The 52,877-nt window shown below is 66.0% G+C and carries 66 protein-coding genes, 1 tRNA gene and 1 pseudogene (1 of these 68 running past the window's edge); 49 read left to right on the top strand and 19 right to left on the bottom strand.

All coding sequences use genetic code 11. From position 1 onward, the window contains the following. The 30 genes from BoBH3_RS22365 to BoBH3_RS22510 form a co-directional block, all read left to right on the top strand. The coding region (locus BoBH3_RS22365) for an EF-Tu C-terminal domain-related protein (protein WP_465247132.1) at positions 1–349 on the top strand (349 nt) is incomplete at its 5' end. Positions 350–416: 67 nt separating this feature from the next. Continuing rightward, positions 417–725: a 30S ribosomal protein S10 gene (gene rpsJ / locus BoBH3_RS22370; RefSeq protein WP_043237115.1), complete on the top strand. Its 309-nt coding sequence runs from the start codon at positions 417–419 to the stop codon at positions 723–725. A 67-nt stretch (positions 726–792) separates the two neighbouring features. Then, complete coding sequence (gene rplC, locus BoBH3_RS22375; protein ID WP_262333080.1) at positions 793–1,521, top strand: 50S ribosomal protein L3; 729 nt, start codon at positions 793–795, stop codon at positions 1,519–1,521. After that, a complete protein-coding gene (rplD, locus tag BoBH3_RS22380) occupies positions 1,521–2,141 on the top strand; it encodes a 50S ribosomal protein L4 (protein WP_262333081.1) in 621 nt (206 codons plus the stop codon). The genes rplC and rplD overlap by 1 nt, the downstream gene beginning before the upstream one ends. Next, complete coding sequence (locus BoBH3_RS22385) at positions 2,138–2,446, top strand: 50S ribosomal protein L23 (RefSeq protein WP_262333082.1); 309 nt, start codon at positions 2,138–2,140, stop codon at positions 2,444–2,446. Before rplD ends, BoBH3_RS22385 begins: the two co-directional genes overlap by 4 nt. 16 nt (positions 2,447–2,462) lie before the next feature. Beyond that, the gene (gene rplB, locus BoBH3_RS22390) at positions 2,463–3,305 is read left to right on the top strand and encodes a 50S ribosomal protein L2 (RefSeq protein ID WP_262333083.1); all 843 of its coding nucleotides are present in this window, start codon (positions 2,463–2,465) and stop codon (positions 3,303–3,305) included. A gap of 8 nt (positions 3,306–3,313) precedes the next feature. Continuing rightward, the gene (gene rpsS, locus BoBH3_RS22395; RefSeq protein ID WP_262333084.1) at positions 3,314–3,592 is read left to right on the top strand and encodes a 30S ribosomal protein S19; all 279 of its coding nucleotides are present in this window, start codon (positions 3,314–3,316) and stop codon (positions 3,590–3,592) included. 3 nt (positions 3,593–3,595) lie between these two features. Further along, positions 3,596–3,979, top strand: coding sequence for a 50S ribosomal protein L22 (rplV, locus tag BoBH3_RS22400; RefSeq protein WP_262333085.1), 384 nt, complete (start codon positions 3,596–3,598; stop codon positions 3,977–3,979). Between the two features lie 10 nt (positions 3,980–3,989). Further along, positions 3,990–4,721, top strand: coding sequence for a 30S ribosomal protein S3 (rpsC, locus tag BoBH3_RS22405; protein ID WP_262333086.1), 732 nt, complete (start codon positions 3,990–3,992; stop codon positions 4,719–4,721). Between the two features lie 18 nt (positions 4,722–4,739). Then, complete coding sequence (gene rplP / locus BoBH3_RS22410) at positions 4,740–5,153, top strand: 50S ribosomal protein L16 (protein WP_038365403.1); 414 nt, start codon at positions 4,740–4,742, stop codon at positions 5,151–5,153. Positions 5,154–5,164: 11 nt separating this feature from the next. Continuing rightward, complete coding sequence (rpmC, locus tag BoBH3_RS22415; RefSeq protein ID WP_262333087.1) at positions 5,165–5,377, top strand: 50S ribosomal protein L29; 213 nt, start codon at positions 5,165–5,167, stop codon at positions 5,375–5,377. A 10-nt stretch (positions 5,378–5,387) separates the two neighbouring features. Continuing rightward, positions 5,388–5,630 (top strand): 30S ribosomal protein S17, encoded by a 243-nt coding sequence (gene rpsQ, locus BoBH3_RS22420; protein ID WP_262333088.1) that lies wholly within the window; start codon positions 5,388–5,390, stop codon positions 5,628–5,630. 276 nt (positions 5,631–5,906) lie between these two features. After that, positions 5,907–6,275: a 50S ribosomal protein L14 gene (gene rplN, locus BoBH3_RS22425; protein WP_089175051.1), complete on the top strand. Its 369-nt coding sequence runs from the start codon at positions 5,907–5,909 to the stop codon at positions 6,273–6,275. Beyond that, entirely contained in the window at positions 6,275–6,592 is a 318-nt protein-coding gene (gene rplX, locus BoBH3_RS22430) for a 50S ribosomal protein L24 (RefSeq protein ID WP_262333089.1), read from the top strand. Before rplN ends, rplX begins: the two co-directional genes overlap by 1 nt. Continuing rightward, positions 6,585–7,151, top strand: coding sequence for a 50S ribosomal protein L5 (gene rplE / locus BoBH3_RS22435; RefSeq protein ID WP_262333090.1), 567 nt, complete (start codon positions 6,585–6,587; stop codon positions 7,149–7,151). Before rplX ends, rplE begins: the two co-directional genes overlap by 8 nt. Positions 7,152–7,187: 36 nt before the next feature. After that, positions 7,188–7,493: a 30S ribosomal protein S14 gene (gene rpsN, locus BoBH3_RS22440; protein WP_112581129.1), complete on the top strand. Its 306-nt coding sequence runs from the start codon at positions 7,188–7,190 to the stop codon at positions 7,491–7,493. 14 nt (positions 7,494–7,507) lie between these two features. Beyond that, positions 7,508–7,906, top strand: a complete 399-nt coding sequence (gene rpsH / locus BoBH3_RS22445) for a 30S ribosomal protein S8 (RefSeq protein WP_262333091.1) — start codon at positions 7,508–7,510, stop codon at positions 7,904–7,906. Between the two features lie 33 nt (positions 7,907–7,939). After that, positions 7,940–8,473: a 50S ribosomal protein L6 gene (gene rplF / locus BoBH3_RS22450; protein WP_262333092.1), complete on the top strand. Its 534-nt coding sequence runs from the start codon at positions 7,940–7,942 to the stop codon at positions 8,471–8,473. A gap of 11 nt (positions 8,474–8,484) precedes the next feature. Further along, positions 8,485–8,847, top strand: coding sequence for a 50S ribosomal protein L18 (gene rplR, locus BoBH3_RS22455; RefSeq protein WP_262333093.1), 363 nt, complete (start codon positions 8,485–8,487; stop codon positions 8,845–8,847). Between the two features lie 241 nt (positions 8,848–9,088). Beyond that, the gene (rpsE, locus tag BoBH3_RS22460; RefSeq protein WP_262333094.1) at positions 9,089–9,652 is read left to right on the top strand and encodes a 30S ribosomal protein S5; all 564 of its coding nucleotides are present in this window, start codon (positions 9,089–9,091) and stop codon (positions 9,650–9,652) included. A 10-nt stretch (positions 9,653–9,662) separates the two neighbouring features. After that, on the top strand, positions 9,663–9,857 hold the full coding sequence (gene rpmD / locus BoBH3_RS22465; RefSeq protein WP_262333095.1) for a 50S ribosomal protein L30: 195 nt from the start codon (positions 9,663–9,665) through the stop codon (positions 9,855–9,857). Between the two features lie 12 nt (positions 9,858–9,869). Continuing rightward, entirely contained in the window at positions 9,870–10,346 is a 477-nt protein-coding gene (rplO, locus tag BoBH3_RS22470; RefSeq protein ID WP_262333096.1) for a 50S ribosomal protein L15, read from the top strand. Positions 10,347–10,490: 144 nt separating this feature from the next. Then, the gene (gene secY, locus BoBH3_RS22475) at positions 10,491–11,828 is read left to right on the top strand and encodes a preprotein translocase subunit SecY (protein ID WP_262333097.1); all 1,338 of its coding nucleotides are present in this window, start codon (positions 10,491–10,493) and stop codon (positions 11,826–11,828) included. A 1-nt stretch (position 11,829) separates the two neighbouring features. After that, the gene (locus BoBH3_RS22480; RefSeq protein WP_262333098.1) at positions 11,830–12,423 is read left to right on the top strand and encodes an adenylate kinase; all 594 of its coding nucleotides are present in this window, start codon (positions 11,830–11,832) and stop codon (positions 12,421–12,423) included. 250 nt (positions 12,424–12,673) lie between these two features. Then, positions 12,674–13,042: a 30S ribosomal protein S13 gene (gene rpsM / locus BoBH3_RS22485; protein ID WP_262333099.1), complete on the top strand. Its 369-nt coding sequence runs from the start codon at positions 12,674–12,676 to the stop codon at positions 13,040–13,042. Positions 13,043–13,157: 115 nt separating this feature from the next. Continuing rightward, positions 13,158–13,547 (top strand): 30S ribosomal protein S11, encoded by a 390-nt coding sequence (gene rpsK / locus BoBH3_RS22490; protein WP_038365430.1) that lies wholly within the window; start codon positions 13,158–13,160, stop codon positions 13,545–13,547. Positions 13,548–13,639: 92 nt separating this feature from the next. After that, positions 13,640–14,656: a DNA-directed RNA polymerase subunit alpha gene (locus BoBH3_RS22495; RefSeq protein ID WP_262333100.1), complete on the top strand. Its 1,017-nt coding sequence runs from the start codon at positions 13,640–13,642 to the stop codon at positions 14,654–14,656. A 111-nt stretch (positions 14,657–14,767) separates the two neighbouring features. Further along, on the top strand, positions 14,768–15,184 hold the full coding sequence (gene rplQ, locus BoBH3_RS22500) for a 50S ribosomal protein L17 (RefSeq protein WP_262333101.1): 417 nt from the start codon (positions 14,768–14,770) through the stop codon (positions 15,182–15,184). A 192-nt stretch (positions 15,185–15,376) separates the two neighbouring features. Beyond that, positions 15,377–16,813: a DegQ family serine endoprotease gene (locus BoBH3_RS22505; protein WP_262333102.1), complete on the top strand. Its 1,437-nt coding sequence runs from the start codon at positions 15,377–15,379 to the stop codon at positions 16,811–16,813. Continuing rightward, positions 16,810–18,120, top strand: a complete 1,311-nt coding sequence (locus BoBH3_RS22510; RefSeq protein ID WP_262333103.1) for a replication-associated recombination protein A — start codon at positions 16,810–16,812, stop codon at positions 18,118–18,120. The genes BoBH3_RS22505 and BoBH3_RS22510 overlap by 4 nt, the downstream gene beginning before the upstream one ends. A 6-nt stretch (positions 18,121–18,126) precedes the next feature. On the opposite strand, the gene BoBH3_RS22515 is transcribed toward BoBH3_RS22510, so the two are convergent. Further along, on the bottom strand, positions 18,127–18,465 hold the full coding sequence (locus tag BoBH3_RS22515) for a hypothetical protein (RefSeq protein WP_262333104.1): 339 nt from the start codon (positions 18,463–18,465) through the stop codon (positions 18,127–18,129). Positions 18,466–18,667: 202 nt separating this feature from the next. Here BoBH3_RS22515 and BoBH3_RS22520 point away from each other — a divergent pair, with 202 nt between their 5' ends. From BoBH3_RS22520 to BoBH3_RS22545, 6 genes are all read left to right on the top strand, one after another. Next, a complete protein-coding gene (locus BoBH3_RS22520) occupies positions 18,668–19,393 on the top strand; it encodes a GntR family transcriptional regulator (RefSeq protein WP_262333105.1) in 726 nt (241 codons plus the stop codon). Positions 19,394–19,440: 47 nt separating this feature from the next. Then, the gene (locus BoBH3_RS22525) at positions 19,441–21,021 is read left to right on the top strand and encodes an ABC transporter substrate-binding protein (protein ID WP_262333106.1); all 1,581 of its coding nucleotides are present in this window, start codon (positions 19,441–19,443) and stop codon (positions 21,019–21,021) included. Positions 21,022–21,189: 168 nt separating this feature from the next. Continuing rightward, positions 21,190–21,573: a fluoride efflux transporter CrcB gene (gene crcB / locus BoBH3_RS22530; RefSeq protein WP_262333107.1), complete on the top strand. Its 384-nt coding sequence runs from the start codon at positions 21,190–21,192 to the stop codon at positions 21,571–21,573. A gap of 17 nt (positions 21,574–21,590) precedes the next feature. After that, positions 21,591–22,931, top strand: coding sequence for an RluA family pseudouridine synthase (locus BoBH3_RS22535; RefSeq protein WP_410050644.1), 1,341 nt, complete (start codon positions 21,591–21,593; stop codon positions 22,929–22,931). Between the two features lie 187 nt (positions 22,932–23,118). After that, positions 23,119–23,523, top strand: a complete 405-nt coding sequence (locus BoBH3_RS22540) for a hypothetical protein (RefSeq protein WP_262333109.1) — start codon at positions 23,119–23,121, stop codon at positions 23,521–23,523. Between the two features lie 88 nt (positions 23,524–23,611). Next, a complete protein-coding gene (locus BoBH3_RS22545) occupies positions 23,612–24,283 on the top strand; it encodes an HAD-IA family hydrolase (RefSeq protein WP_262333110.1) in 672 nt (223 codons plus the stop codon). 49 nt (positions 24,284–24,332) lie between these two features. Here the strand turns inward: BoBH3_RS22545 and BoBH3_RS22550 are convergent, their stop codons facing one another. Further along, positions 24,333–25,562 carry an MFS transporter gene (locus BoBH3_RS22550; protein ID WP_262333111.1) on the bottom strand — a complete coding sequence of 410 codons (1,230 nt, stop codon included), beginning with the start codon at positions 25,560–25,562 and terminating at the stop codon, positions 24,333–24,335. Positions 25,563–25,927: 365 nt separating this feature from the next. Between BoBH3_RS22550 and BoBH3_RS22555 the strand changes: the two genes are divergently transcribed. The 5 genes from BoBH3_RS22555 (at position 25,928) to BoBH3_RS22575 (ending at position 30,630) form a co-directional block, all read left to right on the top strand. Next, entirely contained in the window at positions 25,928–26,377 is a 450-nt protein-coding gene (locus BoBH3_RS22555; protein WP_262333112.1) for a hypothetical protein, read from the top strand. A gap of 217 nt (positions 26,378–26,594) precedes the next feature. Further along, positions 26,595–28,595, top strand: a complete 2,001-nt coding sequence (locus BoBH3_RS22560; RefSeq protein WP_262333113.1) for an acetyl-CoA carboxylase biotin carboxylase subunit — start codon at positions 26,595–26,597, stop codon at positions 28,593–28,595. Between the two features lie 23 nt (positions 28,596–28,618). After that, positions 28,619–29,239: a glutathione S-transferase family protein gene (locus BoBH3_RS22565; RefSeq protein ID WP_262333114.1), complete on the top strand. Its 621-nt coding sequence runs from the start codon at positions 28,619–28,621 to the stop codon at positions 29,237–29,239. 218 nt (positions 29,240–29,457) lie between these two features. Next, the gene (locus tag BoBH3_RS22570) at positions 29,458–29,796 is read left to right on the top strand and encodes a lysozyme inhibitor LprI family protein (RefSeq protein ID WP_262333115.1); all 339 of its coding nucleotides are present in this window, start codon (positions 29,458–29,460) and stop codon (positions 29,794–29,796) included. A gap of 45 nt (positions 29,797–29,841) precedes the next feature. Next, the gene (locus BoBH3_RS22575; protein WP_262333116.1) at positions 29,842–30,630 is read left to right on the top strand and encodes a YdcF family protein; all 789 of its coding nucleotides are present in this window, start codon (positions 29,842–29,844) and stop codon (positions 30,628–30,630) included. A gap of 2 nt (positions 30,631–30,632) precedes the next feature. Here BoBH3_RS22575 and BoBH3_RS22580 read toward each other — a convergent pair whose 3' ends face one another. Together BoBH3_RS22580 and BoBH3_RS22585 are read right to left on the bottom strand one after the other, a co-directional pair. After that, positions 30,633–30,926, bottom strand: coding sequence for a DUF3253 domain-containing protein (locus tag BoBH3_RS22580; RefSeq protein ID WP_262333117.1), 294 nt, complete (start codon positions 30,924–30,926; stop codon positions 30,633–30,635). After that, positions 30,923–31,615: a DUF599 domain-containing protein gene (locus BoBH3_RS22585; protein WP_262333118.1), complete on the bottom strand. Its 693-nt coding sequence runs from the start codon at positions 31,613–31,615 to the stop codon at positions 30,923–30,925. The genes BoBH3_RS22580 and BoBH3_RS22585 overlap by 4 nt, the downstream gene beginning before the upstream one ends. 142 nt (positions 31,616–31,757) lie before the next feature. On the opposite strand from BoBH3_RS22585, the gene BoBH3_RS22590 reads away from it, so the two are divergent. Together BoBH3_RS22590 and BoBH3_RS22595 are read left to right on the top strand one after the other, a co-directional pair. Then, on the top strand, positions 31,758–31,931 hold the full coding sequence (locus tag BoBH3_RS22590; protein ID WP_262333119.1) for a hypothetical protein: 174 nt from the start codon (positions 31,758–31,760) through the stop codon (positions 31,929–31,931). 295 nt (positions 31,932–32,226) lie between these two features. Then, positions 32,227–34,020, top strand: a complete 1,794-nt coding sequence (locus BoBH3_RS22595) for an ABC transporter ATP-binding protein (protein WP_262333120.1) — start codon at positions 32,227–32,229, stop codon at positions 34,018–34,020. A gap of 118 nt (positions 34,021–34,138) precedes the next feature. Here BoBH3_RS22595 and BoBH3_RS22600 read toward each other — a convergent pair whose 3' ends face one another. The 5 genes from BoBH3_RS22600 to BoBH3_RS22620 all read right to left on the bottom strand — a co-directional run bounded on the left by BoBH3_RS22600 (position 34,139) and on the right by BoBH3_RS22620 (position 38,968). Then, positions 34,139–34,657 (bottom strand): gamma-glutamylcyclotransferase family protein, encoded by a 519-nt coding sequence (locus BoBH3_RS22600; protein WP_262333121.1) that lies wholly within the window; start codon positions 34,655–34,657, stop codon positions 34,139–34,141. 401 nt (positions 34,658–35,058) lie between these two features. Further along, positions 35,059–35,577 carry a hypothetical protein gene (locus BoBH3_RS22605; protein WP_262333122.1) on the bottom strand — a complete coding sequence of 173 codons (519 nt, stop codon included), beginning with the start codon at positions 35,575–35,577 and terminating at the stop codon, positions 35,059–35,061. A 66-nt stretch (positions 35,578–35,643) separates the two neighbouring features. Then, positions 35,644–36,816 (bottom strand): isovaleryl-CoA dehydrogenase, encoded by a 1,173-nt coding sequence (locus tag BoBH3_RS22610; protein ID WP_262333123.1) that lies wholly within the window; start codon positions 36,814–36,816, stop codon positions 35,644–35,646. Positions 36,817–36,938: 122 nt separating this feature from the next. Then, the gene (locus BoBH3_RS22615; protein WP_262333124.1) at positions 36,939–37,931 is read right to left on the bottom strand and encodes a CorA family divalent cation transporter; all 993 of its coding nucleotides are present in this window, start codon (positions 37,929–37,931) and stop codon (positions 36,939–36,941) included. 86 nt (positions 37,932–38,017) lie between these two features. Next, positions 38,018–38,968, bottom strand: coding sequence for a glycoside hydrolase family 25 protein (locus BoBH3_RS22620; RefSeq protein WP_262333125.1), 951 nt, complete (start codon positions 38,966–38,968; stop codon positions 38,018–38,020). Between the two features lie 300 nt (positions 38,969–39,268). Here BoBH3_RS22620 and BoBH3_RS22625 point away from each other — a divergent pair, with 300 nt between their 5' ends. Beyond that, positions 39,269–40,249 carry an ABC transporter substrate-binding protein gene (locus BoBH3_RS22625; protein WP_262333268.1) on the top strand — a complete coding sequence of 327 codons (981 nt, stop codon included), beginning with the start codon at positions 39,269–39,271 and terminating at the stop codon, positions 40,247–40,249. A gap of 43 nt (positions 40,250–40,292) precedes the next feature. Next, on the top strand, positions 40,293–42,032 hold the full coding sequence (locus BoBH3_RS22630) for an adenylate/guanylate cyclase domain-containing protein (RefSeq protein WP_262333126.1): 1,740 nt from the start codon (positions 40,293–40,295) through the stop codon (positions 42,030–42,032). Positions 42,033–42,291: 259 nt separating this feature from the next. Here the strand turns inward: BoBH3_RS22630 and BoBH3_RS22635 are convergent. The 3 genes and pseudogenes from BoBH3_RS22635 to BoBH3_RS22645 form a co-directional block, all read right to left on the bottom strand. Beyond that, positions 42,292–43,065: pseudogene (locus tag BoBH3_RS22635) on the bottom strand (glycoside hydrolase family 25 protein); the annotation flags it as partial. Positions 43,066–43,204: 139 nt separating this feature from the next. Next, a tRNA-Leu gene (locus BoBH3_RS22640) sits at positions 43,205–43,289 on the bottom strand. A 124-nt stretch (positions 43,290–43,413) separates the two neighbouring features. After that, the gene (locus BoBH3_RS22645) at positions 43,414–43,683 is read right to left on the bottom strand and encodes a FliM/FliN family flagellar motor switch protein (RefSeq protein ID WP_262333127.1); all 270 of its coding nucleotides are present in this window, start codon (positions 43,681–43,683) and stop codon (positions 43,414–43,416) included. 132 nt (positions 43,684–43,815) lie between these two features. Here BoBH3_RS22645 and lipB point away from each other — a divergent pair, with 132 nt between their 5' ends. The 3 genes from lipB (at position 43,816) to BoBH3_RS22660 (ending at position 46,509) form a co-directional block, all read left to right on the top strand. Continuing rightward, on the top strand, positions 43,816–44,520 hold the full coding sequence (gene lipB / locus BoBH3_RS22650) for a lipoyl(octanoyl) transferase LipB (RefSeq protein ID WP_262333128.1): 705 nt from the start codon (positions 43,816–43,818) through the stop codon (positions 44,518–44,520). 67 nt (positions 44,521–44,587) lie between these two features. After that, positions 44,588–44,788 carry a hypothetical protein gene (locus tag BoBH3_RS22655; protein WP_262333129.1) on the top strand — a complete coding sequence of 67 codons (201 nt, stop codon included), beginning with the start codon at positions 44,588–44,590 and terminating at the stop codon, positions 44,786–44,788. 113 nt (positions 44,789–44,901) lie between these two features. Next, positions 44,902–46,509 (top strand): carboxyl transferase domain-containing protein, encoded by a 1,608-nt coding sequence (locus BoBH3_RS22660; RefSeq protein WP_262333130.1) that lies wholly within the window; start codon positions 44,902–44,904, stop codon positions 46,507–46,509. Positions 46,510–46,670: 161 nt separating this feature from the next. Here the strand turns inward: BoBH3_RS22660 and BoBH3_RS22665 are convergent, their stop codons facing one another. The 6 genes from BoBH3_RS22665 to BoBH3_RS22690 all read right to left on the bottom strand — a co-directional run bounded on the left by BoBH3_RS22665 (position 46,671) and on the right by BoBH3_RS22690 (position 51,470). After that, entirely contained in the window at positions 46,671–47,573 is a 903-nt protein-coding gene (locus BoBH3_RS22665) for a transglutaminase family protein (RefSeq protein WP_262333131.1), read from the bottom strand. 289 nt (positions 47,574–47,862) lie between these two features. Continuing rightward, positions 47,863–48,336 (bottom strand): hypothetical protein, encoded by a 474-nt coding sequence (locus BoBH3_RS22670; protein WP_262333132.1) that lies wholly within the window; start codon positions 48,334–48,336, stop codon positions 47,863–47,865. A gap of 786 nt (positions 48,337–49,122) precedes the next feature. After that, the gene (locus BoBH3_RS22675) at positions 49,123–49,395 is read right to left on the bottom strand and encodes a hypothetical protein (RefSeq protein WP_262333133.1); all 273 of its coding nucleotides are present in this window, start codon (positions 49,393–49,395) and stop codon (positions 49,123–49,125) included. Positions 49,396–49,576: 181 nt separating this feature from the next. Continuing rightward, positions 49,577–49,837, bottom strand: coding sequence for a hypothetical protein (locus BoBH3_RS22680; protein WP_262333134.1), 261 nt, complete (start codon positions 49,835–49,837; stop codon positions 49,577–49,579). 90 nt (positions 49,838–49,927) lie between these two features. Continuing rightward, the gene (locus BoBH3_RS22685) at positions 49,928–50,236 is read right to left on the bottom strand and encodes a hypothetical protein (RefSeq protein ID WP_262333135.1); all 309 of its coding nucleotides are present in this window, start codon (positions 50,234–50,236) and stop codon (positions 49,928–49,930) included. Between the two features lie 148 nt (positions 50,237–50,384). Continuing rightward, positions 50,385–51,470, bottom strand: coding sequence for a Kelch repeat-containing protein (locus tag BoBH3_RS22690; protein ID WP_262333136.1), 1,086 nt, complete (start codon positions 51,468–51,470; stop codon positions 50,385–50,387). A 97-nt stretch (positions 51,471–51,567) separates the two neighbouring features. On the opposite strand from BoBH3_RS22690, the gene BoBH3_RS22695 reads away from it, so the two are divergent. Next, a complete protein-coding gene (locus BoBH3_RS22695) occupies positions 51,568–51,741 on the top strand; it encodes a hypothetical protein (protein WP_262333137.1) in 174 nt (57 codons plus the stop codon). A gap of 165 nt (positions 51,742–51,906) precedes the next feature. On the opposite strand, the gene BoBH3_RS22700 is transcribed toward BoBH3_RS22695, so the two are convergent. Further along, positions 51,907–52,877: the 3' portion of a glycosyl hydrolase 108 family protein gene (locus BoBH3_RS22700; RefSeq protein WP_262333138.1), read on the bottom strand. 1,045 nt of this gene lie beyond the right edge of the window; only the last 971 of its 2,016 coding nucleotides appear in the window; its start codon lies beyond the right edge, outside the window — the gene reads right to left on this strand; its stop codon occupies positions 51,907–51,909.

Consider the following 52,877-nt stretch of genomic DNA (forward strand, 5'->3'; position numbering starts at 1 on the left):
GCGCGGCACGAAGCGTGAGGACGTCGAGCGCGGCCAGGTGCTGTGCAAGCCGGGCTCTGTGAAGCCGCACACGAAGTTCAAGGCCGAGGCCTACATCCTGACGAAGGAAGAGGGCGGCCGCCACACGCCGTTCTTCACCAACTACCGCCCGCAGTTCTACTTCCGCACGACGGACGTGACCGGCGTGGTGACGCTGCCTGAGGGCACGGAGATGGTGATGCCGGGCGACAACATCTCGATGGAGGTGACGCTGATCGCCCCGATCGCGATGGAAGAGAAGCTGCGCTTCGCCATCCGCGAAGGCGGTCGCACCGTCGGCGCAGGCGTCGTCGCCAGCATCATCGCGTAACGCGTTTTCGTGAGGGCGAGGGCCCTTCTGGGCTTTCGCCTTTTCACGTCACGGAGAGAACAAGACCATGAACGGTCAGAACATTCGGATCCGCCTCAAGGCGTTCGATCACCGTATCCTCGACGCTTCGACGCGTGAGATCGTGTCGACCGCGAAGCGGACGGGCGCCCAGGTCCGCGGACCGATCCCGCTGCCCACGCTCATCGAGAAGTTCACGGTCAACCGCTCGCCGCACATCGACAAGAAGTCGCGCGAGCAGTTCGAGATGCGGACCCACAAGCGGGTCCTCGATATCGTCGATCCGACCCCCCAGACGGTCGACGCCCTCATGAAGCTCGATCTCGCCGCCGGCGTCGACGTCGAAATCAAGCTCTGATCCATTTACGGGTCCTCTGTTTCCGGCATCCCCGGATGGACATGACCCCAAAGGAAGGTATGCACCGATGCGTTCCGGTGTGATTGCACAGAAAGTCGGGATGACCCGCATCTTCACCGATGCCGGCGAGCATATCCCGGTCACCGTGCTGAAGCTCGACAACTGCCAGGTTGTCGCGCATCGCACGAAAGAGAAGAACGGCTATGTGGCCGTGCAGCTGGGCTCCGGCACGGCGAAGGTGAAGAACGTCTCGAAGGCGGAGCGCGGTCATTTCGCGGTTGCCAAGGTCGAGCCGAAGCGCAAGGTGGTCGAGTTCCGCGTCAGCGATGACGCGCTGATCCCTGTTGGCGCCGAGCTGACCGCGGACCACTTCGTCGTCGGCCAGTTCGTCGACGTCTCCGGCACCACCACCGGCAAGGGCTTCGCCGGCGGCATGAAGCGCTGGAACTTCGGCGGTCTGCGCGCCACGCACGGCGTTTCGGTCTCGCACCGCTCGATCGGTTCGACCGGCGGCCGTCAGGATCCGGGCAAGACCTTCAAGAACAAGAAGATGCCGGGCCATCTCGGCGCCGAGCGCGTCACCACGCAGAACCTGCGCGTCGTCCAGACGGATGCCGACCGTGGCCTGATCCTCGTCGAGGGCGCCGTTCCCGGCGTCGCCGGCGGCTGGATCCATGTCCGCGACGCCGTCAAGCGCGCCCTGCCCAAGGATGCGCCGCTGCCGGGCAAGTTCAAGGTCACCGGCGAGAGCAAGGCGGAAGAGGCTCCTGCGGCCCAGGCTGAGGAGAACGCGTGATGAAACTCGATATCACCACTCTCGAGGGCAAGTCGGCCGGTTCGGTCGAGCTGTCGGATACCGTGTTCGGCCTTGAGCCGCGCGCCGACCTGCTCGCCCGCATGGTCCGCTATCAGCTCGCCAAGCGCCGCGCCGGGACCCACAAGTCCAAGGGCCGCTCGGAGATCGATCGCACCCGCAAGAAGATCTACAAGCAGAAGGGCACCGGCGGTGCTCGCCACGGTGCGGCTTCCGCTCCGCAGTTCCGCGGCGGCGGCAAGGCCTTCGGTCCGGTCGTGCGTGACCACGCTCACGAGCTGCCCAAGAAGGTCCGTGCTCTGGCGCTGCGCCATGCGCTCTCGGCCAAGGCGAAGGACGCCGGCATCATCATCATCGATGACGCCACGCTGTCCGAGCCGAAGACCAAGGTGCTGCTCGGGCATTTCGGCAAGCTCGACCTGTCGAGCGCGCTGATCATCGGCGGCGCCGAGATCGATACGAACTTCGGCCTGGCCGCCCGCTCGATCCCGAACGTCGACGTGCTGCCGGTCCAGGGCATCAACGTCTACGACATCCTGCGTCGCGACAAGCTCGTCCTGACGCGCGCGGCCGTCGATGCGCTGGAGGCGCGCTTCAAATGAGCCAGTCCAAGAACATGGACCCGCGCCACTACGACGTGATCGTGGCGCCCGTCATCACCGAGAAGGCGACGATGCTCTCCGAGCACAACAAGGTCGTCTTCAAGGTTGCCCGCACCGCGACCAAGCCGCAGATCAAGGCGGCGATCGAGAAGCTCTTCGAAGTCAAGGTCAAGAGCGTCAACACGATCGTCACCGAAGGCAAGGTCAAGGTCTTCCGTGGCCGCCTCGGCCAGCGCTCGGACGTCAAGAAGGCCGTTGTGACCCTCGAAGAGGGCCACTCGATCGACGTGACCACGGGCCTCTGAGGGAAGGATCGCCATCATGGCTCTGAAGAATTTCAAGCCGATCACGCCGAGCCTTCGCCAGCTCGTGATCGTCGACCGCAGCGAGCTCTACAAGGGCAAGCCGGTCAAGGTGCTGACCGAGGGCAAGAGCTCCTCGGGCGGCCGCAACAACCTCGGCCGTATCACCGTCCGCTTCCGCGGCGGCGGTCACAAGCGCACGCTGCGCCTGATCGACTTCAAGCGTCGCGGCAAGGCCGGCATCCCGGCCACCGTCGAGCGGCTCGAGTACGATCCGAACCGGTCCGCCTTCATCGCCCTGATCAAGTATCAGGACGGCGAGCAGTCCTACATCCTGGCGCCTCAGCGCCTGGCTGTCGGCGACACGGTCGTCGCCGGTGACGCGGTCGACGTGAAGCCCGGTAACGCAGCCCCGATGGGCTCGCTGCCGATCGGCACGATCGTCCACAATGTCGAGCTCAAGATCGGCAAGGGCGGCGCCGTGGCCCGTTCGGCCGGCAACTACGCCCAGATCGTTGGTCGCGACCAGGGCTACGTCATCGTCCGCCTGAACTCGGGCGAGCAGCGCCTGATCTCGGGCCAGTGCTACGCCACGGTCGGCGCCGTCTCGAACCCGGATCACATGAACCGGAACGACGGCAAGGCCGGTCGCTCGCGCTGGCTCGGCCGTCGCCCGCATAACCGCGGCGTCTCGATGAACCCGGTTGACCATCCGCATGGCGGCGGCGAAGGCCGCACCTCGGGTGGCCGTCATCCGGTCACGCCCTGGGGTCTGCCGACCAAGGGCAAGAAGACCCGCTCGAACAAGCGGACCGATACGTTCATCGTGTCGAGCCGTCACGCCCGCAAGAAGAAGAACTGAGGTCCGTCATGGCGCGTTCGCTTTGGAAAGGTCCGTTCGTCGACGGATACCTCCTGAAGAAGGCCGAGGTCGCCAGGACCTCGGGCCGAAATGAAGTCATCAAGATCTGGAGCCGCCGCTCCACGATCCTGCCGCAGTTCGTCGGTCTGACGTTCGGCGTCTACAACGGCGCGAAGCATGTGCCGGTGAACGTGTCCGAGGAAATGGTGGGTCACAAGTTCGGCGAGTTCTCGCCGACCCGCACCTTCCACGGCCACGCTGCCGACAAGAAGGCGAAGAGGAAGTAAGCCATGGGTAAAGCATCAGCCCCCCGTGCGCTGCCCGAGAACGAAGCGGTTGCGGTCGCCCGCAACCTGCGTGTCTCGCCGCAGAAGCTGAACCTCGTCGCTCAGCTGATCCGCGGCAAGAAGGTCTCGACGGCGCTCGCCGATCTCGAGTTCTCTCGCAAGCGCATCGCGAACGACGTTCGCAAGTGTCTGCAGAGCGCGATCGCCAACGCCGAGAACAATCATGACCTCGACGTCGACGATCTCGTCGTCGCCCAGGCCTTCGTCGGCAAGGCGCTTGTCATGAAGCGCTTCCACGCCCGCGCCCGCGGCCGTGGCGCCCGTATCCTGAAGCCGTTCGCGAACATCACGATCATCGTGCGCGAGCAGGCGACGGCAGAGGCCTGAGGAGAGAACGATGGGTCAGAAAATCAATCCGATCGGCCTTCGCCTCGGCATCAATCGGACCTGGGATTCGCGCTGGTTCGCGAACAAGGGCGAGTACGGCAAGCTGCTGCATGAGGACATGGCCATCCGCGCCGCCCTTATGAAGCTGCTGAAGCAGGCCGCGGTCTCGAAGATCATCATTGAGCGCCCGCACAAGAAGTGCCGCGTCACCATCCACTCGGCGCGTCCGGGCGTGGTGATCGGCAAGAAGGGCGCCGACATCGAGAAGCTCCGCAAGGTGGTCTCGAACCTCACCAAGGCCGACGTCACGATCAACATCGTCGAGGTGCGCAAGCCCGAGATCGACGCCACGCTGGTCGCCGATTCGATCGCGCAGCAGCTTGAGCGCCGTGTCGCCTTCCGTCGCGCCATGAAGCGCGCCGTGCAGTCGGCCATGCGTCTGGGCGCCGAGGGCATCCGCATCAACTGCTCGGGCCGCCTCGGCGGCGCCGAAATCGCTCGCCTCGAGTGGTATCGCGAGGGCCGGGTGCCGCTGCATACGCTGCGCGCCGATGTCGACTACGGTGTCGGCACCGCCTTCACGACCTACGGGACGTGCGGCATCAAGGTCTGGATCTTCAAGGGCGAGATCCTCGAACATGACCCGATGGCCCAGGACAAGCGCCTCTCCGACGAGGGCGGCCGCTCCGGCGGTCGTGACCGCGATCATCGTGATCGCGATCGTCGCGAGCAGGCTGCGTAAGGCTGATCGAGAAGAGCCATGCTGCAACCAAAACGCACCAAGTTCCGCAAGCAGTTCAAGGGACGCATTTCCGGCGTCGCCAAGGGCGGCACGGATCTCAACTTCGGCCAGTTTGGCCTGAAGGCCCAGGAGCCCGAGCGGGTCACCGCGCGCCAGATCGAGGCGGCTCGCCGCGCGATCACCCGCGCCATGAAGCGCGTCGGCCGTGTCTGGATCCGCATCTTCCCGGATGTGCCGGTTTCCAAGAAGCCGACCGAAGTCCGCATGGGTAAGGGCAAGGGTTCGCCGGAGTTCTGGGCCGCCAAGGTCAAGCCCGGCAGGATCATGTTCGAGCTGGACGGCGTGTCTGAGGAGATCGCCCGCGAGGCGCTGCGTCTCGGCGCTGCCAAGCTGCCGATCAAGACCCGCTTCATCCAGCGCATCGCCGAGTGAGGGAGGTCGAGATGAAAAGCACACAGCGTCAATCCGACCTGAAGGCCATGAGCACGGACCAGCTCCATGACGAGCTGCTCAAGCTCAAGAAGGAGCAGTTCAACCTGCGCTTTCAGAAGGCCACCGGCCAGCTCGAGAACACCGCGCGGGTGACCGAGCTCCGCAAGGATATCGCCCGCATCAAGACGCTGCAGCGGTCGAAGGCCGTTGCGGCCAGCGCGTAAGGAGAAAAAAATGCCTAAGCGCGTGCTGCAGGGCGTCGTCGTCAGCGACAAGCAGAACAAAACTGTTGTGGTGAAGGTCGAGCGGCGTTATACGCACCCGCTCCTCAAGAAGACGGTTCGCCGTACGAAGAACTACCACGCTCATGACGAGGTGGGTTCGTTCAAGGTCGGTGACACGGTCTGGATCGAGGAGTCCAAGCCGATTTCCAAGCTGAAAAGCTGGGTTGTGCTCGAAAACGCCCCCAAGGCGTGATTCGAGACGGCTTTGCCCGGCCCTGGTTCAGGGGCGGGCAGGGCGAGGCACCGGATTGATCCGATGCCCAACCAAGCGGATCGCCTCTCCTTGCGTCCAAAGGACGCGGGGGCGAGCCGAAGGAAGCCGGACGTGTTTTCCGCAAAGGTGGTTCCCACTTTTGCGGATCATGTTTTGTTTGAGGCCAGGGGGCGATCGACCCCCGTCAGTCGTAGTCCCGGCCAGCGCTGAGGCCGTCCGGGAAACCGCCTGATACCATTTGGAAGGATCAAGGCCATGATCCAGGTGCAGACGAATCTCGACGTCGCCGACAATTCCGGCGCCCGTCGCGTGATGTGCATCAAGGTTCTCGGCGGGTCGAAGCGGAAGTACGCCGGTGTCGGCGACATCATCGTCGTTTCGATCAAGGAAGCCATCCCGCGCGGCCGCGTGAAGAAGGGCGACGTCATGAAGGCGGTCGTCGTGCGCACCGCCAAGGACGTCAAGCGCCCCGACGGTTCCGTGATCCGCTTCGACCGCAATGCGGCCGTGCTGATCAACAACCAGAAGGAGCCTGTCGGCACCCGTATCTTCGGACCGGTTCCGCGCGAGCTGCGCGCCAAGAACCACATGAAGATCATCTCGCTGGCGCCGGAGGTGCTGTGATGGCTGCGAAAATCAAGAAGGGCGACAAGGTCGTCGTGCTTGCCGGCCGCGACAAGGGCAAGTCGGGTGAAGTGCTCCAGGTGCTGCCGAAGGACGGGCGCGCGGTAGTGCGCGGCGTCAACCTCGTGAAGCGCCATACGAAGCAGTCCCCGCAGTCCGAGGGCGGCATCATCAGCAAGGAAGCGACGATCAACCTGTCGAACATTGCCGTCGCCGATCCGAAGGACGGCAAGGCGACGCGCGTCGGCTTCAAGGTTCTCGATGACGGCCGCAAGGTTCGTTTCGCCAAGCGTTCGGGGGATCTGATCGATGGCTGAGGCTCAGACGAGCGCGCTTTCGCCGCGCATGAAGAAGCATTACGAGGACGTCGTTCGTCCCGCGATGATCGAAGAATTCGGCTACAAGAACGTCATGGAAGTGCCGACGATCGAGAAGATCGTCATCAACATGGGCGTTGGCGAGGCGACGGCTGACCGCAAGAAGGTCGATACCGCCGCGGGCGATCTCGCCCTGATCGCTGGCCAGAAGCCGGTCATCACCAAGTCCCGCCTCGCCATCGCCGGCTTCAAGCTGCGCGAGAACATGGCGGTGGGCTGCAAGGTCACGCTGCGCAAGACGCGGATGTACGAGTTCGTTGACCGGCTCGTCACCATCGCGCTTCCGCGGGTGCGCGACTTCCGGGGCCTGAACCCGAAGTCGTTCGACGGGCGCGGCAACTTCGCGCTCGGGATCAAGGAGCACATCGTGTTCCCCGAGATCAACTACGACAAGGTCGACCAGGTCCTGGGTATGGACGTGATCGTCTGCACGACTGCGAAGTCGGATGACGAGGCACGCGCCCTGCTCAAGCACTTCAACTTCCCGTTCCGGCAGTGAACCTAAGCGTTCATACGCGGAAACCAGGAGAGATCGATGGCTAAGAAAAGCTCCGTCGAGACCAACGAGCGCCGCAGGAAGCTGGTGAAGAAGTTCGCCGGCCGCCGGGCTCGTCTGCTCGCAATCGCCAATGACGAAAACCAGCCCATGGACGAGCGCTTTCTCGCCCGCCTCAAGCTGGCTGAACTGCCGCGCAACTCGGCCAAGAACCGCATCCGCAATCGTTGCGAGGTGACGGGCCGTCCGCGTGCGTTCTATCGCAAGATGAAGATGTCGCGCGTCGCGCTCCGCGAACTCGGCAACAAGGGGCTCGTTCCGGGCCTCGTGAAGTCGAGCTGGTAAGGGAGGACAGGACAATGGCAATCATTGATCCGCTCGGCGATCTGCTGACCCGCATCCGCAATGCGCAGATGCGTCGCAAGTCGCGCGTTTCCACCCCCGGCTCGAAGCTGCGCGCTCGCGTGCTCGACGTGCTCCAGTCCGAGGGTTACATCCGCGGTTACTCGACGACCGAGTTCGGCAACGGCCGGACCGAGTTCGATATCGAGCTGAAGTATCACGAGGGCCTGCCGGTCATCCGGTCGATCTCGCGTGTTTCGAAGCCCGGTCGCCGCGTCTATTCGTCGGTCGATACGATGCCGCGCGTGGCCGATGGCCTCGGCGTGACGATCGTCTCGACGCCGAAGGGCGTGATGGCCGATCATGTGGCTCGCGAGCAAAACGTGGGCGGCGAAGTGCTCTGCCGGGTCTTCTGACCCGACAGGCGCCGCTCATTCAGGAGAAATCCAATGTCTCGTATCGGAAAGAAGCCGGTTCCGGTTCCCGCTGGCGTCACCGCCTCGGTCACCGGCCAGCTGGTCAAGATCAAGGGCTCGAAGGGCGAGCTCTCCTTCGTGGTGCCCGAGGACGTCTCGGTCGCCATGGAAGACGGCTCGATCGCGGTGCAGCCGCGCTCGCAGTCGAAGCGCGCCCGCTCGCTCTGGGGCACTTCGCGCGCCCGCATCAACAATCTCGTGATCGGCACCACCGCCGGCTTCGAGAAGAAGCTCGAGATCAACGGCGTCGGCTACAAGGCCGCGGTCGCTGGCAAGGTGCTGAAGCTGTCGCTCGGCTACAGCCATGACATCGACTATGAAATCCCGGCTGGCGTCTCGATCACGACGCCGAAGCCGACGGAGATCGTCGTCGTCGGCATCGACAAGCAGATCGTCGGTCAGACCGCTGCTGAGATCCGCGATTATCGCGGCCCCGAGCCCTACAAGGGCAAGGGCGTCAAGTACGCCGGCGAGTTCATCTTCCGCAAGGAAGGCAAGAAGAAGTAAGGACGCCAGCCATGAGCAAGCAGAACGATGTGACTGCGCGCCGCAAGGCTCGCGTCCGCCGCGCGATCAAGGCGGTCGCCAACGGCCGCCCGCGCCTCTCGGTGCATCGCACCGGCAAGCAGATCTACGCCCAGGTCATCGACGATCTGAAGGGGGTCACCCTCGCTTCGGCCTCGTCGCTCGACAAGGACCTGCGCGAGCAGATCAAGTCCGGCGCCAATGTCGATGCCGCCGGCACGATCGGCAAGATCGTCGCCGAGCGCGCGGTCAAGGCCGGCGTGAAGGAAGTGGTCTTCGACCGTGGTCCGTATATGTACCACGGCCGCGTCAAGGCCCTGGCCGAGGCCGCCCGCGAGGCTGGCCTCAGCTTCTGAGGATATCGGATATCGCCCGGCAGGCGCGCGAGCACCTGCCGGGCGGCATCCGTTTCTCGATCATCGCGCGTCCGAAGGACGAGGTCACGATGATCGATGCGTTAAGGCATCGGGTTCTTCCGAAAAGTGGCTCCCACTTTTCGGCCCGATGCACAGCTTCCCCGCGCAATGAGGCACGGGGGCAGGCTCGAGCGAGCGGCGGGACTTCGATCCTCGTCCGCGCAAGTAAGAGGACAGACACATGGCTAGAGAGCCGCGTGAGCGTCGGGATAGCGAAGACCGCGATTCCGAATTCGTGGACAAGCTCGTCCACATCAACCGCGTCGCCAAGGTGGTGAAGGGTGGTCGTCGCTTCGGCTTCGCCGCGCTCGTCGTCGTCGGCGACCAGAAGGGCCGCGTCGGCTTCGGCCACGGCAAGGCCCGTGAAGTTCCCGAGGCGATCCGCAAGGCCACCGAAGCCGCCAAGCGCGGCCTGGTCCGCATCCCGCTTCGCGAGGGTCGCACCCTCCATCACGACGTGCAGGGCCGCCATGGCGCCGGCAAGGTCGTGCTGCGTGCGGCTCCGGCCGGTACCGGCATCATCGCCGGTGGCCCGATGCGCGCCGTCTTCGAGGCGGTCGGCATGCAGGACGTCGTGTCCAAGTCGCTCGGCTCCTCGAACCCCTACAACCTCGTGCGCGCCACTTTCGACGCGCTGAAGAACGAGGACAGCCCGCGCTCGGTCGCGGCTCGTCGCTCGCTCAAGGTTTCGGCCCTGCAGACCCGTCGCCGCGATGCCGGCACGGATGCGGCCGCGGAAGCGTGAGGAGGGATTCATGGCAAAGGCTGAGAAGACCCTCGTCGTCGAGCAGATCGGCTCCCCGATCCGCCGCGATGCCACCCAGCGCCAGACCCTGATCGGTCTCGGGCTGAACAAGATCCGCCGCCGCTCGACCCTCCAGGACACCCCCGCGGTGCGTGGCATGGTCGAGAAGGTCAAGCACCTCGTGCGCGTCATCGACGCGAAGTGAGGAGGGCGTCACATGAAACTCAACGACATTCGTGACAACGAAGGCGCGAGCAAGTCGCGCATCCGCGTCGGCCGGGGCATCGGTTCCGGCAAGGGCAAGACCGGCGGGCGTGGCGTCAAGGGCCAGAAGGCTCGCGCCGGCGTGGCGGTCAAGGGCTTCGAAGGCGGCCAGATGCCGCTCTATCGTCGCCTGCCGAAGCGCGGTTTCCACAACCTCTTCGCCAAGGATCTGAACGAGGTGAACCTCGGCCGCATCCAGCAGGCGGTTGAGGCCGGCAAGCTCGACGCCAAGGGTACCGTGACCATCGAGGCGCTCGTCGCCGCCGGTGTCATCACCCGCCAGGCGAAGGACGGCGTCAAGATTCTCGGCGTGGGCGAGCTCAAGAGCAAGCTCGCTTTCGAGGTTGCCGGCGCGTCCAAGTCGGCTGTCGCTGCGATCGAGAAGGCCGGCGGTTCGGTCAAGATCCTGGCTGCCGCTTCACAGGCGTGATCCTAACGCCTACATGACGTTTGCGAACGGCGGCCGGGCCTGCGCCCAGGCCGCCGTTCGACTGTTTGACCCGGGCATGACGGGGCGCGAAGAGCGCGCCGGCCGTCGTGCCGAGGACTGATCTGAGACCCAAGGACCGGACGCATGGCATCGGCGGCTGAACAGCTTGCGGCAAACCTCAATTTCGGGGCTTTCGCCAAGGCGGACGAACTGAAGAAGCGGATCTGGTTCACGCTGGGTGCGCTTGTCGTCTACCGGCTCGGCACCTACATCCCGCTGCCCGGCATGAACCCCGACGCGGTGGCCGATCTCTTCCGGCAGACCCAGTCCGGCGTGCTCGGCATGTTCAACATGTTTTCGGGCGGTGCCGTCGGCCGCCTCGCCATCTTCGCACTGGCGATCATGCCGTACATCTCGGCCTCGATCATCGTGCAGCTGCTCTCCAGCGTCGTGCCGAGCTTCGAGGCGCTGAAGAAGGAAGGCGAGCAGGGCCGCAAGACCCTCAACCAGTACACCCGCTACCTGACCCTCGTGCTGGCCGTGTTCCAGGCCTATGCGATCGGCGTGGGTCTTCAAGGTTCCGGTAACCTCGTGCTCGAGCCCGGGCCCTTCTTCCTCGTTTCGACCACGATCACGCTCGTCGGCGGCACGATGTTCCTGCTGTGGCTGGGCGAGCAGATCACCAGCCGCGGCATCGGCAACGGCACCTCGATGATCATCTTCGCGGGCATCATCGCCGAATTCCCGTCGCAGCTCGCCCAGACCCTCGAGCTCGGCCGTCAGGGCGCGATCTCGACCGGGCTCCTGCTCGGCATCCTGGTGATGGCCGTTTGCGTCATCGCCTTCTGCGTGTTCATGGAGCGCGCGCAGCGCCGCCTGCTGATCAACTATCCGAAGCGCCAGGTCGGCAACCGGATGTATGAGGGACAGACCTCGTTCCTGCCGCTGAAGCTCAACACCGCGGGCGTGATCCCGCCGATCTTCGCGTCCTCGCTGCTGCTGCTGCCCACGACCGTCGCGAGCTTCTCGCAGGCTTCGGGCGCCACTGGCATCCTGTCGACCATCGCGACCTATCTCGCCCATGGCCGGCCGCTGTTCATGATCCTCTACGCGGCGCTGATCATCTTCTTCTGCTTCTTCTACACCGCGATCGTGTTCAACCCGGTCGAGACGGCGGACAATCTCAAGAAGCATGGCGGCTTCATGCCCGGCATTCGCCCGGGCGAGCGCACGGCCGAGCATATCGACCGCATCCTGACCCGCATCACCGTTCTCGGCGCCGGCTATCTGACGATCGTCTGCCTTATCCCCGAGTTCATGATCACCTATGCTCAGATCCCGATCATCCTGCTGGGCGGCACGTCGCTGCTCATCGTGGTGACGACGACCATGGATACCGTGGCACAGATCCACGGACATCTGCTGGCCCATCAGTACGAGGGGCTGGTCAAGAAGGCTAAATTGCGGGGAGCGCGACGGTAAGATGCGATTGATCTTCTTGGGGCCGCCCGGGGCGGGGAAGGGCACTCAAGCCGCGCGCATTGTCGCGAAGCACGGCATTCCGCAACTCTCCACCGGCGACATGCTGCGCGCAGCGGTCGCTGCGGGCACGCCGATCGGCCAGAAGGCCAAGGCGGTGATGGACGCAGGCGGGCTGGTCTCCGATGAGATCGTGATCGGCATCGTCGCCGACCGCATCGAGGAGCCGGACGCGAAGAAGGGCTTCATCCTGGACGGCTTCCCGCGTACCCTGGCACAGGCCGAGGCGCTCGACGGGATGCTCGACGGCAAGGGGCTGAAGCTCGACGCCGTGCTGGAGCTCAAGGTCGACCAGACCAAGCTCGTCGACCGCATCGTCAAGCGCGCCGAGGAAGCGAAGGCGGCGGGCCAGCCGGTCCGGAAGGACGATGACCCGGAGGTCTTCAAGACCCGGCTCGAAGCCTATAACCGGGATACGGCGGTCGTTGCTCCGTACTACGCCAAGCGCGGCCAACTCACCGCCATCGACGGTATGCAGCCGATCGATACGGTGACGTCGGCGATCGAGAGCGCTCTCTCGGAGACGGCGCGGGGCTGATCGCGGGCCGATCCGCTGTTGGCATGTTTCTTGGTTGATGGCGGCTTGACTCGAGCTGCCCGACCGGCTAACGACCCGCCATCCGGTTTCATGAGAGCGATGCCGTTGCCTTCGCGAGAGGGGACGACGTCGCGTTACTGCATGGAAGCGGCAAGATAAACGTTCCGCATGGGCCGGCCTCCACCGGACGCGGGATACCAATCAACCGCTGGACGCCATCGGGCGAGCCGGCAGACATGGAGATGAGATCATGGCTCGTATCGCGGGCGTCAACATTCCCACCGGCAAGCGCGTCGTCATCGGCCTGCAGTACATCCACGGCATCGGCTCGGCCAAGGCCCAGGAGATCTGCGAGAAGGTCGGCATCGCCGCCGAGCGCCGCGTGAACCAGCTGACCGACGCCGAGGTTCTCCAGATCCGCGAGACCATCGACCGCGACTACCTCGTCGAGGGCGACCTGCGTCGCGAGGTCTCGATGAACATCAAGCGCCTGATGGACCTCGGCTGCTATCGCGGCCTGCGTCATCGCCGCTCGCTGCCGGTCCGCGGCCAGCGCACGCACACCAACGCCCGCACCCGTAAGGGCAAGGCGAAGCCGATCGCCGGCAAGAAGAAGTGATTTCAGTGGGCCGGTAATCCGGCCCGCTGTATTTGCGCCGGCTGACCCTTACAGGGCGGCCGGCATCCCCAGCGCCTGGAATGACGGGCGCGCCTGAAGGATGAAAGACAGAACCATGGCCAAGGAAGCCACCCGCGTCCGCCGTCGCGAACGCAAGAACATCGTCTCCGGCGTCGCCCATGTGAACGCCTCGTTCAACAACACCATGATCACCATCACCGACGCGCAGGGCAACACGATCTCGTGGTCCTCGGCCGGCACGATGGGCTTCAAGGGCTCGCGCAAGTCGACCCCGTACGCCGCGCAGGTCGCCGCCGAGGATGCCGCCCGCAAGGCTGCCGAGCACGGCATGCGCACCCTCGAGGTCGAGGTGACGGGTCCGGGTTCGGGTCGCGAGTCGGCGCTGCGCGCGCTGCAGGCCGCGGGCTTCACCGTGACCTCGATCCGCGACGTCACGCCGATCCCGCACAATGGCTGCCGTCCGCGCAAGCGCCGTCGCGTCTGACGCCTCAAGCCTTATGCGAGGCGCCCGCAGGGGCGGGCGCCTGTCCGGGGCGGCGGTCGCCGCCAGATGAATTCAGCACCAGGAGTGCGGTCGTGATCAGCAAGAACTGGCAGGATCTTTCCAAGCCGAACAAGCTCGAAGTGAAGGTCGGAGACGACCCGAAGCGTCAGGCCACCGTGATCGCGCGTCCGCTCGAGCGCGGCTTCGGCATGACGCTCGGCAACGCTCTGCGCCGCGTGCTGCTGTCGTCGCTGCAGGGCGCAGCCGTCACCGCCGTCCAGATCGACGGCGTGCTGCACGAGTTCTCCTCGATTCCGGGCGTCCGTGAGGACGTCACCGACATCGTCCTCAACATCAAGGCCATCGCGGTCAAGATGCAGGGCGAAGGCCCGAAGCGCATGACGCTGCGCAAGTCCGGCCCGGGCACCGTCACCGCCGGCGACATCAACACCATCGGCGACGTCTCGATCCTCAATCCCGAGCTCGTGCTCTGCACGCTCGACGAGGGCGCCGAGATCCGGATGGAGTTCACAGTCAACACCGGCAAGGGCTATGTCCCGGCCGAGCAGAACCGTCCGGAAGATGCGCCGATCGGCCTGATCCCGGTCGACAGCCTGTATTCGCCGGTCAAGAAGGTCTCCTACCGCGTCGAGAACACCCGCGAGGGCCAGAACCTCGACAAGGATTCGCTGACGCTGGCGATCGAGACCAACGGCTCGGTGACGCCCGAGGACGCGCTGGCGCTCGCCGCCCGCATCCTGCAGGACCAGCTCGCGGTGTTCATCACCTTCGAGGAGCCGCGCAAGGAAGAGGCCGTCTCGACCGCGCCGCAGCTGCCCTTCAACCCGGCGCTGCTCAAGAAGGTCGACGAGCTGGAGCTTTCGGTCCGCTCGGCGAACTGCCTGAAGAACGACAACATCGTCTATATCGGCGACCTCATCCAGAAGTCCGAGGGCGAGATGCTGCGCACCCCGAACTTCGGCCGCAAGTCGCTGAACGAGATCAAGGAAGTGCTCGCCACCATGGGCCTGCATCTGGGCATGGACGTCCAGGGCTGGCCGCCGGAGAACATCGAAGAGCTCGCAAAGCGCTTCGAGGAGCACTACTGAAATTAGACGGCGCAGGCTTTGCCTGCGCCTTTGGCCCGGCTCATCCGAGCCGGAGCATAAAGGACGGCCGTTCCGTGGCACGGCGGCCGTAAGCAACGAAGGAGCCAAACAATGCGTCACGGTTTTCGCGGTCGTCGTTTCAACCGCTCGGCTGAGCATCGCAAGGCGATGTTCGCCAACATGGCCCAGGCCCTGATCAAGCACGAGCAGATCACCACCACCCTGCCCAAGGCGAAGGACCTGCGTCCGGTCGTCGAGAAGCTGATCACGCTCGGCAAGCGCGGCGACCTGCACGCCCGCCGCCAGGCGATCTCGCAGATCAAGGATGTCGAGCTGGTCGGCAAGCTCTTCGCGGTCCTCGGCCCGCGCTACAAGGAGCGCAACGGCGGCTATCTGCGCATCATGAAGGCGGGCTTCCGCTTCGGCGACAACGCCCCGATGGCGATCATCGAGTTCGTCGACCGCGACGTCGAGGCCAAGGGCAAGGATTCCGGCCCGGTCTTCACGGCGGAAGACGAGGCGGCCTGATCGGCCTCTGTTCGTTTCGATTTCGGAAAGGGCGGTCTTCGGGCCGCCCTTTTCTTTTGGCGACTTGGCTCTTGCCGCGGAGCGGCGCTTGCACGACATGTCGCTCAGGAACACAAGCGCTTCTAGGCGGTAGAAGCTGGAACGGCGCGGCCCGGCTTTCGGGCGCAGCCGATCGTCACGACGAGGATGAGCATGAGTCATCGCTTTGCAGGAACCCGGACGGTGCTGGCAGCCGGCATGCTCGCATGTGCCCTTACAGCGAGCGCTGCGCCCGGCACGGCTTTCGCCCAGGCCCGGCAGGTGCCGGAGACGCGCGAGCAAATCACGCTCTCCTTCGCGCCGCTGGTGAAACGGACGGCGGCCGCTGTCGTCAACGTCTATGGCGCGCGCGTCGAGCGGCGGCCGCAGAACCCCTTCATGGACGATCCCTTCTTCCGCCGCTTCTTCGGCGATGGCGGCTTTGGGGTGCCGCGCGAGCGGGTGCAGCGTTCGCTCGGCTCGGGCGTGGTGGTGGATGCGGGCGCCGGGCTCGTGGTGACCAACAACCACGTCATCGAGAACATGAGCGAGGTGAAGGTCGCCTTCGCCGATAAGCGCGAGGTCGAGGCCACGATCCTGCTGCGTGACCCGCGGACCGATCTCGCCGTGCTCAAGCTCGCCGACGCCAAAAATCTCACCGCCATGGAGCTTGCGGACACGGACGAGCTGCAGGTTGGCGACATCGTGCTCGCCATGGGCAACCCCTTCGGCGTTGGCCAGACCGTGACGCAGGGCATTGTCTCGGCGCTCGCCCGCACGCAGATCGGCGTGGGTGACGCGCAGTCCTTCATCCAGACCGACGCGGCGATCAATCCCGGCAATTCCGGCGGCGCTCTGGTGGACATGAAGGGCCGCGTCGTGGGCATCAACACGGCGATCTATTCGCGCTCGGGCGGCAGCGTCGGCATCGGCTTCGCCATCCCTGCCGCGATGGTGCGCCTTGTCGTCGAGAGCGCCAAAGCCGGCGTCAAGACGGTGCGGCGTCCCTGGCTCGGCGCGCGCCTGCAGGCGCTGACCGCCGATGTCGCGGATGGGCTCGGCCTCGACCGCCCGGCCGGCTCGGTCGTCGCCAGTATCGTCGAGAAGGGGCCGGCCGATCAGGCGGGCCTGCGCCGCTCCGACGTGATCCTTTCCGTTGATGGCGTCGCTGCCGACGACCCGGAATCCTTCGGCTATCGCTTCGCCACCCGGCCGATCGGCGGCACCACGACAATGACCGTGCTGCGCGGCGGCAAGAAGGTGGATCTCCAGATCAAGCTCGTCGCAGCGCCCGAGACGCGCCCGCGCGACACCGTGAAGCTGACAAGCCGCTCTCCGCTTGCGGGGCTGACGGTTGCGAACCTCTCGCCGGCGCTGGCCGAGGAACTCTCGGTCGAGACCGGCAACGAGGGTGTCGTCGTCGCCGAGATCGAGGAGGGCAGCACCGCCGCCAATATCGGCTTCCAGAAGGGCGACCTGATCATGGCCCTGAACGGCGAGCGGATGGCGAATTCCCGCGATGTCGAGACCGCGTTGCGCGAGCGCAAGCGCGCCTGGGAGGTGACGATCTCCCGCAAGGGCCAGACGATCACCTCGGTCTTCCCCGGGTGAGCGACCTGTTCTCTGCCTCGGGGCTGGACAAGTCCGGCCCGCGGCCGCTTGCCGACCGGCTGCGGCCGAAGACCTTCGGCGAGGTGGCGGGCCAGGAGCATCTGACGGGGCCGGAGGGTGCGCTGACGCGGCTCGTCGCCTCCGGCACGGTCGGCAGCCTGATCTTCTGGGGGCCGCCCGGCACCGGCAAGACGACGGTGGCCCGGCTGCTGGCGGGGATGGTCGATCTCGGCTTCGAGCAGATCAGCGCGATCTTTTCGGGTGTCGCCGATCTCAAGAAGGTCTTCGAGGCGGCCCGCGCCCGCCGGCTCGGCGGCAAGGGCACCCTGCTCTTCGTCGACGAGATCCACCGCTTCAACCGCGCCCAGCTCGATGCCTTCCTGCCCGTGATGGAAGATGGCACGATCACGCTGATCGGGGCGACGACGGAAAATCCGTCCTTCGCTCTCAATGCGGCGCTTCTCTCGCGCGCCCGCGTCCTGACCTTCAAGGCGCTGGACGAGGGCGCGCTGCTTTTCCTGCTCGGCCGGGCGGAACTGCTGGAGAACCGGGAACTGCCCCTGACGGCTGAGGCGAGGGCGGCGCTCGCGCGTTTCGCCGATGGCGACGGGCGCGCCGTGCTGACATTGGCCGAGGAGATTTGGCGCGCCGCCAAGCCAGATGAGATCTTCGACGAGGCGGGCCTCGCCGAGGTGATCCAGCGCCGCGCGCCGATCTACGACAAGGCGCAGGACGGCCACTACAACCTGATCTCGGCCCTGCACAAGACGATCCGCGGCTCCGACCCCGACGCGGCGCTCTATTATTTCGCGCGCATGCTCGATGCCGGCGAGGACCCGCGCTTCCTGGCCCGGCGGCTGGTCCGGATGGCGGTCGAGGATATCGGGCTGGCCGATCCGCAGGCGCTCCTCCATGCCCGCGCCGCGGCCGAGACCTATGAGCAGCTCGGCTCGCCGGAAGGCGAGCTCGCGCTCGCCAATTGCGTGATCTACCTCGCCACGGCGCCGAAATCGAACGCGGCCTACATGGCCTACAAGGCTGCGGTGCGCACGGCGAAGGATGGCGGCTCGCTGATGCCGCCGAAGACCATCCTCAACGCGCCGACGAAGCTGATGCGTGAGGAGGGGTATGGCGCCGACTACGCCTATGACCACGACGCGCCCGACGCCTTCTCCGGCCAGAACTACTGGCCCGACGCGCTCGGCCGGAAGCGCTTCTACGACCCGCCCGAGCGCGGCTTCGAGCGCGAGATCAGGAAGCGGCTGGAGTACTGGGAGAAGCTCCGGCGGGAGCGCGGGGAGGGGTAGCGACCCTCAGCCCCGGCAGTAGAACGGCAGGAAGGTGCTGGCCATGCCGCGGTTCATCGCCATGACGACCAGCGTGTTCGCCAGTTCGAGTTCCTCCTTGCTGCGGGCGCAGACATCGGCGCGGGCCTGGCAGTTCGAGGCGAGGAAGGCATCGTGGCTCGCCAGGAACTCCTGCCCGAGGCCCGCCCTGCCTTGCTTTGCGACGGCCTGGTTGAAGGCCGCCTTGTAGCGCTCGCATTTCTCCGTAGGCCAGTCGCGCCCAGCCTGCGCTTTTCCTGACGATTGAGCTTGGGCCGCGGTTGCGGCGGCGAAGAGGGCGAGCGCGAGGGCGAGCAGGGCGGGCATCGAATCTTTCCGGAGAGGCGGGCGCGCGACGCATCAAGCCTGCAATTGCGGCGAATTCAGTCATCGGCCGAAAATTCATGCGTCCTGCCGCTGCTTTCGAGGCAGGGCGTCGATTGAGCCTCTTCGGCTCCGACTGGATCATTGGATACAGTGATGCAGCCGGGCCTACGCCACGCCGGGGGCTGCGATACCGGAGAGGTTCATGGGCTTCGGACGGACGACGGTTTCGCCGGCCACGGCGCAGGAGGAGGCCTATCGCGCCATCCTCGGCGCCATCCGCACCGGCCGCTACCCGCCCGGCGAGAGGCTGATTCCGGAGACGATCGCCCGCGAACTGGCGATGAGCCGCATGCCCGTGCGCGAGGCCTTCCAGCGCCTCGCCAATGAGGGGCTGGTGATGCTGCGCCCCAATCGCGGCTGCGTCGTCTCGGGGCTGACCATCGAGGAGATCTTCGAGGTCTTCGAGATGCGCTCGGTGCTGGAGGGGCTGGCGGTGCGGCTCGCCATGCCGAATGTCGATGCCGGCGTCATCGCGGAGCTGGAGGATTTCCTCGGCCGGATGGAGCGCAGCGGGCAGGCGGGCGGGCGCGACTGGCTCAGCCTGCACCAGGCCTTCCACGAATATATCTGCCGCTTGAGCGGCCGGCCGAAGCTGCTGCGCCAAATCTCGGCGCTCCATATCGCGGTCGAGCCCTATATGCGGATCTGGCTGCACCATGTCGACCAGCCGGAAACCGCGACCCGCGCCCAGCACGTCGTCGTCGAGGCGCTGAAGACCGGCGACGCGGCCGCGGCCGAGCAGGCGATGCGCGACCACGTCATGCGCACGGCGCCGCATCTCGCCGCTTTTCTCAGCAGCGGCAAGGCCGGAGCGGTGCTCGCCACGCGCGCCGACCGCAGCGCCTTCGCCGCCATGCCGACCGGATGAGGCCGCCGGCCCGAAACATTTCACAGCGACAAGCACAGGGGAATGACATGGACAGACGCCAGTTTCTGAAAGCCTCCACCGCGGCCGCCCTGCTGCCGGTGCCGCACATCGCCCGCGCGCAGGATGCGAAGGTGCTGCGCTTCGTGCCCTATTCGGACGTCGCGATCATCGACCCGATCTGGACCACCGGCTATTCGACCCGCACTCATGCCCTGCTGGTCTGGGATACGCTCTATGGGCTCGACGAGACCCTCCAGCCCCAGCCGCAGATGGTCGAGGGCCATGTCGTCGAGGATGACGGCAAGCGCTGGACGCTGACGCTCAGGCCCGGCCTCGTCTTCCATGATGGCAGCAAGGTCCTGGCGCGCGACGCCGTTGCCTCGATCAAGCGCTGGGGCGCCCGCGATGCCTTCGGCCAGTCGTTGATGGCGGCGACCGAAGAGCTTTCGGCGCCCGACGATCGCACCATCGTCTTCCGTCTGAAGGCGCCGTTCCCGAACCTGCCGATGGCGCTGGCGCGGCCGAGCGCGCTCGTCGCGGCGATCATGCCGGAGCGGCTGGCGGCGACCGATCCGTTCAAGCAGATTCCCGAGGCGATCGGCTCCGGCCCGTTCCGGTATGTGAAGGAGGAGCGCGTTCCCGGCGCCCGCCACGTCTATGCGCGCCATGAAGGCTATGTGCCGCGCTCCGGCACGCCGAGCTTCACCGCCGGGCCGCGCACGCCCTATCTCGACCGGGTCGAGTTCCAGGTCATGCCGGACCCGGCGACCGCGATCAGCGCGCTGCAGACCGGGGCCGTCGACTGGGTCGAGCAGCCGCTGATCGATCTGTTGCCGGTGCTGCGCAAGGACCCGAACATTGTCGTCGAGGTCAAGGACCCGACCGGCATGGCGGGTCAGCTTCGTCTCAACCATCTGCAGGCGCCCTTCAACAACCCCGCGATCCGCCGCGTCATCCTGAAGGCGCTCGATCAGCAGGCCTGCATGGATGCGGTCTGCGGCGGTGATCCCGAGGTCAGGCGCACAGCCATGGGCTTCTTTCCGACAGGCTCGGCCATGGCATCGGAAGCAGGCATCGCACCGCTCAAGGCGCCGAAGGACTATGATGCGCTGAAACGGGAGCTCGTGGCGGCCGGCTACAAGGGCGAGAAGATCGTCTTCCTCTCGGGGCAGGACGTGCCGCGCATCTCGCAGGTTGCGGAAGTCGCTGCCGACATGCTGCGCAAGCTCGGCGCCAATCTCGACTTCGTCGCGGCGGACTGGGGCACGGTGCTCCAGCGCATCACCAGCCGCCAGCCGGTCGAGGCGGGCGGCTGGAGCTGCTACGTCACCTATTGGTCCGGCATGGACCTCGGCTCGCCCGCTACGAGCTCGCCCCTGCGCGGCAATGGCGAGCGGGCCGGTCCCGGCTGGCCGACCAGCCCCGAGATCGAGGCGCTGCGGGCGAAATGGCTCACGACCGCCGATCTCGCCGGCCAGAAGGCGATCGCGGAGCAGATCCAGGTGCAGGCGATGCAGGACGTGCCCTATGTGCCGGCGGGGCAGTACTTCCAGCCGGTGGCCTATCGCAAGGGGCTGACGGGCATGCTGGCCGGCGTGCCGGTCTTCAGCAATCTCAAGAAGGGCTGACAGGTCGGAACCAGGGGTCATGGTCGGGCTTGTCCCGACCATCCACGTCTTCCTTCGTGAATCGCAGTGTTCAAGACGTGGATGCTCGCCGCAAGGGCGCGCATGACGAGTTGGAACGGCCGCCATAATTCGTTTGTGCGCGGTCCTTGCGCTGGCTATTGCTGGCGCATGACATCCACCGCACTCGTTTTTCTGGGCGCCGGCATCGGCGGCGTGCTTCGGCACGGCGTCAATCTCGCGGCGCTGCGCTGGCCGCTTGCCAGCTTTCCCTATGGTACGCTCGCGATCAACATCCTGGGCTCCGGCCTGATGGGGCTGGTCGCCGGCTGGTTCGCCTTCCGCGCCGGGGAGGGGACGCCGCACGGGCTGCGACTCTTCCTCGCCACCGGCATCCTCGGCGGCTTCACCACCTTCTCGGCCTTCTCGCTCGATGCGGTGCTGCTCTGGCAGCGCGGAGAGACGGCGGCAGCGGCGACTTACGTCGTCGGTTCCGTGCTGCTCTCGCTGGCCGCGCTGGTTGCCGGCCTTGCTTTGGTGAGGGCGCTGTCGTGAAGGCGCCGGGCAAGGGAATGGGCGGCAAGGGCACTGGCGGGAAAGGCCCCGGCGGGAAGGGCGGGAAGGCTCCGGCCGGCCGATCCGCCGGCGGGCGCCCCGGCTTCAAGGCCGGCGCGGCGCGTAACAAGGCTCCAGGCGGCGGCGGCTTCGACGAGGCGCGCGGCCCCGGCGCGCCCAGAGCCAAGCGCCCTAGCCACGACCAGCGCCGCCAGGAGAAGGCGGTCATGCGCTCGCGGCCCGAGGCCGCCGAGGCTCCGCGCAGGCCTGCGACGCGCAAGCCCGCAGCGCGAACGGCCGGCGCCGCTCCCGCGGCTCCGACCCGCGCCGAAATCAAGGCCGAGACGGCGCAGGTGCTCGCGACCGGCGTGCAGCAGCTCGTGGTGACGCCGGACGAGAACGAGATGCGGATCGACCGCTTCCTCGAGGCGCGCTTTCCGCAGCTTTCCTTCAGCCATATCCAGCGCATCGTCCGGAAGGGCGAGTTGCGCGTCGACGGCAAGCGCGCCGACAGCAAGGACCGGCTCGAAGCCGGACAGACCGTCCGCATCCCGCCGCTGAAGCTCGAACAGCAGTCGGAGCGCCCGCGCTCGGCCAAGGCCGATGCCGATACCATCGGTTTCCTGCGCTCGATCACGCTCTATGAGGACGACGATGTCATGGTCCTCAACAAGCCGGCGGGGCTTGCCGTGCAAGGCGGCTCCGGCACCACCCGGCATGTCGACAAGATGCTGGAGGCGCTGACCGGCAAGGACGGACAGAAGCCGCGCCTTGTCCACCGGCTCGACAAGGACACGGCCGGTTGCCTCGTCATCGCCAAGTCGCGCTTCGCAGCAGCGACGCTGGCCAAGACCTTCCGTTCGCGCTCGGCCCGCAAGGTCTATTGGGCGCTGGTGTTCCATGTGCCGCGGGTGAAGCAGGGCCGGATCTCGACTTATCTGGCGCGCGAGGAGGCCTATGACGGCGACCAGCGCATGGCGGTGGCCGAACATGGCGACGAGGGGGCAATGCACGCCGTCACCTACTACGCCGTGGTCGAGACCGCTGCGCAGAAGCTCGCCTGGCTCTCGCTGAAGCCCGTGACCGGGCGCACGCACCAGCTGCGCGCCCACGCCGCCCATATCGGCCATCCGATCATCGGGGACCCGAAATATTTCGACATCGAGAACTGGGAGCTGCCCGGCGGCATCCAGAATAAGCTGCATCTGCTGGCGCGGCGGATCGTCATTCCGCACCCGCGCGGCAAGGGCACGATCGATGTGAGCGCGCCGCTGCCGCCGCATATGCGCCAGAGCTGGAACCTGTTGGGCTTCGAAGACCAGCACTACGACCCCATCGTCGACGCGCCGGACGAGTGAAGGGGCGGTCCGCCCCTGACCGAACGGAAGAGAACAGTTGCGGAACATATTTGCTTATGTTCTAACTATGTTCTCTTACGGAAGGGGGCCGACCATGCGTTCGATTTTCATCGTTTCCGCCTTTGTTCTCAGTTGTACAGCGGCGCAGGCTCAGACGGCCGCGCCGTCTGCCGTCAACGCTTCGACCGTGGCTTCATCCGCCTCGGACGAGCCCGTGCCACGGGCCGAGAGGGCCAAAGCCCGGCAGGATTGCCTCTCTGAGAACGTCGCGCTCTCGGGCGACGATCTGCGAGCCGCGATGCGACTTTGCCTGCAGGCAAAGTTCCCGGGTGTCAGGCTCTATGCGCAGGACGGCGTCACACGCGATGGCAAGCCCACCGCAGTCGCAGCACGCGCGGCCTGCAAGGACGAAGTCGACGGGCGCAAGCTCGAGGGTTCGCAGCGTGTCGCGGCGCTGACCGCCTGCTTCAACGCCAGGCGGCCCGATCTTGCGCAGCGCGCGGAATGCCGCAAGGAGGCGCGGGGCAAGGGGCTGGACGGCGCCGACCTGCGCAAGGCGGTGGAGAGCTGTGCGCGCGAGGCCAAGGGCTGAGCGGCCAGCTCTGCCGGTTGGCTGGGTGGAATGACGGCATGACGCGCAAGCAATGGATCATTCCCAGGATCCGCGCTAAAGCGCCGCCATGGACCTCATCATCTTCGATCTCGACGGCACGCTGATCAATTCTGAGGCGATCCTTCTCGCCGCGCAGGTCGAGACGTTCACGCGTTGCGGCCGGGTGCATCCGGGCCGCGAGGCCGGGCTCGGCATCGTCGGGCTGACGCTCGACATCGCCATGGCGCGGCTCGCCGGGCTCGAGGAGCCCGACGATATGCTGACGCAGACCTATCGCGATGTGTTCAACGCCATGCGCCTGCAGGCGGACCCGTCGCTTGAAGAGCCGCTCTTTCCGGGCGTCGCCGAGACGCTCGCGGCGCTGAAGCTTCATAGCGGGCTGAAGCTGGGCATCGCCACGGGCAAGTCACGCAAGGGCTTGGACTTCGTCGTCGAGCAGCATGGCTGGCAGGGGCTGTTCGACACGGTGCAATCGGCCGACGACGCGCCCTCCAAGCCGCATCCCGGCATGATCCTGCGGGCGATGGCCGAAACCGGCGCCGCTCCCGAGCGGACGGCGATGGTGGGCGACAGCTCCTTCGACATCGAGATGGCGGTTGCCGCTGGCGTGACGCCGGTGGCGGTGTCCTGGGGCTTCCAGCCGGTGGCGAGCCTGGTCTCGCTCGGCGCGCGCCATGTGCTCGGTGAATTCGGCGAGCTGCCGGGCGTGCTGGGGCTCCGGCAGCCGGCGGTGGCCTGACCGCTCTGGCAGTTTCCGGCGGGCGCCGAACGCTTGGGCGGCCGGGGCTTCACGCTGCCTCGGGGAGTTCGCGCAGGCGTGGCACGCTGGAAGCCGTGATCACCAGGAGCTGGAGCAGGAAGCCGGCGGTCGCCACAGCGAGGCAGGCCGGCGCGCCATAGCGGGCAGCGACAAGGGCGCCGATGGCAGCTCCGATCGGACGGGAGCCGAAGGTCGCGGTCATGATCAGGGCCGAGACGCGGCCGAGCATGGCGTTCGGCGTCACCGCCTGGCGCAGCGTCATGGTCGTGATCGACCAGAGTATCGGGCCTGCTCCGAACAGGAAGAAGCTCAAACCGGCGAGCAGGACGGTGGGGAACCACAACGTCAGCAGCATCACGGTCGCGGCGGCAAAGCCGGTGAGCGGCCCGATGACGATCATCGTGCCGAATGGCAGCCTTCGCGCCAGTGCGGGCGCGACCCAGGCGCCGGCGATCATGCCGGCGCCGTAGATGCCGAGCGTGACGCCGACATTGCCGGGCGTCAGGCCAAGATTCTGCACGGCATAGGCGACATAGATAGCCTGCAGCACGAACCATGACGTGTTGAAGAACACGGCGGTGACGAGGATCGGCCGCAGCAGCGCGTGGCCGCCGATGAAGGCCGCTCCCTCCTTGAGATCGTGCAGCAGGTCGCGTCGAGGCCGCGCCTGCGTCTCTTCCTTGGGCAGTCCGGCCAGCAGGAGCACGGCGAGGATCGAGAGCGCTGTCGCCAGCGCATAGGCGCCCGGTGCGCCAGTCCAGCCGACGAGCGCGCCGCCGAGTGCCGGGCCTCCGGCATAAGCCGCGCTGCGGGCGAGCTCCAGCCAGCGGTTCGCCGCGCCGAGCTGGGCGCGCGGTACGAGCGCGGGGACCAGCGCCGGCGCGGCGACGCTGTAGACTACCGTGCCGATGGCGCCGAGGAAGCCGAGGATCGCCAGTCCGACGAGGCTGAGTTGCCCGAACCCGATCATCAGCATGATCGCCAGCAGGGCGAGCGCGCGCAACGCCTCGGAGCCGACCATCAGCCCGCGTCGCGAGGCTCTGTCGACGGCGAGCCCCGCCGGAATCGAAAGCAGGAGGAAGGGCAGCGTCTGCGCCGTCTGGAGCCAGCCCGTCTCGGCCGGACCGGCCGCAAGCAGCAGAACGGCGGCCAAGGGCGCCGCCGCCAGCGCGATCTGCTCGGAAAATTGGGCGGCCAAGTTCGACCAGTTCAGGCGCTGAAAAGCGGCAGGTAGTTTGGTGTCGTGGGGCGCGGTCATGCGGGCCTCGGATCGGGATTTGGATGCCGCGATCAAGCGCTGCGCGGGCACTGCCTTCCACCCGTTTCCTGTGCCGAGCCGGTCGGCATTGCGAGGAGCGTCAACAACGAAGCAATCTTGGGAGGTTCGGCTGCCCCTCTCCATCCAGCCCCCCGGATTGCTTCGCTGCGCTCGCAATGACGGGTTGCGATACGGCCGATCCCGCGATCCGCAGTAACATCCTCGCAACCACGTCGGATCAGTTATGTTTAACCTGAATATCCGTTCAGATTTCCGCGTTAACCACCTGCTGTCAGGCCGCGGCTCATGGTGCTCCCACAACAGGGACAGGCCGGCGCAAAACAAAGCCGGGCAGGAGTTCAAAGATGATGGATCATGAGCTTCGTGAATTCGTCGACCGCGTGATGGACCGTCGCGTGATCGATGAGGAAGACGTCAAGATGCTTCAGCGCGACATCCTGGCTGATATCGTGATGACCCGCGATATCGTCGATGTTCTGATCGCTCTTGACCGGGCGGTGCCGCAAAGCTCGAAGGCTTATGCGGATTACCTCGTGGCGATCGTGGTCAACTTCGCCGTCTGGGAGAACCGCCCGACCGGCGTGATCGACCGAGAGAAGGCGCATTGGCTGGTGACGACGCTCTCCGTGGGCGAGGGGCCGACCGAGATCGCTCAGCGCATCGCCTCCGAGATCGTCCGCGAGGCCGAGCATTGCGACGAGGCGCTGCTCGCCTTCGCCTTTGCCAAGGGTTCCGCCAAGGGCCTGTCGGGCTCGACGCCGGGGCGCGCCCAGCGCTTCCTGCTCGCGAGCTGATCCGCTCCGACCGTCGTTCTCGGCTTAACCCGAGAACCTCTTACAGGACCAGCATGGCAGCCTTCTTCGGCCCGAGATGCTCGGGTCAAGCCCGAGCCTGACGAGGTTGCGCACAACGGTCTTGCGCCTAGCCGACTTTCGCATCGGTGGACGGCGGTTGCGGCGTCCCATACACCCCGGCTATTCCAGTTGCGACTGAAGCCGGGAGTGGCCGCGCATGTTCTCGAAGATCCTGATCGCGAACCGCGGCGAGATCGCCTGCCGCGTCATCAAGACGGCGCGGCGCATGGGCATCAAGACGGTGGCCGTCTATTCGGATGCCGATCGCGACGCTCTGCATGTCGAGATGGCCGACGAGGCTGTCCATATCGGCGAGGCGCCGGCCGCCCAATCCTATCTGCAAATCGACAAGATCGTCGCCGCCTGCAAGCAGACCGGCGCCGAGGCCGTGCATCCGGGCTACGGCTTCCTCTCCGAGCGCGAGGCCTTCGCCCAGGCGCTGAAGGATAACGGCATCGTCTTCATCGGCCCCAATCCCGGTGCCATCGCCGCGATGGGCGACAAGATCGAGTCCAAGAAGGCGGCGGCGGCGGCCAAGGTGTCGACCGTGCCGGGCCATCTCGGCATCATCGAAAGCCCCGACCATGCCGTGAAGATCGCCGACGATATCGGCTATCCCGTCATGATCAAGGCTTCGGCGGGCGGCGGCGGCAAGGGCATGCGCATCGCCCATTCTTCCGCCGAGGTGGCGGAGGGATTTGCGCGGGCGAAGTCGGAGGCCGCTTCTTCCTTCGGCGACGACCGCGTCTTCGTCGAGAAGTTCATCGTCGATCCGCGCCATATCGAGATCCAGGTGCTGGGAGACAAGCACGGCAACGTCATCTATCTCGGCGAGCGAGAATGCTCGATCCAGCGCCGAAACCAGAAGGTCGTCGAGGAGGCGCCGTCGCCGCTGCTCGACGAGGCGACGCGCCGCAAGATGGGCGAGCAGGCTGTCGCTCTGGCCAAGGCGGTGAACTACGACTCGGCCGGCACGGTCGAGTTCGTGGCCGGGCAGGACAAGTCATTCTACTTCCTCGAGATGAACACGCGGCTCCAGGTCGAGCATCCGGTGACGGAAATGGTCACGGGCATCGACCTTGTCGAACAGATGATCCGCGTCGCTTATGGCGAAAAGCTCACGATTTCGCAGGCCGATGTGAAGCTCGACGGCTGGGCGGTCGAATCCAGAGTCTATGCCGAGGATCCGACCCGCAACTTCCTGCCCTCGACGGGCCGACTCGTGACCTATCGCGCTCCCAGCGAGGGGCCGGATGGCGACGCCACCGTGCGCAACGATACCGGCGTCTACGAGGGCGGCGAGATCTCGATCTACTACGATCCGATGATCGCCAAGCTGGTGACCCATGCCGCGACGCGCGAGGCGGCGATCGAGGCGCAGGCGCGCGCGCTCGATGCCTTCGCCATCGACGGCATCCGCCACAACATCCCCTTCGTCGCGGCGGTGATGCAGCATCCGCGCTGGATCGCCGGCAATCTCTCGACCGGCTTCATCGCGGAGGAGTTCCCGGAGGGCTTCTCGCTGCCGGCGCCGCAGGATGAGACCGCGTTCCGGATGGCGGCGATCGCCATCGCCTGCGACCACCGCATGAACCAGCGCAAGCGCAACGTCTCGGCTCAGATGGAGGGCTGGCGCAAGGTCTCCTTCGACCGGCTGCGCGTCGTCCAGCTCGGGGCCGAGCGGTTCGAGGGCGAAGTCTCGGAGCAGGGTGGGGCGGTGGTCATCGCCTTCCCGGACCGATCCGTCAGCGTCGTCAGCGACTGGACGCCGGGCGAGCCTGTCTGGCGGGGCACGCTGGACGGCGTCCAGGTCGCGGCGCAGGTCAGGTCGATCCTGAACGGCGTCGCGCTCGGCCATGCCGGCGCCTATGCCAACGCCCATGTCTACACGCAGCGCGAGGCGGAACTCGCGGCGCTGATGCCGGAGAAGGTCGCGGCCGATACCGGCAAGTTCCTGCTCTGCCCGATGCCGGGGCTGGTCAAGTCGATCGCCGTGGCCGTCGGGCAGGAGGTGAAGGCCGGCGAGCCGCTCGCCATGGTCGAGGCGATGAAGATGGAAAACGTCCTGCGCGCCGAGAAGGACGTCACCATCTCGAAGATCCTGGCGAAGGAGGGCGATTCGCTCGCCGTCGACGCCGTCATCATGGAATTCGCCTGAGACTTCAGGGCAGGGGGCTCGTCATGCTGAAGATCTGGGGGCGGCTGAGCTCCATCAACGTCCAGAAGGTCGTCTGGGCGGCGGGCGAGGTCGGGCAGGCCTTCGAGCGCATCGAGGTCGGCGGGCCCTTCGGCGGGCTCGATACGCCGGAATACCTCGCGATGAATCCGAACGGCCAGATTCCGGTGCTGCAGGACGGTTCCTTCACCCTCTGGGAGTCGAACACGATCGTGCGCTACCTCGCGGAGCGCCATGGTGCGGCGTCCATCTGGGAGTCGGATGTGGCCCGACGAGCCGAGGCCGAGCGCTGGATGGACTGGATGCTGTCCGAGCTGCAGCCTGCGCTGGCGCCCGTGCTCTGGGGCGTGGTGCGCAAGGTGCCGGGCTATACCGAGCCGAGCGTCATCGAAAACGGGATGAAGCAGGCCGAGAAGCTGATGGCGATCCTCGAGGCGCAACTCGCGGGCAAGCCGTTCCTGTCGGGCGAGCGTTTCGGCGTCGCGGACATCACTGTGGGCTGCGGCGCGCACCGCTGGTTCAACATGCCGGTCGTGCGGACGGAGCGCCCGGCCGTGCAGCGCTGGTACGAGTCGCTCTTCGCGCGGCCGGCGGCCCAGGCGGCGCTGCCGTTGCCGATCGCGTGAGTTTCCACCGCGGCGCTTGATCCGGACCGCGGCCCTGTCATGATGCCCGGATGAACGCTCTTTCTGCGGCTCTGCTTCTGTTTTCGCTTGCTGCGGCGACCTCTGCCGCTGCGCAGAGTTCGCCAACTCTGCGCAGCGATCTATCGGCATTGTCGAGTTGCCTGAGCAGCAGCGAAGCGTCGCCCTCGGCCTGCGTCGGCACCGTGGCGGTTGCCTGCGTGCGCGCAGCCAGCAGCGATCCACGCGGGGCCGAGGCCGGTTGCGCGCGTCGTGAGGAAGCTGCCTGGCGCGAGCGGCTGACGCTCGCCTTGCAGGTGGCCGGACGAACGCTCGATACCAGCCAGCGCAGCCGCCTCGCCGCCGTGCAACTCGCCTGGGAAAGCTACGTCGCTCAGAAATGCGCGTTCTATGGCTCGGTGCAGCGCGAAGGCCTGCAGGCAGGACGCCAAGCCGGCTGCGAGCTGCGGGAGGTCGCTGGCCGGGCGATCGAAGTCACCAGGGCGCTGCCGCAACCGGAACGCCGCCGCCCGCAATCCCCGCCGCAGATCATCCGCTGAATCAAGCATCCCTGCTGCAGCCCGCCCTTCGAACGCGAGCCAACGATGTTCTTCGTCCTGTCCAAGCTCGTCTGGCTGGTGCTTTCGCCGGTCAACCTCGCCATCGTCGCGGCCGTCATCGCGGCGCTGCTGGCCTTCACGCGCTTTGCCCGCGCGGCGCGCTGGATCGGGCTCGTCGCCGTCGCATCGCTTGCCCTGATGGCCTTCAGCCCGCTGCCGCGGGCCGTGATCCGGCCACTGGAGGATCGCTTCCCGCAGCAGGATGCGAGCAAGGGGCCGGTCGCCGGCATCGTCGTGCTCGGCGGCGCGATCGGGATGAGCCGCGGCGATGTCGTGCTCAACTCCTCGGCGGTGCGCATGACCAAGGCGGTCGAGCTGGCGCGGCTGCACCCGCAGGCGAAAGTGGTCTTCACCGGTGGCTCGGCCAATCTGGTCGCAGAGGTCGAGACGACGGAGGCCGACGGCGCCAGGCTGCTGTTCGAGTCGGTCGGGCTCGATCCCGCGCGGCTCGTCATGGAGGACAAGTCCCGCAACACCCGCGAGAACGCGACCTTCACCCGCCGGCTCGTCGATCCCAAGCCCGGCGAGCGCTGGCTGCTGGTGACCTCGGCCTGGCATATGCCGCGCTCGATGGGCGTGTTCCGGCAGGCGGGTTTCGCGGTCGAGGCCTTCCCGGTGGATTACTGGTCCAAGGGCAAGCCGAGCGACTTCACGCGGCCCTACAGCCGTGCGCACCGGGCGCTGGAGACCGCGGACAACGGCTTCAAGGAATGGGTCGGGCTGCTGGCCTACTGGCTGGCGGGCTATACCGATGCGCTGTTGCCGGGGCCGTAAGTTCAGGCGCTGCCGGGCAGCGAGAGCCTGTAGACACCCCGGAAATCATCCGGGTCGACCGGGCGGCCCTTGCGGGTGATGAGCAGCCGGCCTTCCTTCATCAGCTTCACGGCGGCGCGGCGCACGGGCTGCATCAGCGGCCCCCAATCGTCAGGATGGTCGCTGCCGAGTGCGCGGGCGACGTCCATCGGCGAGATCGTGCGGCCGGGTCGCTCCGCCAGCAGGCCGAAGATCGCCTGCTCGATCGCCTCGGGCGGGCGGCCCTCGGGGTTTTGGCTTTCGGATTCTTCGCTCATGGCCGGCTCGGATAGCTGAAGACACGCGCCGCGTCCGAGGCGAACTGGCGGCGATACATCGCGACCAGCACCGAGAAGGTGAAGGCGAGGAAGCTGAGCGGCCCGAGGAACCAGCCGAGATAGGCCAATGCGAAGAAGAAGGCGCGCTGGCCGCGGTTGAAGTGCCGGCCGGCGGCGATGTTCATCTCGACCGTCTCGTGCACGGCATGGGCGACCGCCGTCTCGTCCTTGCTGCGCGCCGAGGGCAGGGCGCCGAGCAGGATCACGCAGTAGTTGAACAGCCGGTAGCTCCAGGCGAATTTGAAGAAGGCGTAGCCGAAGATGATGGCGAGGCCGATCACCTTCATCTCCCATTCGGCGCGCTGCGTCGGGGGCACAAAGGGCAGGTCGGAAAAGATCGCGACGACGCGCTCGGTGGATTGCAGCAGGGCAAGCGTGCCGCCGATGGCGATCAGCGAGGTCGAGGCGAAGAAGGCCGTGCCGTTCTGCAGCCCGTTCATCACCTGTGTGTCGACGATGCGGTTGTCGCGCGCCATCGCCTCGCCGATCCAGCGGGCGCGGCGCAGGTTCATCCGCATGTTCAGCGTCCGCGCCGCATGCGGCCCGAGCTCGACGGCGTAGTGGTAGCCGATCCAGGCGAAGGCGAAGAAGGCGAAGGCGATCAGGTCGAGATTGCTGAATCCGAGCATGCTCCGCTCTGCCATTTCGCCTGTGGTCAAGGCAAGCAGCTTGCGTCGGGGCCGGGCTGCCGGCAAGACGCTTGCGGGATGAACTGCGCGACTGGATTCCGGGCCGTGCCACAACCCGTCTTGGAAGGTTTGAGGCCCCGCCTTGTCGCAGATCATCATCGTGCTGCTGGTCGCAGCCTTCGTCTTCCGCCGGCCGCTCGGCCGGCTGTTGCGCCATCAGCTCCCCAGCCGGGCGAAGCGCCAGCAGGTGCTGGGCACAGTCATCGCCGCCTTCGCGCTGGTGATCGTCGTCAGGCTGATCGCGCAGTTCTGGTAGTTTTGCCGTTCTGAAATGGGCGGGGGCGGCGGGAGCGCGGCTTGCGCTCTGCTTATCTTTCAGGCATTTTGGTCGTCTGGCTCCAACTCAAGAAAGGGAGGGCTGAATGGTAATCGTCACCACCGCTGTCACTCCCATGCGACCGCCTCCACGCTAGGCCGGTTTCGCACGAGGCCCGCCTCCGGGCGGTCTCCTGAGCCTTTTCCAAACCAAGTTCTTTTATCCCCGGAGCCGGCGCGCATCGTCGTCTCCGCCTGATCCGGAGTCGGCCGCCGCCTCGGCGCCGAATGACGCCATGTCTCACGATACTCAAACCGGGCGGCGGGAGCCGTTCCGGGCCGTTCTCGGCTTCACTTTCAGTCACTGGGCACGCCAGCGGGGGCAGGTCGCCTGGATTTCGGGCGTCACCGTCGCCGGTACGCTCGCCGAGCTGTTCACGCCGGTCTATGCCGGCCGCTTGGTCGATGCGGTCGCGAGTGGCGGCGGCGGTATCGATGCGGCGCTGTGGGCGCTCGGTGCGATGATGGTGCTCGCCACGATCACCGTGTTCGGGCGGCATTTCGCCTATATCGGCCTCACACACATGACGCTGCGCACGATGAGCGATGTGGCGCAGGAGGCTTTCGCGCGGCTGCAGCGGTTTTCGACCGACTGGCACGCCAACAACTTCGCCGGCTCGACGGTTCGCAAGATCACGCGCGGCATGTGGGCGCTCGACCTGTTGAGCGATACGGTCCTGATCGCGCTTCTGCCCTCGCTTGTCATCCTGCTCGGGATGACGGCGCTGCTAGCCTGGCACTGGCCGGTGATGGGGCTGGTCGTCGCCGTTGGCGCGCTCGCCTATATCGCGCTGACGCTCGTGCTCTCGCTGCGCTTCGTCGCGCCGTCGGCGCGGCTGGGCAACGCCTGGGACACCCGCCTCGGCGGTGCTCTGGCGGATGCCGTCACCTGCAACCCGGTGGTGAAGGCTTATGGCGCCGAGGCGCGCGAGGACCTGCGGCTGGCGACCGTCGTGTCGAAGTGGAGCCTCAGGACGCGGCGCGCCTGGCTGCGCGGAACCTGGTCGGGCACCAGCCAGCTCCTGATCCTGCTCCTGCTGCGCGCGGCGGTGATCGGTCTGGTGATCTGGCTCTGGGCGAACGGGCAGGCTTCGCCCGGCGATGTCGCCTTCGTGCTGACGGCCTATGCGGTGGTGCATGGCTATCTGCGCGATGTCGGCCAGCACATCCATAACCTGCAGCGCTCGGTCAACGACATGGAGGAACTCGTCTGGATGCACGATCTTCCCTATGGCGTGCCGGATCGGACGGGCGCGGTCGCCATGGGCGTGACGGTGGGCGAGATCGCCTTCGCGAACGTGACCTTCCATTACGGCGGTCATCACGATCCGCTCTACCGCGACTTCTCGCTCACCATCCGTGGCGGCGAGAAGGTGGGTCTCGTCGGGCGCTCCGGCTCCGGCAAGACGACCTTCGTCAAGCTGGTGCAGCGGCTCTACGACGTCACGGCTGGCCGAATCGCGATCGATGGGCAGGACATCGCCCATGTCACCCAGGACAGCCTGCGCCAGCAGATCGCGATCGTGCAGCAGGAGCCGGTGCTGTTCCACCGCTCGCTGGCCGAGAACATCGCCTATGGCCGGCCGGGGGCGAGCCAGGCGCAGGTCGAGCAGGCAGCGAAGCTCGCCAATGCGCATGACTTCATCATGCGGCTGCCGAAGGGCTACGCCACGCTCGTCGGCGAGCGCGGCATCAAGCTCTCGGGCGGCGAGCGCCAGCGTGTCGCGCTGGCCCGCGCCTTCCTGGCCGATGCGCCGATCCTGATCCTCGACGAGGCGACGTCCAGCCTCGACTCGGAATCGGAGGCGCTGATCCAGCAGGCGATCGAACGCCTGATGGAGGGCCGCACCACGATCGTGATCGCGCATCGTCTCTCGACGGTGCGGGCGATGGACCGGATCCTGGTCTTCGATCGCGGTCGGGTGGTCGAGGAGGGGCCGCACGAAGCCCTGCTGGCCCGCGAGAGCGGCGCTTATCGCGCGCTGTTCGAGAAGCAGGTCAGCGAGCTCGCGAAAGGGCTGGCGGCGTGACCGCAACTGGCCTGCATCGTCATGGTCGGGCTTGTCCCGACCATCCACGTCCTTGCTGGTCAAGGGCGGTGTTCAAGACGTGGATGCTCGCCACAAGGGCGAGCATGACGGCGTGGAGCTATTTCGGCGCCAGTGCCCGCGGCCTCACGCCCTTGACCGGGCCGGGCGGCAGGGGCGCGCTCGCATCCTGATTCAACGGCTTGAGATCGAGGCTCGGCTTCATCAGAAAGCGATTCAAGCCGGCTATGTAAGTCTCCGGCAGGCCGAAATGTTTCGCCCCGGCGATGACCGTCTCCATATAGCCGGGACGCGGCCTTCCGGGCTCGGCCGTGCGGCCGATATAGATCAGCGCCCGCTTGGCGCCGACGGGCACGATGACCGGCTGGTTGATCTTGACGTAGAGCCCGCTGGCGAGCTCCTCGAACTTGTCGAGGATACGGATATCGCCGAGCGAACAGTCCCAGAGCACGCCATGGACATCCTCGCGCGGGTCGCGGATCGCGGAGGCGTAGCCGTCGCGGGTGACGATGAAGCGGTGGCGTGGCAGCCGGGCAGGGCCAAGCGCGCGCGCTTTCGGGCAGCGCTCGGCCATGCCGGCCGGGTCCATGTTGAGGCCATAGGCGAAATAGAGGGGCATCGAAAGAACACTTCTGTGCGAACAGAAAAACTGTAAGCAGCCGAGTTGTACACTATGCAGGGAACGAACAATTCACGCAAAAATTCCCCTCTGCGCCCGGCGGGGTAGTAAATTCAACCTTTAATCCCGACGGCGATGTCGCTCTGCAACTGCGTTGGCTGAGGTTCATGAACGCGTCTGGCCACGCTGATCTTATCCTTACCTTGACAGTGGACGGAAGCAGTTCGGCAGCGATAAGCCCGTTTAGCGCCACATAGTCGCGAACTTGGGCGGCAGACGCTTTTGGCGGCGTCGACGGAGAAAGGTACGCCATTTCTTTATCAACTCACCTCAGGTCCGAATGCCCGAATCGACATCGCCACGTTTCAGCGAAATCTCTGCTATCACAAGCTGATCAAGTTTCAAGGGCTGCTCGGAATGATATGACTTAGCGAATCGTCGAGTTCTCTACGTAAGCGTTTCGTTTGCCAAGCTTTGTAATACGAGAATCCAATTGCCCAAACGGAGAAAACGAGAAAGGGAGTTATCGTGATGAAGCTGAGTGTCATTTCCATAAATGTTGCTTTTCTATCGTTGTAAATTGATGATTCAATAAGAAGATATAGAGCTAACAATGACATCAACAGCGCTATTGGTCGAAATATATAATAGCTTACGTATTCAAGTAGTGCTCCCCATGAATCGACTGAATTTTTTAGTGTTTGAGATCTTTCATATACTTTCAAGGCTCTATTTTGATTATCTTCTGTGTTGAACTGCATCCCGATAATATTTGTTGCTGATATGTGTATATTGCTCGCTATGTCTCTTTCTTTTTTTATAGAGTAGTCAAATAGACTTAAGATAACTGCAAATGTTAGATTTGTCCCGACTGAAAGTTGGAGCAGGCTTTGGAACCATCCATATGCTGGGTCTGCCATCGGGGCCTCCGCATCGCTCGTGATTCTCATGCTCTTTATAGCAGACGTTACGGAAGTTTTCTTGACTTACTTCGTCTTGTTGAACAGCTCCCGGCCGATCAGCATGCGACGGATCTCGCTGGTGCCGGCGCCGATCTCGTAGAGCTTGGCGTCGCGCAGCAGGCGGCCTGTCGGATAGTCGTTGATGTAGCCGTTGCCGCCCAGCAGCTGGATGGCGTCGAGCGCGACCTGCGTCGCCTTCTCGGCGGCGATCAGGATGGCGCCTGCGGCGTCCTCACGCGTCGTCTCGCCCCGGTCGCAGGCCTTGGCGACGGCGTAGACGTAGGAGCGGCAGGAGTTCATCGCGACATACATGTCGGCGACCTTGCCCTGGACGAGCTGGAACTCGCCGATGCTCTGGCCGAACTGCTTGCGCTCGTGGACATAGGGCAGGACGATGTCCATCGCCGCCTGCATGATGCCGAGCGGGCCCGCCGCCAGCACGGCGCGCTCGTAGTCGAGCCCGCTCATCAGCACGTTGACGCCGCGGCCGACCGTGCCGAGCACGTTGTCCTCCGGCACCTCGCAATCCTGGAAGACGAGTTCGCAGGTGTCCGAGCCGCGCATGCCGAGCTTGTCGAGCTTCTGGTGGGTCGAGAAGCCCTTCATGCCCTTCTCGATCAGGAAGGCGGTGATGCCGCGCGGGCCGGCCTCGGGATCGGTCTTGGCGTAGACCACCAGCGTTTCGGCGATGGGGCCGTTGGTGATCCACATCTTGTTGCCGTTGAGGATGTAGCGGTCGCCCTTCTTCTCGGCCCTGGTCTTCATCGAGACGACATCGGAGCCTGAGCCCGGTTCGGACATGGCCAGCGCGCCAACATGCGCGCCGGAGATGAGCTTCGGCAGGTATTTGCGCTTCTGCGCCTCGTTGCCGTTGCGGCTGATCTGGTTGACGCAGAGGTTGGAATGGGCGCCGTAGGAGAGGCCGACCGAGGCCGAGGCGCGGGACACCTCCTCGACCGCGATGCAATGCTCGAGGTAGCCGAGGCCCGCGCCGCCATACTCCTCCTCGACGGTGATGCCATGCAGGCCGAGCTCGCCCATCTGCGGCCAGAGATCTCGCGGGAACTGGTTCGTCCGGTCGATTTCCTCGGCGCGCGGCGCGATCTTCTCCTGCGCGAAGGCATGGACGGTGTCGCGGATGGCGTCAGCGGTCTCGCCGAGGTCAAAATTGAAGGGGCGGGGCGCGTTGGCGAGCATGGTGGACCTCCCGTTCCGGCTGGCGATCAGGCCGCCTTTGCAGCGGTTATAGACCGAAACGGGGGCGAGTCAGCCCGTGCGAAATTGGCTGAGTGCGCCTTGGCGGCGCTGCCCGGCCGCTCTCAGTCGCCTATCACGCCGCGCTTGCGCAGCAGGATCAGGGTGAACAGCGCCGCGCCCATGCAGGTCAGCGCCACGGCGGGTGCGCCGAAGTCCGATTCGACCCAGGGCAGGCCCTTCACATTGATGCCGAACAGGCCGGTGATGAAGGTCGCGGGCAGGAACAGCGCTGTCAGCAGCGAGAGCACATAGAGCTGCCGGTTGGTGCGGCTGGCCGAACGGGCGGCGATCTCGTCCTGCAGCAGCCGCGCTCGATCCTGCACCGACTGGACATCGTGGTGCAGGGCGTCGGTGCGCTGGAGCAGGCGCAGCGCAGCAGCCTTCACCGCATCCGGCGCATTGCGGCCGGACTGCGTCTCGGCGAAGCGCCGGAACAGCACATGCAGGCCGCTGAGCTGGCGATGCAGCCGGACCGCCGTGCGGCGGATCGCGCCGACCCGTTGGGGGCCATCATGGAGCCTGTCCAGCAGGATCTGATCCTCGACGCTGTCGGTTTCGTCGAGCAGGCGGACCACCGCGTCGGTGATGTCGTCGATGATGTATTCGATGATCTGCTCGAGCAGAGCGCTGGGGTTGTTCACGGCTTCGCCGCGATTGAGCGCCTCGGCGGTCATGCGGGTGGCGTGCAGGGCGTCGCGCCGGCCGGTCAGGAGGAAGTCCTCGCCGATGATCCAGCGCAGCGCCCCGACATCCTCGGATTTGGCGGCGATGTCCCGGATCAGGTCGTGCGAGACGCCCCAGGCGAGGTCGGCGGAATGGTCCAGCCGCTGATGCGTCTCATGCGAGACGAGGGTTTCGCATGCCGCCTCCGGCAGGCCCTGTTCCGTGATCCAGCTTTGCGCCCGCGTGTGCACGAGGTCGACATGCAGCCAGACGAAGCCCTCGGCCGGATGAAGATCGGGCAGGGTGTCGCGGGGGATCAGGCTCGGCCGGCCGTCGGCGTCGAAGCGGTAGGCCCAGACGAAACCGGCCTGGGATTGGAGGTCACCGGGCATGTCGCTCTTTCACAGCAGCTGGCCAGTCGGGGCTGCGGGGACAGGGCGACGGGATTATGACAGGCGCGTGACGACGCGTTCCGCGCTCAGTTGCTGCGAACCGAGCCCGTGATGTCGATATCCCGGCCGTCTGCGGTGCGGGCGGCCGGGATGCGGCCGGGCGGGACGAAGCGCAGCGTCGTGCCGCCCGCTGCCTGCGGTGCGCGCCTGCCGGCCGGGGTGGGGATGGCCTTGCGCTCGGCGATCTTCGGCTCGCCGCCGTGCCATTTGCGCAGGCCGATGTCGAAGCGGCCCTGGCGCCAGGCGTCAAATTCGCGCTCGCTTCCGAAGAAGGCGTTGCGGTCGACATCGCCGGTGATGCCCGGCACGCGGCCCGTGGTGGTGAACTGCCAGAACTCCCAACGGTCGCGGGCATAGCGCTTGGCCAGTGGGGCTGCGGTCGAGCGCAGCCAGTAGGGATGGTCGTTGAAGGCGCCCTCCAGCACATCCTCGTGGAAGTTGATGTCGGTGTAGATGATCGGCTTCTTGCCGGTGTGCTCGCGCAGGCCCTTCAGCATCACCGCGATCTTCTCCAGCGCGTCCTCGCGGGAGATCTTGCGGGTGCATTGCGAGTCGTTTTGCCATTCGACGTCCAGCACGGGCGGCAGCGCATCGGGATCGCGCGGGATGTGCTTCTTGAACCAGCGCACCTGCTCCTTGGCTGAGCGGCACCACCAGACGAAATGATAGGCGCTGCGCGGGATGCCGTGGCGCTTCGCCTCGGCCCAGTTGCGCCTGAAGCTTGGGTCGATGTGGTCGCCCCCCTCGGTCGCCTTGATGAAGGCGAAGCGCGTGCCGGCCTCCTTGACCCTCTGCCAGTCGATCTCGCCCTGCCAGCGGGAGACGTCGATGCCCTGGATCACCTTGCGCCGCGCATCGCGGACGCCGTGATGGGGGGAGCTGTCGCCCTTCTTCGGATAGAGCGCGAGCGCCGGCATTGCTGTGCAGACGATCAATGCCGAGGCGAAAACAGCCCGGAAAAGAAATCGCCAGGACATGTCGCGCTCGCTCCGTCTCGTTGCATCTGAACGTCCCGGATGGAGCCTCGTCGGTTAAGAGCCGGTTAGGATTCGCGCGAATGCGAGGGAGTTGCTTCAGTTTTGGTTAACCCGGCGGGCGACGCTACGATTGCGCGTGCCGAGCGATGGTTAACAACTTTCGCGTTCCCCAACGTACCGCTATGATCCCGCCCGCTCGCTGGCATCGACGGCCAGCGCTACGGGGTGGGAGCCATGTCGGTCTTGGGTCGTGAGGACCTCGCGCCGGAGAGTTCGGGCGCGCGTCGAAGCCGCGTCTGCATGCGCCGGCGCGACGTCGTCGTGGCCCTGGCTTCTGTTCTCGTCTCGGCGGGGCGGGCGAGGGCGCAGCCGGCCGGCATGCCGGTGATCGGCTATCTCGGTTCCGAGAGCCCGGAGCGCTACGCCAGCCGCCTCGCGGCCTTCGCGGAAGGGCTGGCCGATACCGGCTTCGTCGAAGGGCGCAACGTCTCCATCCTGTTCGCGTGGGCGGACGGACGGTATCCGCAATTGCCGGCGCTGGCGGCACAGCTCGCCCAGCGCGACGTATCGGTGATCGTGGCTCCCGGGGGCGCCGAGGTCGCGCTCGCGGCGAAGGCGGCGACGCGTGAGATTCCGACGGTGTTCGAACTCGGTGGCGATCCGGTCGCGCTCGGCCTCGTTGCCAGTCTGTCGCGGCCCGGCGGCAACATGACCGGGGTGTCCAGCCTCAGCGTCGAGGTTTCGCGCAAGCGCCTGGAGTTCCTGAGCGAAATATTCCCCGCGACCAAGCTCTTCGCGGTCGCCGCCAACCCCACCAGCCCGACCGTTGCCTCGCAATTGAAGAACCTCCACGCTGCGGCCGATGCGCTCGGCCTGCAGTTGCGGATTCTCAACGCGAGCAGCGCCGAGGAATTCGACGGGCTCTTCACGGCGACGCGAGAGATGGGGGCCGGCGGGCTGGTCTTCACCTCCGATCCCTTTTTCGCCTATCGCAGCCGGCAGCTTGCCGAACTCGCCGCCCGGCATGGGGTTGCGGCGGTCACGCAGGCGCGGGACTTTCCGGTGGCAGGCGGGCTGATGAGCTATGGCGGCGATTTTCAGCAATCTCACCGGCACACCGGCATTTATGCAGGGCGTATCCTGAAGGGCGAGAAGCCGGCGGATCTGCCGGTCCAGCGGGTGACGAAAGTCGAGCTTTTCATCAACCTCAAGGCGGCCCAGGCGCTCGGTGTGAGCGTTCCTCCCTCGTTGCTGAGCAGCGCTGACACGGTGATCGAATAGCGCGGCGGCCGGTAAGGCGAGCGGGGAGGCTGGACGAGCCCAGATGGCGACCGAAGCACCGGCCGGTTCCCGGACCTCGCTGTTCACGAAGTACTTCCTCGCGCTGTTCGCGGCGGTGGTGCTGCCGCTCGTCATCGCAGGCGGCAGCGAGGCCTGGTTCGGCTATCGCGACCAGCGGGCGCGGCTGAACGAAATCCTCGACTCGGAGGCGCGGCTCGCGGCGGTCAAGATCCAGGACTTCCTCGAAGCCATCCGGGACCAGCTCGGCTGGATGGTGCAGCTGCCATGGTCGAACACGGTCGACGAACGCCGCCGGCTCGATGCGCTGCGGCTGCTGCGCCAGCTGCCTCCGGTCCAGAGCCTGCGCCTGGTCGATGGAGCGGGCAAGGAGCGCCTGTTCGTTTCGCGCATCGGGCTCAACCGCATCGACGGCGGCGCCGATCATTCCCGCGATTCGGCTGTCATGGGCGCGGTCGCCTGGCGTGCCTGGTTCGGACCCGTGACGTTCCAGGACGGTTCGGAGCCGTTCATGACGATCGCTGTCGCGGGCAATCGTTCCGCTGTCGGCCTGGCGATCGCCGAGGTCAACCTCAAGCTGATCTGGGAGGTGATCTCCGCGATCCGCGTCGGGCATACGGGCGAGGCCTTCGTGCTCGATCGGCCGGGACGGCTGATCGCCCATCCGGACATCAGCCTTGTCCTGCGGGCCGACGAAGAGGCGACGCTGCCGCTGCGGGGATTGCGGGCCGCGCTCGAGGCTCGGCCGGGCGAGGCCGTCCTCGGGCTCGACAGGGACGGCAAGACGGTGATGGCGGCCATGGCGCCGATTTCCAGCGCAGGCTGGAGCGTGATCGTCAAGCTGCCGGTGAACGAGGCGTTCCGACCGATCAATGCCGCGCTGTGGCGGATGGGAATTCTGCTGGTCGGCGGCGCCATCCTCGCCGCGCTGCTCGCCTACTGGCTGACGCAGCGCGTCGTCGGGCCGATCCGGCTGCTTGAGGACGGGGCGGCGCGTATCGGAGCCGGGCAGTTCGACCATCGCATCGAGCTGACCACCGGCGACGAGCTCGAGCATCTGGCGGAGCGCTTCAACACGATGGCGGGCGAGCTCGCGGTTTCGCATGAGCGCTCGGAGCGGATCAGCCGGCTCAAGCGCTTCCTGGCACCGCAGGTCGCGGAGCTTGTCGAGCTCAGCGGCGACGAGAGCGTGCTCGACGGGCGGCGCGTCGAGGTCGTGGTGGTGTTCTGCGATCTTCGCGGTTTCACCGCCTTTGCCGCGCGTGCCGAGCCCGAGACGGTCATCAGCGTGCTGGGCGCGTATTACGATGCGATCGAGCGGGTCGTGGACGCGCATGGCGCGACGCTGACGAGCTTCTCAGGCGACGGGGTGATGGTGCTGGTGAACGCGCCGGTCGCCTGTCCCGACCCGGCGCTGCGGGCCGTCGCGATGGCGCGTGACATGCGGGCAGGGGTTCGCGCACTGATGAACAGCTGGCGCGAGGACGGGCATGAACTCGGCCTCGGTATCGGGCTGGCGATGGGGCCGGCGACGGTGGGGCGCATCGGTTCGGAAGGCCGCCTCGACTACACCGCGATCGGCCATGTCGTGAACCTGGCCTCGCGCCTGTGCGCCAGTGCCACGGATGGCGAGATCCTGCTCGATCCCGTTGCTGCGGACGCGGTCGGAGCCGCGGTGCCGCTTGTCGAGCTGGAGGCGCGCTCGTTCAAGGGAATCGAGCCGCGCGTCCAGGTCTTTGCGATGGCTCCAGACGCTTCGGGCTGAAGGCGGTCGGAAGCTGCGCGGTCTGTTCTTATCCGGCGACGCCTGAAAGTCAGCCGCCGCCGCGCCGCGCCTCGCCGGAGAGGTGCAGCGAGGAAGGCACCGGCCTGTTCGCGCCTGGGATCGTCGCGACGGGAACGTCCTCGGGCATCGGCTCCGGCGTTGGGTCGCGCAGCGGTGCCAGGGGATCGGGCGTCGGTGCCGCAGGGCTTGCCGGGCTCGGGCTCTGCTGCTTCGTCTTGTCCCAGCGGCGCGTGCCGATGTCGTATTCGCCCCGCATCCAGGCGACGAACTGGCTTTCGTTGCCGAAGAAGGCGTTGCGGTCGACATCGCCGCGGATTCCGGGCACGCGGCCCGTGGTGGTGAACTGCCAGAAGGCCCAGGGGCGGTTGGCGTAGCGCGTCTCGGGGAGGGCGGCGGTCGAGCGGATCCAATAGGGATAGTCGTTGAACTGCCCCTCCAGCACCTCGCGATGGAAGGTTATGTCGGTGTAGATCACCGGCTTCTTGCCGGTGAGCTGCTCGAGCTCGGTCAGCATGAGCTGGATCTTCTCGCGCGCGAGCTGGGCGTCGATCTTTCGCGCGCAGGTGCGGGAATGGCCGTTCCATTCGACATCGAGCACCGGCGGCAGCGCGTCGGGATCGGCCGGAATCTGCTGCTTGAACCAGACTGCCTGCTCATGGGCCGGCCGGCACCAGTAGACGAAGTGGTAGGCGCCGCGTGGAACGCCGGCGCGTCGGGCGCCTTCCCAGTTGCGCTGGAAGGCGGGGTCGACATGGTCGCCGCCCTCCGTCGCCTTCATGTAGACGAAGCGGGTGCCGGCGGCCTTGACCGAGGTCCAGTCGATCTCGCCCTGCCAGCGCGAGATGTCGATGCCATGGATCGGGTAGCTATGCGCTGCCGCGACGCCGGCATGCGGGCGCGCGTCACCCTTCGACGGGTAGTTGTCGATCACGCTGCAGCCGCCCAGCGTGACGACGGCGGCGGCAGCCAGCAGTTGCGGGATGCGGAAACGGATCATGCGGCGGGCGTTCATCTCGCGGAGAATTGCGGAGAATGCTTGACGACCGGTTTACGTTACCAAAGTTCTGCCGGCTGTCAGCCCTGAATGTGGCGGGCCGGAAACACGAAAGGCGACCCGACGGGTCGCCTTTCGCTGGACTTTCGTCCGAATTTGGTGCGGTCGAGAGGACTCGAACCTCCACGGGTCTCCCCGCTACCACCTCAAGGTAGTGCGTCTACCAGTTCCGCCACGACCGCAGCTCGGTTCCGGTTGCGTGGGGCACATCCGGGAGCGGCGCCGATCTAGCAAATCGAATCCGCCGCTACAAGTGCATCCGTGCGGAAAAAGCGACCGGGGCCGCTTTTCTGTGAAAATCGCCGCTCAGGCGGCCTCTGCGACGGTCTGCAGAGTGTAGATGGTCGGCCGCACCAGCATCTGCGTGACCTCGACGGAGATGCGCGCGCCGCTGACGACAACGATTCCCTTGGCGAAGGGGTGGTTGTTGGCGAGAATCTGGACCTCGTCCATCTCGCCGGTGTTCAGCTCGATGATGGCGCCGCGGCCGAGGCGCAGGAGCTTGTAGATCGGCATCTGGGTCTGGCCCAGCACCACGGTGAGCTCGACGGGAACGAGTTCGAGATCGGCCTTCAACTCTTGCCTCCGGACGCCTATTTCAAAATTCGACCAGTGAAACTTGCCTGCAGGCCATTCCGGGCGCAGGAGAGCGCGCGGTCGGCCGGTTCACGCCGGCAAGGCAGAGCTTGGATGGAACATGGTTAATCCATGGTGAATATGCGCGGGGAACTGGAGGTCTCCTTCCTGGCGGAGGAGGGCGCGGAGCCCGTCGAATGGGTCGTGACGGACGGGCTCACGGGCTATGACGAGGCGGTGGCCGAGATGGAAGCGCGCGCGGCGCTGATCGCGGACGGCCGGGCGCGCGAGCGCGTCTGGCTGGTCGAGCATCCGCCGCTCTACACCGCCGGCACCTCCGCCCGCGACGAGGATTTGATCGCGCCGGAGCGATTCCCCGTCTTCCGCTCGGGGCGGGGCGGGCAGTTCACCTATCACGGCCCCGGCCAGCGCGTGGCCTATGTCATGCTCGACCTGAAGCGGCGCCAGCCGGATCTGCGCCGCTTCGTCGCCGCGCTGGAAAGCTGGCTGATCGGCGCGCTCGACGATTTCAACATCCGGGGTGAGCGGCGCGAGGACCGAGTCGGCGTCTGGGTGCGGCGGCCGGAGAAGGGCGCGGGCACCGAGGACAAGATCGCCGCCATCGGCATCCGTGTGCGGCGCTGGGTTTCGTTCCATGGCATCTCGCTCAATGTCGAGCCGGAGCTTTCGCATTTCGACGGCATCGTGCCCTGCGGAGTGAGCCAGCATGGCGTGACCTCGCTCGTCGATCTCGGCTTGCCGGTGACGATGCCGGAGGTCGATTCGGTGCTGCGCGAGGCCTTTGAGCGCGTCTTCGGGCCGACCGTCTCCGCCTGATTTACCCTCCGTTAGCCATGCCGGGCCCATGCTCCTGCCGGGTTTGGGGCAGCGAAGGGGACGACATATGCGGCTTCTAGTTCTTGCAGGCAGCCTCGCGACATTGCTCGCGGCCTGCAACACCACCGATGAGAGGATCGCCGGCGCTGCCGCGGGTGCCGGAGCCGGCGCCCTCGTCGGTGGCCCGATCGGCGCCGTCGCAGGCGGTGCGATCGGCGCGGTCGCGGCCCCGTCGGTCACGGGTTCGATCAGGAAGATGCAGGAATAGCTTTCCCCGTCGGCGCGGATTTGCCCGGCCGCGTCCGGGCGTCCGCGCCGGTTGGCGTTTTCGATAGGGCGCGCCATAACCGCTGGCCAAGAATATCGCCAGGGAGCGCGCCCGTGCCCGTCATCGAGAGCAAGGTCGATCTGAACTCGGCCGAGACGCGCGCCAATGCGCAGGCCTGGGGTGTGCTCCGCGACGAATTGCAGGAGCGGCGCGCCACCGCGGCGCTGGGCGGCAATGCGAAATCCCGTGAGCGCCATACCTCCCGCGGAAAGCTGCTGCCGAGGGAGCGCGTGCTGCGCCTGACCGACCCGGGCTCGCCCTTCCTCGAGATCGGCTCGCTCGCCGCCTTCGGCATGTATGAGGGCGATGTCCATGGCGCCGGCATGATCGCCGGGATCGGGCGCGTGAGTGGCAGAGAGTGCATGATCGTCTGCAACGATGCGACGATCAAAGGCGGCACCTATTACCCGATGACGGTGAAGAAGCATCTGCGGGCGCAGGAGATCGCGCGCGAGAATCGGCTGCCCTGCATCTACCTCGTCGATTCGGGCGGCGCGAACCTGCCGTACCAGACCGACGTCTTCCCGGACCGCGAGCATTTCGGCCGCATCTTCTACAATCAGGCGACACTCTCGGCCGAGGGCATCCCGCAGGTCGCGGTGGTGATGGGCTCCTGCACGGCCGGCGGCGCCTATGTGCCCGCGATGTCGGACGAGACGATCATCGTACGGAAGCAGGGCACGATCTTTCTGGGCGGCCCGCCGCTGGTCAAGGCGGCGACGGGCGAGGTGGTCTCGGCCGAGGATCTTGGCGGCGCCGATGTCCATGCGCGGCTTTCCGGCGTGGCCGATCATTATGCCGGCGACGACGCTCATGCGCTGGCGATCGCGCGGCGGATCGCCGGCAACCTCAACAGCGTGAAGCGGCCGGATATCGACATCGCTGAACCGGTCGAGCCGCTCTACGATCCGGCCGAACTGGAAGCGGTCGTCCCGACCGATCTCAAGAAGCAATACGACATCCGCGAGGTGATCGCGCGGCTGGTCGACGGCTCCGAGTTCGACGAGTTCAAGAAGCTCTACGGCACGACGCTTATCACCGGCTTCGCGCGCATCCACGGCATCCCGGTCGGCATCATCGCCAATAACGGCATCCTGTTCTCGGAAAGCGCGCTCAAGGGCGCGCATTTCATCGAGCTGTGCTGCCAGCGGCGCATTCCGCTGCTCTTCCTGCAGAACATCACCGGCTTCATGGTCGGGCGCGATTTCGAGACGCGCGGCATCGCCAAGGACGGCGCGAAGCTGGTCACGGCCGTGGCTTCGGCGCGGGTGCCGAAGGTCACGGTGCTGGTCGGCGGCTCCTTCGGCGCCGGCAATTACGGCATGTGCGGGCGGGCCTATTCGCCGCGCTTCCTGTTCACCTGGCCGAATTCGCGCATCTCGGTGATGGGCGGCGAGCAGGCGGCGAGCGTCCTCGCCACAGTCCGCCGTGACAATATCGAGGCCGAGGGCAAGAGCTGGTCCACGGACGACGAGGAAGCCTTCAAGGCGCCGATCCGCAGCAAGTACGAGGAGGAGGGCTCGCCCTACCACGCCACGGCGCGGCTCTGGGACGACGGCATCATCCTGCCCTCCGAGACGCGCCGGGTGCTGGCGCTGGCCTTCTCCGCGACGCTTAATGCGGAGATTCCTGAGACGCGGTTCGGCGTGTTCCGGATGTGAGGGGTGGGTGGTTGCGGACTGGTCTGCCTCCGGCCCGGAGCTGACCTCCCGGTTGTTCGCTTTTGGACTTCTGTTGACGCCAAGGCTTCCTAACCTCAGCCCAACGGCCCGACTTTCCGCTTAGCTGACACTTGCATGTTCGAATGGCCGACGCCGCCGCATCACATGCGTAAATCTGGTACCTCGCCGACTTTCTCGACGGCCACGTGGACCGTCATGCCAAGATAGTCGTTCGCCTCGCCAAACCAGGAGCCTGCGAGGGGAATGGCCTGTCCGGGATGTCGCGCAACGGCGACTGGGATCAGATCGAAGCCCGCGCTGATCTGATTGGTTGGATCGTAATCCAGCCATCCGGCGCCGGGCAGAAAAACCTGAAGCCACGCATGGGTCGCTCCCGCCCCGCATACGCCAACAGCTCCCCCATCGACAGCGCCATCATAAAGGTAGCCGGAGACGAAGCGTGAAGCGAAGCCGAGCCGTCGCAAGGCTTCGATCATTAACCAAGCGTAGTCCCGACATGTCCCGGCTCTTAGGCGAAGCGTCTCGCCGGGCGTCTGGGTGCCTTCCTCATCCCTGGCCTGATAGCGGAAGCTGTCCCGGAAGATGCGTAGCATGCGTCGGAGCACGTCTACTGCTCGGTCCTGATCGCCGGCAACGAAGCTCTTCGACCAGGAGGCCAGGCTGCCGTCCGGATCCTCCGCATGAGGACGCAGGTAGCCTGCGAGGTCGGTCCACTCGTCAGGAGTGTACTGGACTGGAATTTCTTCGGCCCGCGTGTCCAGAGGAAACGCTTCGACGCCGCTCACCCCGAAATAAATGCCGCTGACTTCAAATGTAAATGTCAGCTCGCTGCCCGGTTCACTGAACTCGATTACCGTCACGCAGTTGGAGCGGGAGTCGCTGATCCAATGTATTTTCGACGAAATGCTGGTCTTTGCCGACCAGCTGAGGAGGCGTGCGCTCGCTCCTCGTCGCGGCAAGAACATGGCTCGATGCGTGCCGAAGGTCACCGGCTTGGCATATCGATAGGACGTGACGTGCCTGATCTTGCCGACTAGCGCCATGGCTTCCCCCTTTTGGGTAGCAGGATTGTCGCTTCTCCAAGACCTTTCGCCGCGGACAGCAGTGATCGCCAATCTGCTGCGCAGAACCGGGGCAGACAATTGTCCCTAGAGGCAAGCTGATCTTTTGCAACTGCGTGGGCTTTGACCTCTCGCACGGCCGCGCACGACGCCCGGTTCCCTTTTATCCCAGCGCTGCGACCGGCGTCCGCTCAGCTACACCTTGAGAGAGGGCGGCCTTTTGGGAGGTTGGCCAGGTCAGCTCCCGACCCATTGCGAACGTCAGCCGGTCTTATCGAAGTTCGATCTTCGTCACCTCGTAGACCGCCCGCCCGCCGCGCTTGTCGCCCGGCGCAACGAGGCGCCAGCCGCCATCGAGCCGCTTGCCGTCGACCTCGGTGACGAGGATCAGGGGCATGTTGCCGAAGTCGGGATGGATTTCGCCGATCGAGAAGGCGACCTGGTAGCCGTCCTTCGCGCTGACGAGAAACGTCTTCTTCAGCTGGTCGGCGGGTTTCAGTCCGTCGAGCGCCTTGTTCGCCTGCAGCACATCCCAGAACAGCACGCCTTTGTAGCGGCGTGTCGCCGGGCCTTTCGAGCTCTCGAAGGTGACGCTGCGCTCGGCGACGGGGAGGGCGGCAAGGGATTGCGGCGTGAGCCGGATCGAATCCGTGCCGATGCCGGCGATCTCGATGGCGGGTTCCTGCGCATGCAGGGCAGAAACAGAGGTCAGCAGGGCGAGCAGAATTAGAAGGGAGCGCAGCACGGCGGATGATCTCCGTTATATCCGGATGCATATTACGCCTATCGGGGGTGGGCTGGACAAGCCGTCTCGACTGATTTGCCGTCGGCGTGGTCGGGCCTGTCCCGGCCATCCACGTCTTCTTTCGTGACGAGCGGTGTTCGAGATGTGGATGATCGCCACGATGGCGAGCATGACGATCAGGCTCCCGCACATGCGCCTTCACCCGCCCACGTCGCCGCGTTCGGTAGAGATGAGGGGCAGCGGAGCGCCGCGAGGCGCGGTGGGTTAGTCAGCCGCTTCCATTGAGCCAGGAAGCGGCGCGGATGGATTGAGCCACCATCCGCACGCCCCGTGGCGCTCCGCTCATCGGCGATTTCGGACTCCGGGCCGCGCTTATACAGCTTGATGGCTTGAGACCTGCGGGCTTGGACGCCAGTTTCCCTCATCGGGTCGTCGCGTCGTTGCCTGTCTGTCCGTCACCGGCCAAGCCTTCCAGCGAGCTCCTCGCACAGGGGCCGTAGTACCCCCAGGGCGGTGCCCCGAAGCCTCCCGGGAGTGGATCGTAACTCCACCCGCAGGCGCCGCCCCCAACCTCGCCTCTGGCATACCTCCGGACGGCCGCCCCTCGGGGATGAGGTGGTGGGGAGGATAAGGGGAGGAGGAATGGCCGGGGATAAGTTTGCGGCTATGTCGGCTCCCGCCCCTTATCGGAACTTCGATGTGCTGCCCTGCCGAAGGAGCGAGCCATACCGCCGCCTGCTGCAAAATTCGTCCATGCCAAGAAGTGCGGCTAAGGGGTAGAATTCCCTATTTCTGCTGGTCCCGAATGCGGTCGAGTTCCTTCGTGATGGGATTGTCAGGGCTCCGCTGACGAGAGGCGGATTGAATCTTGCCGGGCTCGCTGATTTGCGTCTCGGCAATGACGCGCTCCCGATCGTCGCTGCCGCGAATGCGGTACTGCGGCTCGCCGTCGGCACGCGTTGGCAGGAGCGCGGTGACTTCGTAGGTTCCAGCGGCGTCCCGATCGTGAAAGCCGAACGCCAGGCTGACCCTGTCCCGAATCCTGTAGCGATGCGTCATCGGTCGTTCCTCGCTGCTGATTACCGCCGGAGCCATGACCGGGCTCGACGATTTCGCTTCTTTGACACGCGCGGCAGAGCTCAGGGGGCGTCGTCGCGCTATCGTCCGTCTGCATTCCTTGCCGTGCTCGCGACGGCAACGGCATCAGCGGCAAGGCGATTGCCGCAGGGCACCTGCGCGTCTAGGCGGCCCTGTCGAGCTTGGGCAACGGACGCCCGACGACTGTCATGCATCGATCTGACCAGTTGGTCACGGCCAGTTCGACCGCCGATCCGCCATCGCAATGAAGGAGAACCTTATAGGCAAACTCGCTTGGATCGGTGTCCGTCGTGTCGACGATCAGGTGCCCGACCCAATGATGCTCATGATGCGCGCCGAATTCGTATTCGATGGGCAAAGTTCGCCCACTACGTAGAGTGATCGAGCCAATTCCGGTGAGCATGGCGTGTCTCCGCTGGAGCGTTAAAAGCCTCCGGCATTCCGTGGGACCGAACGCCAATCGCGCGTCGTTGTGGCGACGGTCGGCAGATTCCTATGTGGCGAGAGCCAACGGGCGGTTTCTGCGGCGCTGAAATCGGTTCTTTGACCACGAATTGAGCTGATCGGGGCTCGTAACGAACCTGACATGACGATCGGAGTGGCTGATGACGTGCGCCACAAGCGCACTCCCATCGCCCAAGCCAATCTCTATAGGCTTATGAAAGATGTCCTGATCGAGTGATCGGATATTGCCGATGAGAATGCCGCGGCAGCCGTGAGCGGCTTCGGAACGGAAAAGGCAGTATCCGATGCGGAGGTCCGTACCGTCGCGCAGGATCAACCTGCCGTGGCCGGATTTCATGATGATCTCGATTTTGATTGCCGGCCGAACCGTTCGGTCGGGAGGAGAGCGCGCAAAGGCAGCGCTCGCAACACAAGGCGCTCAATTCGGGCGAATAGCAAGCAGCAGCCGCGCGTGTTGCTCGCTGTAGCTGCTTCTCCCTCGAGTATCACCCCAGCGTGAACGCCTCATGCACGGCGCTCTGCACGCCACCGCCCATGACGGGGCCGCCACCGGCGACGTGGATCGCGTCGCCGACCAGGGCTGCGCCGAGGCCGTGGCGGGGTGTCAGCATCGGGGCGTATTGCTCCCATTTGTCGGTCGCCGGGTCATAGGCCTCCATCTGGCCGAAGACGCGGTTGGTGCCTTCCCCGCCCATCACGAAGACCTTGCCGCGATAGAGCACCGCGCCATGGCCCGAGCGGCCGGTCGGAGCCGGCGTGCGCATCGTCCATTTATCCGTGGCCGGGTCGTAGGAGTGATGCAGGTTCGAATTGGTGTGGAAGGAATCGACGCGGCCGCCGATGACATGGATCAGGTTGCCGATGGCCAGCGTGCCGGTGTGGTCCCGCGCCGTGGGCAGCGGGGTGCGCTCGCTCCAGCGGTCGGCCTTCGGGTCATAGACGAGGTGCCAGTCGATTGAGCGCTTGCTCTCGGTGGTCTCGCCGATCGCGCCGCCGATGACATAGAGCAGGCCGCCGAGGCCGACCACGGCGGTGGAGCCGGCGGGGCGGGGCAGCGGGGCGATCTCCGCCCAGCGATCCGTCTTGGGATCGTAGGTGAAGCAGCGCGGATGCGGCTTGCGGTTCTGCTCCAGGAAGCCGCCGATGGCGTAGAGCTTGCCGTCGAGGAAGGCGACGCCGACATGGTTGGCGCCCTGAGGCAGGGGGGCGCCATCGATCCATTTGTCGGCCTTTGGATCGTAGACATGGTGATAGGCCCGGTCGGTGCGCTGCTCGCCATAGCCGCCGACGATGTGCATCCTGTCCTCGAAGGCCGTTGCCCAGGCCATCTCGGAGCGCGGCAGCGGCAGCGGCGCCTTCGCGCTCCAGCGGCCGGGCGAGGCGGCCTTGGGCGCCGGCGAATCGAAGACGTTCTGCGTGGCGGCGAGTTCGGGCTTCTCGATGCGGCCCGGCTGGTTGAGCCGTTCATATTGCGGGCCATGATGCTCGTGGCCCTGCTGCTGTGCGAGCGCGGGCGTGGCGAGCGCGGCGGCGCCGGCTGCGAGCAGATGACGACGATTCAGGTTGCTCATGGCGCTCTCCTCCCGACCGTGACGATAGGGGAACGCAGCCGGGCTGCAAGCGCGCGAAGCGCTCGCGACTCCACTGTGTTCCCGCGCGCTGCTGCGCATGCCGGTCAAGCCGCCATCTCAAACGATTCACGCCCGGGCCCATATGGGGAAACGCATCCGCGCGCATGACAAGGTCGCGATCTTCACCGCAGCCGGGCCGGGTGCCAGCTGCGCCGTCGCCACGGCGGTTCAGAAGGACGAACTGCGCCTTGCCAGCCGCGCCGCGGTTTGAAGGGGCCTGCGTCTGTCCTGCCCGGCCGAGACGGCCTGGTCCGTGGGAGCCGGGATTTCGCTGATCGCACAGCCACCGCGTCAGGGGCCCGAACCAACTCAAGGAGGCGCTGCCGCCTCCTTGGGAATGTTTCGGTCCAGCCCGGCCTGAAGGCGCGCTGCAGGTCTATGCTGCGGCGCGCGTTTCCGATGTCCGGATCATGTCCCGCGCAGCCCCGGCGATAATCTCGGTGCGGTTGGTCCAGCCCTTGCCGAAGGCATCCCAATCTTCGAGGTTCTTGTAGTAATCGATGCGCCGGCGCGCCATCTCGTCGATGATGTCACGCGGCTTCATCAGGGCGACGCAGCGCAATGTTGCCGGGCCGATGGCGCCATCCGGGTCGGCGCCGACGATCTTCTGCAGCATCTTCGCGGCGGTTGCCGGGCCGGCGTTCACGCCGAAATCGAAGACGATCAGGTCCACGCCCTTCGGCAGATCGTCGCCGCGCAGCGGGTTCCAGTAGCGATTGCGGTAGATCGCATTGGCCTCGTCCTTCGTCAGCGCCTTCAGGATCTCGATGGTGACCTCGCTGTCGTCGCCCTGCGCCTTCCGCCACGACTTCAGCGTGGCGAGCGTGATGCCGAACTGGGTGGGGCCGCCATTGTCGCGGGAGTCGTTGGAGAATCCACCCTCGCGGCCGAAGACAAGGTCGAGGCAGTTGTCGAAATTGGAAGGCGCCATCCCGCTCTGCGGCGGCTTCGGGTCCGAAGCGCTGCCGTTGGGAGCAGTCCTCCCCCCCGGCGCGGGCGGCACCGACCCCTGGGAAACGTGCTCCGCCTCGCGGGCGATGGCAGCGACGTCCTTGGCACGCGATCCTTGCGACGAGCCGAGCCAGAAGCTGACGACGGTGGCGAAGGCGGTGGTGAGGGCTCCGAAGCTGATATTGACGAGCTGGTAGATCTGGTTGTTCGGGCTTGGAAGCTGAGGCGTGAACATCAGGGCGACGAAATAGCCGAGCAGGAAGAGGAAGCCGAACAGCACGAGCCCCGAGACCAGTAGCGGCCCCCATTGCATCAGGCTGCCCTGCGAGGCCCAGATCGTGGCCTGGTCACGCGCGTCCCGGACGTCGGCGAGCTGCGCTTCGAGTTCCTTGAGCT

The sequence above is a fragment of the Allobosea sp. BH3 genome (assembly GCF_025499465.1).
GTDB lineage: Bacteria > Pseudomonadota > Alphaproteobacteria > Rhizobiales > Beijerinckiaceae > Allobosea.

Excerpts from the sequence above, each read along its gene's own strand:
- BoBH3_RS22560 (WP_262333113.1), top strand. The coding sequence starts at position 26,595 with ATGTTCTCGAAGATCCTGATCGCGAACCGCGGCGAGATCGCCTGCCGC.
- rpsJ (WP_043237115.1), top strand. The coding sequence starts at position 417 with ATGAACGGTCAGAACATTCGGATCCGCCTCAAGGCGTTCGATCACCGT.
- rplE (WP_262333090.1), top strand. The coding sequence starts at position 6,585 with ATGGCTGAGGCTCAGACGAGCGCGCTTTCGCCGCGCATGAAGAAGCAT.
- rplN (WP_089175051.1), top strand. The coding sequence starts at position 5,907 with ATGATCCAGGTGCAGACGAATCTCGACGTCGCCGACAATTCCGGCGCC.
- BoBH3_RS22675 (WP_262333133.1), bottom strand. The coding sequence starts at position 49,395 with ATGACGCATCGCTACAGGATTCGGGACAGGGTCAGCCTGGCGTTCGGC.
- BoBH3_RS22615 (WP_262333124.1), bottom strand. The coding sequence starts at position 37,931 with ATGCCCGGTGACCTCCAATCCCAGGCCGGTTTCGTCTGGGCCTACCGC.
- BoBH3_RS22515 (WP_262333104.1), bottom strand. The coding sequence starts at position 18,465 with ATGCCCGCCCTGCTCGCCCTCGCGCTCGCCCTCTTCGCCGCCGCAACC.
- rpmD (WP_262333095.1), top strand. The coding sequence starts at position 9,663 with ATGGCAAAGGCTGAGAAGACCCTCGTCGTCGAGCAGATCGGCTCCCCG.
- rplB (WP_262333083.1), top strand. The coding sequence starts at position 2,463 with ATGGCTCTGAAGAATTTCAAGCCGATCACGCCGAGCCTTCGCCAGCTC.
- BoBH3_RS22580 (WP_262333117.1), bottom strand. The coding sequence starts at position 30,926 with ATGAGCGAAGAATCCGAAAGCCAAAACCCCGAGGGCCGCCCGCCCGAG.
- BoBH3_RS22525 (WP_262333106.1), top strand. The coding sequence starts at position 19,441 with ATGGACAGACGCCAGTTTCTGAAAGCCTCCACCGCGGCCGCCCTGCTG.
- BoBH3_RS22605 (WP_262333122.1), bottom strand. The coding sequence starts at position 35,577 with ATGGCAGACCCAGCATATGGATGGTTCCAAAGCCTGCTCCAACTTTCA.
- lipB (WP_262333128.1), top strand. The coding sequence starts at position 43,816 with ATGGTGAATATGCGCGGGGAACTGGAGGTCTCCTTCCTGGCGGAGGAG.
- BoBH3_RS22620 (WP_262333125.1), bottom strand. The coding sequence starts at position 38,968 with ATGTCCTGGCGATTTCTTTTCCGGGCTGTTTTCGCCTCGGCATTGATC.
- BoBH3_RS22565 (WP_262333114.1), top strand. The coding sequence starts at position 28,619 with ATGCTGAAGATCTGGGGGCGGCTGAGCTCCATCAACGTCCAGAAGGTC.
- BoBH3_RS22535 (WP_410050644.1), top strand. The coding sequence starts at position 21,591 with ATGGGCGGCAAGGGCACTGGCGGGAAAGGCCCCGGCGGGAAGGGCGGG.
- BoBH3_RS22610 (WP_262333123.1), bottom strand. The coding sequence starts at position 36,816 with ATGCTCGCCAACGCGCCCCGCCCCTTCAATTTTGACCTCGGCGAGACC.
- BoBH3_RS22505 (WP_262333102.1), top strand. The coding sequence starts at position 15,377 with ATGAGTCATCGCTTTGCAGGAACCCGGACGGTGCTGGCAGCCGGCATG.
- rpsK (WP_038365430.1), top strand. The coding sequence starts at position 13,158 with ATGGCCAAGGAAGCCACCCGCGTCCGCCGTCGCGAACGCAAGAACATC.
- rplC (WP_262333080.1), top strand. The coding sequence starts at position 793 with ATGCGTTCCGGTGTGATTGCACAGAAAGTCGGGATGACCCGCATCTTC.
- rpsN (WP_112581129.1), top strand. The coding sequence starts at position 7,188 with ATGGCTAAGAAAAGCTCCGTCGAGACCAACGAGCGCCGCAGGAAGCTG.
- rplV (WP_262333085.1), top strand. The coding sequence starts at position 3,596 with ATGGGTAAAGCATCAGCCCCCCGTGCGCTGCCCGAGAACGAAGCGGTT.
- rpsH (WP_262333091.1), top strand. The coding sequence starts at position 7,508 with ATGGCAATCATTGATCCGCTCGGCGATCTGCTGACCCGCATCCGCAAT.
- rpsS (WP_262333084.1), top strand. The coding sequence starts at position 3,314 with ATGGCGCGTTCGCTTTGGAAAGGTCCGTTCGTCGACGGATACCTCCTG.
- rpsE (WP_262333094.1), top strand. The coding sequence starts at position 9,089 with ATGGCTAGAGAGCCGCGTGAGCGTCGGGATAGCGAAGACCGCGATTCC.
- BoBH3_RS22575 (WP_262333116.1), top strand. The coding sequence starts at position 29,842 with ATGTTCTTCGTCCTGTCCAAGCTCGTCTGGCTGGTGCTTTCGCCGGTC.
- rplO (WP_262333096.1), top strand. The coding sequence starts at position 9,870 with ATGAAACTCAACGACATTCGTGACAACGAAGGCGCGAGCAAGTCGCGC.
- rplD (WP_262333081.1), top strand. The coding sequence starts at position 1,521 with ATGAAACTCGATATCACCACTCTCGAGGGCAAGTCGGCCGGTTCGGTC.
- BoBH3_RS22680 (WP_262333134.1), bottom strand. The coding sequence starts at position 49,837 with ATGCTCACCGGAATTGGCTCGATCACTCTACGTAGTGGGCGAACTTTG.
- secY (WP_262333097.1), top strand. The coding sequence starts at position 10,491 with ATGGCATCGGCGGCTGAACAGCTTGCGGCAAACCTCAATTTCGGGGCT.
- rplF (WP_262333092.1), top strand. The coding sequence starts at position 7,940 with ATGTCTCGTATCGGAAAGAAGCCGGTTCCGGTTCCCGCTGGCGTCACC.
- BoBH3_RS22600 (WP_262333121.1), bottom strand. The coding sequence starts at position 34,657 with ATGCCCCTCTATTTCGCCTATGGCCTCAACATGGACCCGGCCGGCATG.
- rpsC (WP_262333086.1), top strand. The coding sequence starts at position 3,990 with ATGGGTCAGAAAATCAATCCGATCGGCCTTCGCCTCGGCATCAATCGG.
- BoBH3_RS22625 (WP_262333268.1), top strand. The coding sequence starts at position 39,269 with ATGCGCCGGCGCGACGTCGTCGTGGCCCTGGCTTCTGTTCTCGTCTCG.
- rpsM (WP_262333099.1), top strand. The coding sequence starts at position 12,674 with ATGGCTCGTATCGCGGGCGTCAACATTCCCACCGGCAAGCGCGTCGTC.
- rplX (WP_262333089.1), top strand. The coding sequence starts at position 6,275 with ATGGCTGCGAAAATCAAGAAGGGCGACAAGGTCGTCGTGCTTGCCGGC.
- rpsQ (WP_262333088.1), top strand. The coding sequence starts at position 5,388 with ATGCCTAAGCGCGTGCTGCAGGGCGTCGTCGTCAGCGACAAGCAGAAC.
- BoBH3_RS22585 (WP_262333118.1), bottom strand. The coding sequence starts at position 31,615 with ATGCTCGGATTCAGCAATCTCGACCTGATCGCCTTCGCCTTCTTCGCC.
- BoBH3_RS22550 (WP_262333111.1), bottom strand. The coding sequence starts at position 25,562 with ATGACCGCGCCCCACGACACCAAACTACCTGCCGCTTTTCAGCGCCTG.
- BoBH3_RS22690 (WP_262333136.1), bottom strand. The coding sequence starts at position 51,470 with ATGAGCAACCTGAATCGTCGTCATCTGCTCGCAGCCGGCGCCGCCGCG.
- BoBH3_RS22520 (WP_262333105.1), top strand. The coding sequence starts at position 18,668 with ATGGGCTTCGGACGGACGACGGTTTCGCCGGCCACGGCGCAGGAGGAG.
- BoBH3_RS22595 (WP_262333120.1), top strand. The coding sequence starts at position 32,227 with ATGTCTCACGATACTCAAACCGGGCGGCGGGAGCCGTTCCGGGCCGTT.
- BoBH3_RS22545 (WP_262333110.1), top strand. The coding sequence starts at position 23,612 with ATGGACCTCATCATCTTCGATCTCGACGGCACGCTGATCAATTCTGAG.
- rplR (WP_262333093.1), top strand. The coding sequence starts at position 8,485 with ATGAGCAAGCAGAACGATGTGACTGCGCGCCGCAAGGCTCGCGTCCGC.
- BoBH3_RS22630 (WP_262333126.1), top strand. The coding sequence starts at position 40,293 with ATGGCGACCGAAGCACCGGCCGGTTCCCGGACCTCGCTGTTCACGAAG.
- BoBH3_RS22655 (WP_262333129.1), top strand. The coding sequence starts at position 44,588 with ATGCGGCTTCTAGTTCTTGCAGGCAGCCTCGCGACATTGCTCGCGGCC.
- crcB (WP_262333107.1), top strand. The coding sequence starts at position 21,190 with ATGACATCCACCGCACTCGTTTTTCTGGGCGCCGGCATCGGCGGCGTG.
- rpmC (WP_262333087.1), top strand. The coding sequence starts at position 5,165 with ATGAAAAGCACACAGCGTCAATCCGACCTGAAGGCCATGAGCACGGAC.
- BoBH3_RS22480 (WP_262333098.1), top strand. The coding sequence starts at position 11,830 with ATGCGATTGATCTTCTTGGGGCCGCCCGGGGCGGGGAAGGGCACTCAA.
- BoBH3_RS22385 (WP_262333082.1), top strand. The coding sequence starts at position 2,138 with ATGAGCCAGTCCAAGAACATGGACCCGCGCCACTACGACGTGATCGTG.
- rplP (WP_038365403.1), top strand. The coding sequence starts at position 4,740 with ATGCTGCAACCAAAACGCACCAAGTTCCGCAAGCAGTTCAAGGGACGC.
- BoBH3_RS22695 (WP_262333137.1), top strand. The coding sequence starts at position 51,568 with ATGCCGGTCAAGCCGCCATCTCAAACGATTCACGCCCGGGCCCATATG.
- BoBH3_RS22665 (WP_262333131.1), bottom strand. The coding sequence starts at position 47,573 with ATGGCGCTAGTCGGCAAGATCAGGCACGTCACGTCCTATCGATATGCC.
- BoBH3_RS22685 (WP_262333135.1), bottom strand. The coding sequence starts at position 50,236 with ATGAAATCCGGCCACGGCAGGTTGATCCTGCGCGACGGTACGGACCTC.
- rplQ (WP_262333101.1), top strand. The coding sequence starts at position 14,768 with ATGCGTCACGGTTTTCGCGGTCGTCGTTTCAACCGCTCGGCTGAGCAT.
- BoBH3_RS22555 (WP_262333112.1), top strand. The coding sequence starts at position 25,928 with ATGATGGATCATGAGCTTCGTGAATTCGTCGACCGCGTGATGGACCGT.